Raw genomic sequence first — 56,593 nt, 5'->3', positions numbered from 1 at the left:
GTGTCCAGACAGAGGGGAAACGCATCAATTCCTGCCAGCTGCTTAAACAGCATCGCCTTGCCTTCCATCACCGGCATCGCCGCCTCCGGTCCGATATCGCCGAGGCCCAGCACCGCCGTTCCGTCGCTTACGACCGCCACCGTGTTGCGCTTCATCGTCAGCGTATACGCCTTGCCGGGGTCTTCATGAATCGCCATGCTGACGCGCGCGACGCCGGGGGTGTACACCTGCGATAAATCTTCGCGGTTTTTAATCGGCAGCTTGGGGGATACCTCGATTTTGCCGCCCAGATGGGCCAGGAAGGTGCTGTCCGATACATTGACGACTTTGACGCCAGGCATGTCCGACAGTACTCTGACCACCTCTTCGTTGCCCGCATCCTGCACATTCACTGTAATGTCGCGTGTGGTCGAACCTTTGGAGGAACGGATGACGTCAATCGCGACGATATCTCCTCCCGCTTCCGCGATGCGCGAAGCCACTTCCCCAAAAGACGTCTCTGCAATCTGAATCTCCAGCCGGATAATGATCGTTGTGGCAATAGCCATAGGGTACATCCTCCCGTTCGTTTGGATATGTACGCAGTTTCGGTTTTTCCTAAAAATTTTAACGACCATAGTATAGCACGAATCGTTTGGAAGAAAAATCTGTCCGCAATCCTCTCGGAATTATAGGTATCCGGCCGCCCCGTAGACCCAAATCAGAACGTAAAAAAGCGGCCAAACCGGCCGCTTTACACTTTTACCCTATGAAGGCGCGCACGCCTCACACCATAATTTTGCAAATATCGTTGGTGAACTCCACCGGATCGCCTACCGGCAGCCCTTCGATCAGCAGCGCCTGGTTATACAGCAGGTTGGTGTACAGGCCCAGCTTCTCCTTGTCCGACGCAAAAACGTTCTTCAGCGACTGGAACACCTCATGCGACACATTGATCTCCAGCACCTTGTCCGCCTTCACGTCCTGGCCGTTTGGCATCGCGCTCAGCACCTTCTCCATTTCGATCGACAGCTCGCCTTCGGCGGAGAGGCAGACCGGATGGGATTTCAGGCGTTTGGACGCTTTAACGTTTTTCACTTTGCCGGACAAAATCTCTTTCATAGCGTCAAACAATTCCTTGTTCTCCGTCTCTTCCGCTTCAGCCGCCTTGTCCTTCTCATCCGGCTCAATGCCGAGGTCTCCGCTGGATACCGATTTGAACTCTTTTTCCTTGTAGCTCATCAGCATCTTGATGGCGAATTCGTCGATGTCGTCGGTGAAGTACAGCAGCTCGTAGCCTTTGTCGGTCACCAGCTCCGCCTGCGGCAGCTTCTCGATACGTTCGATGGAATCGCCGGATGCGTAGTAGATATACTTCTGATCCTCCGGCATTCTGGATACGTATTCGTCCAGCGTCACCAGCTTCTTCTCTTTGGAGGAATAGAACATCAGCAGATCCTGCAGCGTGTCCTTATTCATGCCGTAATCGTTGTACACGCCGAACTTGAGCTGGCGTCCAAACGCTTGGTAAAAGGTTTCGTATTTCTCCCGCTCATCCTTGAGCATGCTCTGGAGCGCGGATTTGATTTTGTTTTTGATGTTTTTGGCGATCATGCTGAGCTGGCGGTCATGCTGCAGCATCTCGCGTGAAATGTTGAGCGACAGGTCCTCGGAATCGACCATCCCTTTGACGAAGCTGAAATAATCCGGCAGCAGATCGCCGCATTTGTTCATGATCAGCACGCCGTTGGAATACAGCTCAAGGCCCTTTTCGTATTCTTTGGTGTAATAATCAAACGGAGTGCTCTCCGGAATAAACAAAATCGCGTTGTACACCACCGCGCCGTCCGCGCTGATGTGCACATGCTTCAGCGGCTTGTCGAACCCGTAGCGCTTCTCGTTGTAGAAGTTCTCGTAGTCCTCGTCGGTCAGCTCGCTTTTGTTTTTGCGCCAGATCGGAACCATGCTGTTGATCGTTTGTTCTTCCTGCACGTCTTCGTATTCGTTGTCGCTGCCTTCTTTTAGCTGCTGCTTCTTCACGTCCATCTTGATCGGGTAGCGGATAAAGTCCGAATATTTTTTGATGATCGAACGCAGGCGGTATTCTTCAAGGAATTCGTCGTAGTTATCCTCTTCGGTATTCGGCTTGATCTTCATGATGATTTCAGTACCAACCGTTTCCTTATCGCACGGCTCGATGGTATAGCCGTCGGCTCCTTCGGATTCCCACTTGTAGGCTTCATCCGCGCCAAGCGCCTTGCTGATTACAGTGACAACATCCGCCACCATAAACGCCGAATAAAAGCCGACGCCAAATTGTCCGATAATGTTATGCCCGTCTTTGGCTTCGTTTTCATTCTTGAAGGCAAGCGATCCGCTTTTGGCGATCACGCCGAGGTTGTTCTCCAGCTCGTCCCGCGTCATGCCGATCCCCGTATCGGAGACGGTGAGGGTGCGGTTCTCTTTATCAGCCGTCACTTTGATATAATAATCTTCCTTGTTAAATACAAGGGAGTCGTCGGTCAGCGCTTTGTAGTAGATTTTGTCAATGGCATCGCTAGCGTTGGAGACCAGCTCCCGCAGAAAAATTTCCCGCTGCGTATAGATGGAGTTAATCATCATCTCCAGCAGCCGTTTGGATTCGGCCTTGAATTCTTTCTTCGCCATGCAGATGAATCTCCTTTCGATCGCTCATAATATGAACAGGGGTTTGCCCTATTCTTTAGCACTCTTATCCTTAGAGTGCTAATTCTTCTATTTATATACCATATCCGAACTTTTACTGTCAATGCGGACGAAGCGCTTTCCTTTCCATCGTCAAAAAGGCCGTATCCGCTGGCAAGCGAATACGGCCTAACTATAAGAGTACTACAGCTCCAGCGTCGCGGTAAACGGATAGTGGTCGGACGGGCAGGCTCCATCAAAGGTGTCCGTCACCGTCCGGGTCTTCACAACACGGACATCGCGGCTGACAAAAATATGGTCGATCGGCTCCAGCTGGTCCCAAGGCAGCGTGCCGTTGAAATTAGAGAACGTGCCAACCGGTCCGTAATGCCGCTCGCCCGCTTCAAGCCGGGCGTTAGCAAGCCGCTCGCCAAGCACAAGACAACACGGGTCGGTTGCCGCCGCGTTGAAATCGCCGGTCAAAATGACAGGTGCGCCTTCGCTGATTTCATCGATCCGGGACAAAATCAGTTCGGCTCCCCGCAGCCGCGCTTCCTCACTCATATGATCGAGATGAGTGTTCATGGCCACTAGCGGCTGTCCGCTCAAGCGGTCGCGCAGCTTCAGCCAGGTGCAGATCCGCAGATAATCCGCCCCCCAGCCCAGAGAAGGCCGGTCCGGCGTCTCCGACAGCCAAAAGGTGCCGCCGTCCAGCCGCTCAAAACGCTCCGTTTTGTAGAGAATCGCACTGAACTCTCCGGCTGTTCCGCCTTCGCGGCCAATTCCTTCCGAAGTATAGCCGGGTACTCCGGCAAGGGCCTCCAGCTGATGGGCAAACGGCTCCTGCAGCCCGATCAGATCCCACGAATAATAGCTCAGCATTTTCTCGGCATACTTCCGGCGGTGCGGCCAGGCATTGGGGCCGTCGGTAGGCGCGTCCAGCCGGACATTAAATGTTGCTGCTTCAATTCGGTTCATTGCTTTCACTCCGTTTCCAATTATCTAACTTGATGGGTATGCTGCGTTTTACTTGCGCTTGCGCCCCTTTTCCTTGGCTTCCGCCTCTTCAGGGGGCTGCTCCAGTGCAACGATTTTTTCGGCAAAAATCTTGCCCGCATTGGCCAGCACCGCCATCCGCAGCGACAGGTCGCTCAGCCGTTCTCCCGTCGCCACCAGCATTCCTGCGGTCGGCTCACCGCCCTGAATCTGCTCGCGGATCAGCCTGGCGGCGGATTCCTGCTCTTCACAAAAGTGGTTGTACACCTCGTCCAGCGCCCGGCTGCGCAGCTGGGCTTCAATAATGCCCTGGATCGCCGCAATCGGCAGCACCGGCTTCAAAATGCAGATGATCATAAGATAGGCAAGATGCGTGCGCGAATAACGTTTTTTGATCGTCGGAGGGACGGCGCCCATTTTCACATAATTATTAATGATCGAAGGTGAAATCAGCTTCCCCGCTTCTTCGCCGGGAAATTTGGCAAAATGCTTGTCCAGCAGCGCGACCACCTGGTCCATATAAAGCTCAATGTCAGGCAGCTCCTCCCACCGCGGCAGTGCGGCGGCCGCAAGCCGGTCTGCCCACTCGTTCAGTTCACGCCTGTTGTCCTCCTCCATAGAGGCCCTCCCTTCTCTTAGCTCGATAGGCTCATTATAACACCTTGACGTCTGTTGGGAAATTATATAATATGGTTTTAATAACTAGATGTCGTGTTATCCAAGAAAGGGAAGGGATTATCCTATGTATTCCGCGACCAAAATTCACATTTTCGGCGACTCCATCATGAAAGGCTGCATCTTCGACGAAGCAGCCCGGAAGTACCGCACACTCCCCGAAGGACCGCTGCAGCCGCTGGAGGACCGGTACGGCGTCCAGGTGAACAACCAGTCGGTGTACGGCTATACGATTGACAAAGGCTATAACCGCCTGCGCGCCGCCATTGCCAAAGGGCTGGACTGCACGATGGCTTTGCTTGAATTTGGCGGCAACGACTGCAACTACGCCTGGGACGAGGTATCCGGCACGCCGGAAGCGGAGCATAGTCCCCGTACACCAATAACACGGTTTGAATCGGTCTACCGTTCGATGATCCATGAGCTGAAGAAGCTGAAGATTACACCCATTCTGATGTCGCTGCCGCCCGTCGATGCAGATAAATATTTTGCTTTCCTCAGTTCTTTGAAGGGTGTCGATAAAGCCTGCATCCGCGCCTGGCTCGGCGATGTGCAGCGGATTGCGCGCTACCAGGAGCTGTACTCCAATACCATTGTCAAGATTGCCTATGAGACAAAAAGCCTGTTCGTCGACGTCCGCTCCCTTTTTCTGGACCATGCGAATTACAAACAGCTCATGTGCTCCGACGGCATTCATCCGAACGCAGACGGCCACCGGCTAATCAAGCAGGCGTTCGCCGATTTCGCTTCCGCCTATTTCCCTTCCTTGTCGCCCGATCCGGCATAAAGCACATGGTCCCGGCCGAATATCCGTATCTCCCGCTCCCTGACAAACCCGATTTTTTCGGCGACCCGGATGGAAGCGGTATTGCCTGGTGCGATAATGCTGCACAGCCGGGAAAGTCCAAGCGTTCGGAAGCCGTATTCCGCGCATACGGCCGCGGCCTCCGTCGCATACCCTCTGTTCCAGCAGGAACGGCCGATATGATAACCGACCTCCACTTCACTGACCCCCTCTACCATCTGCCGGATCAAACCGCAGTCCCCAATGAGCTGACCGGACGCTTTCAGACTTACTGCCCACAACCCGAAGCCGTCGGCCGCGTAGCGGCCGATATTGCGCTGGATCCACTCCTCGGTCTGGCGCAAGCTGAACGTCCCGGGATAATAAGCCATCGTCTCCGGATCGGAGAAGACGGCGAACATCCCGGCAGCGTCCTCAGGCCGGTAATGCCTGAGCGTCAAACGCTCCGTTTCCAGCACCGTCACAAATCCATCCTCCTCCTCTTATGGCTCGATTTTGCCTCCAAGGTAAGTCATGCTCCGGCTTCCCGCCATGGCTAGTCCGCACCCGCCACTTGAGCCTTTTTTCTTTCCCTTCATTATAACGGCTCGGCGCATCTTTCCATTTAACATCTTCCGCCTGAAGCATGGTTAGTCCCGTTCATAATCCTTCACAACCTTTAACATCCTTCATCTGTGGTTTTTAGGCGCTCTGCGGTATACTCGTAAAGGAGCCGCGGCAGTGACCGTATGCAGACTTACATACGACATGAAATATTTTGAATGTTTTTGGATTATTATGATTGTTTTTTTGTGAAAAATATGATACGATAAGGATGTCAGGAGGAAATCAAATGCTGACCGAAGAACGATATCGACTAATTTTACAGCGCTTACAAGAAAAAGGCGTTGTAAAGCTGCAGGAGCTTGTTGAGCTGCTGCAGGCATCCGAATCCACCGTTAGACGGGATTTGATCGATCTTGAAGGGCAACGCCAGCTGAAGCGGGTCCATGGGGGCGCCGCGCTGCCCGGCCAAAAGGGCCTAGAGCCGGGAATGGACGAAAAAACCTCCAAAAACATTCAGCAAAAGAATCGCATCGCCCGTTTAGCCGCCGCCGAAGTGCGGGAGGGCGAATGCATTTACCTGGATGCGGGAACTACTACATTGGCAATGATTCCATATCTGACTGCGGATAACATCACCGTTGTTACCAATGGACTGTCTCATGTGGAGTCGCTTGTCGGCAACCAGATTCGCAGCTATCTGCTCGGCGGCATGATGAAAAGTCATACCAAAGCCGTCATCGGCAGCATTGCGCTGCAGAATATGGACAACTTCCGGTTTGATAAATGCTTTTTGGGAACCAACGGGGTTGATCCAAAGCTGGGTTACACCACGCCTGATCCGGAAGAAGCGCTGATCAAGCGCCGGGCCCATGAGCTGTCGGCACAGACTTATGTTCTGGCCGATTCCAGCAAATTCGGCGAAGTCACCTTCGCCAAATTATTCGACCTGTCCGAAGCCGTGTTGATTACGGACGCCGTGCCGGAACGGATGCGGACGCCAATCAGCAAGAAAACCAAAATAATCGAGGGATCATCATGATTTATACCGTAACACTTAACCCTTCAATCGACTACATCGTGGAAGTCAATGAGCTGAAGCTTGGGGAACTGAACCGGATGACACGCGATCTGAAGCTCCCGGGAGGCAAAGGAATCAACGTCTCGCGTATTTTGAACGAGCTGGGAGTAAAAAACCGGGCGGTCGGCTTTCTCGGCGGATTCACCGGCCGTTACATTGAAGATATGCTGCGAGCCCATTCGGTGGACAGCGAGTTTGTTTTCATTGAAGAGGACACACGGATCAACATCAAGCTCAAGCACGGGGAAGAAACGGAAATCAACGGCCAAGGACCGGCCATCACGGCCGCCGAATCGGCCAAGCTGCTGGAGAAGCTCTCCGGCCTCAGTCAAGGCGACGTCGTTGTCCTGGCGGGAAGCGCTCCCCCATCGCTTGGACCTGACTATTACAGCCGTTTGATCCAGGCTGTGGTCCACAGCGGCGCCGAGTTCGTCATCGATACAACCGGGCAAGCGCTGCTGAACGCCCTAGATCAGCGCCCGCTGCTTGTGAAGCCAAATCATCATGAGCTGGCGGAGCTGTTTGGCGTAACCATTGGCTCCAGGGAGGAACTCATCCACTACGGCCGGAAGCTGCTGGAACGCGGCGCCAAACATGTGCTGATCTCCATGGCCGGCGAAGGCGCGCTGCTGATCACCGATACTGAGGTGTATCATGCCAACGTTCCTGCCGGCCTGGTACGCAACTCCGTTGGTGCAGGCGACTCGATGATCGCCGGCTTCGTCGGCACGCTGGCCTTAACCGGAGATGTCCAGGCCGCTTTCCGCGCCGGTGTTGCTTCAGGCAGCGCCACCGCGTTCTCCGACGACCTGGCCACCCGCGAGGATATTGAGCGCCTGCGTCCGCAGGTAACGGTTACCGCTCTGTAACAAAAAACGGCCGGTGCCGAGCTTCGCCGCTTGCACCGTGCCGCCTTTGTACCCACCCGCTTTATCCGCGGCCTCACCGCCGAAACAGCCTCCGCTCTACCTGCGGCTTTGCCGCCGAAATTAGCATCCGCTCTACCCGCGGCCTGACCGCCGAAATTTGCACCCGCTTTATCCGCGGCCTCACCAGCCGCAAAGCATCCGAGTCAACCAGGGAGTTGAGAACAATGAGAATTACTGAACTGATGATAAAAGAAACAATGATCATGGACCTGCGGGCCACAACCAAAGAAGCCGCGATCGACGAACTGATCGCCAGCCTTGCCGCCAGCGGCCGGATCAACGATCCCGTCCTCTTTAAAGAAATGATTCTGAAGCGTGAAGCCGAGTCCAGCACCGGCATCGGCGGCGGTATTGCAATGCCTCATGCCAAAACACGCGCCGTTAACGAACCGACGGTTGTCTTCGCGAAAAGCGCCGGCGGCGTCGATTTTGAATCGCTTGACGGCGAACCGGCCCGCGTCTTCTTCATGATTGCCGCGCCGGAAGGCGCCGGCAACACGCATCTGCGTACGCTGGCCGCACTGTCCCGGCTGCTGATCGACAGCGATTTCATTCAGAAGCTGATGGATACGCGCACACCGGACGAAGTTACCGCTCTATTTGATGCGAAGCAGGCCGAAGAAGAAGCGCGCAAAGCGAAGGAAGAAGCAGAGAAGCAGGCTCCTGCCGCACAAGAAGCGGTGATCGTCGGCAACCCGGCTTCAGAGGATTTTGTAGTAGCCGTTACCGCCTGCCCCACCGGCATTGCTCATACGTTTATGGCAGAGGACGCGCTGAAAAAGAAAGCAAAAGAGCTGGGCATCAACATCCGTGTCGAAACAAACGGCTCGGAAGGCGCAAAAAACGTGCTGACCCCGGATGAAATCCGCCGCGCCAAAGGTGTCATCATCGCCGCCGACAAAAACGTGGAGATGGACCGTTTTGACGGCAAACCGGTGCTCCAGCGTCCGGTCAGCGACGGCATCCGCAAATCCGAAGAACTGATCCGCAAGGCGGTCAGCGGCGATGCGCCGATCTACCGCAGCACCGGCGCGGCTTCCTCTAAGGAAAAGGCCGAAAGCGGCAACCGCAGCATCGGCAGCCAGATTTACAAAAACCTGATGAACGGCATTTCGCATATGCTGCCGTTTGTCGTCGGCGGCGGTATTTTGCTCGCGATCTCCTTCCTTTTTGAGCAGCTGGCCGGTGAAGACAATCCGGTATTCAAGCTGCTGATGTCGATTGGCGGCGGCGAAGGGGCGTTCCACTTCCTGATCCCGATCCTGGCCGGTTACATCGCGATGAGCATCGGTGACCGTCCGGCGCTTATGCCGGGTATGGTCGGCGGATTTATGGCCCTGAACTCGAACGCCGGTTTCCTCGGCGGTCTGGCAGCCGGTTTCCTGGCGGGTTATGTTATCATCGGGCTGCGCAAAGTATTTGCCGGTCTGCCCCGTACGCTGGAAGGTCTGAAGCCGATCCTGCTGTATCCTGTGTTTGGCCTGCTGATTACCGGCACGATTATGTATTACCTGTTCGACCCGTTGTTCAGCTCTATCAACACAAGCCTGACCGACGCCCTGAATGGCCTCGGCACCGGCAACGCCGTGCTGCTTGGTCTGATCCTGGGCGGTATGATGTCGATCGACATGGGCGGCCCGTTCAACAAAGCAGCCTACACCTTCGCAATCGGTGTATTCACCAGCAGCGGCAACACAAACGGCCTGATGATGGCGGCAGTTATGGCGGGCGGCATGGTGCCTCCGCTGGCTATCGCCCTGGCTACAACCTTCTTTAAAAACAAGTTCAACGAAGAGGAACGCAAATCCGGCATCACAAACTACGTGCTGGGCCTGTCCTTCATCACGGAAGGCGCCATCCCGTTCGCAGCGGCCGATCCGCTCCGCGTGCTGACCAGCTGTATCCTCGGATCAGCGATAGCCGGCGGTCTGACCCAGTTGTGGCACATCAACGTTCCGGCGCCGCACGGCGGCATCTTCGTCGCCGCCCTCTCCAGCAACGCGCTGCTGTTCCTGCTGGCCGTGCTGATCGGAGCCGTTATTTCCGGCCTGATCCTCGGACTGTGGAAAAAGCCCGTTGCCGCCGAGTAAACGGCAGTTAAAGCAAAAGGATCTGTCTGCATCATGCAGACAGGTCCTCTTTTTGCATATCTCTGTGCTTTTTTGTGCAGCTTCATGCAGGTTCCACGCAGCTGCTAATGGCACACCTTGACTACGAATCTTCTCCTGTAACAGACCCGCAGCGGATTACCGCAGTACGCGATACGGAGGTCTTTCCGGACCCAGCGGACGTTATTTCTGGAATTCTTGGGCTTTTGGGTTGCCTTGCGGACTCCAGATCCGTTATTCGTACCGAAAACCTGCAAACTATGGTTTCTCCGCGTAAATAACTGAATCTGAGTCCGAAACTTTGCCAAAACACGGAATAATCAGCAAATAAGGCATCCTGAGTCCGTACACTTGTACCCCTACTTTCTCTGGCGGCTACAAAAGGCGGGAATCTGGGATGAAATCCTGAAGCACGTTACCATTGAGCCTGACTTTGAGCAGATGATGATGGATACCATCCTAGTCCGAGTCCATCAGCATGGGGCCGGCGCAAGGGGCAAAGCAAGCAAACGATCAGACGAAGAAAAGACAGCGAGCATGTTCAAGGCTTTTTTGGCGTTGATTTCGATGAGGTTATGGCTGAAGTAAGTTTGCGTACAGACTCTAATGCAAAACCGCTGGCACCGCTGCCGCAGGTTCTTATCTGCAGCAACGCCAACGCGGCCGGGAGCAATAGCTCTGCAGCATCGCTTTCATCTACCGCTGCCACTCCTATTCTACAAAGAGCTGGAAGCCTGTCCGACCCACGCTGCCATCTGGCCGGGATCAAACGTGTCCCCTTTGCGGAGCTTCAGCGTTTTCCGTTCCGGAGGACCCTCAAACTTCCCTTCGGGAAGCTCCAGCCCGGCAGCATTGAAAATCGTGAAGCTAACTGCGTCCTTCGAGGTCGAAATAACGGCAGCGTATTTGCCGTTTTTAAGGAAATGCGGTTTTTTGTACTGAATGCGCTCGCTCGCATCAGGGATGGCTTGCCGGACAACCTCACGCAGAGACACCGCCAGCTCTTTTTGCCAAGGCTCCTGAATTGCGCCGATAAAATCGGTGACTTCCTGGTTCATTTTGCATTCGCTCCTTTAGATGCGGGATTTGGAAAATGACCGCCGTAAAATGCATGAATATATCCCTTATTTTATCGGGTAATTTTGCACCTTGAGGCCGCCGCTATGCTAAACTAGAGATATCATAGGATAAGAGAGTTGTCGAGCAGGAATATCCGTGCATGGAAGGATAGTTGCAAATACCGGCAGCGGAGAGGATTTATCATGGCGAAACCTAAAGTTGCAAAAAGACCGACGAGAGATGAATTTGTCCTTGAAGAACTCGGAAATCAGCTGACGGAGGCTTACCGGGAAGAATCGGTAATTGTGCTGACGGTATGGGGATGGGAAGAAACGGTTCGCGGGCAAATCGACACGATGGACTCCCGTACGGGGAAGGTCCATATGAAGCATAATGGCGTTATTACCAAGGTTCCTTTTATGGACATCATGGAAATCAATTATCCGCGGGACTGGGACTGATTCTGCCAAAAATTCATCCGGCGGAGTTCCCCCTTCCTCTGCGATAGCACACCAATGACAAAAAAACCGGACTGGCAAGGATGCTCTCCTTCCTGGTCCGGTTTTCACTTTAAGAAGTCCAATCAGCTTACAAGGTAAGATGCCTCAAGGATTAACGCTACCTGCCCGTTGCCCAAAATCGTTGCGCCGGAGAGATGGTTCATTTTGCCGAGATAGGACCCCAGCGATTTAATGACGACCTCCTGGTTGCCGATGATCTCGTCGACCGCAAACGCTGCGCTTTTTTCCACCGACTTGATAATCACCGTAGGCACCGATTTGCCCGTCCGGCCGCCCCGCGGGTACTGGAGCTTGTCATGCAGCCAGTACAGCGGAACAATCCGCCCGTGGTTGATAATTGCTTTTTCGCCCTGGATCGTCTGGATGTCCTCCGGCGGAATCCGGACGATTTCAGCAACGCTGTACATCGGAATGACCATGGACCGACCGGCCACCTTCACCAGCAGGCCTTTTATAATCGCCAGGGTAAGCGGCAGGCGGATCGTAAAGGACGTTCCTTTTCCCGGCTCCGTATCGATCTCGATAATCCCGTTCAGCCGGCCGATCTGGCTGCGTACGATATCCATACCGACGCCCCGGCCCGACACCTCGCTGACCTGCGCGGCTGTGGAGAAACCCGGCTCAAAAATCAGGTTTACCGCCTCAGATGGCGTAAGCCGGGCGGCTTTTTCCTCCGTAATCAGCCCTTTGCGCAGCGCCGATTCGGTGATTCGTGCGGCGTCGATGCCTTTGCCGTCGTCCTTTAGGACAATCACCACATGATTTTCTTCGTGAAAAGAAGTCAAAGAAATCAGTCCCTTGGCCGGCTTGCCCAAAGCCGCCCGCTCCGCCGGGCTTTCAACCCCGTGGTCGGCGCTGTTGCGGATCAAGTGAATCAGCGGATCGCCAAGTTCTTCAATAATGGTCCGGTCCAGCTCGGTTTCGCCGCCCTGGATCACCAGATCCAGGTCTTTGCCCAGCTTCTGCGATAAATCCCGCACCAGCCGGGGAAACCGGCTGAACAGCTGGTCGATCGGCAGCATCCGCGTCTTCATGACGCCCTCCTGGAGCTCCTTGATCACCCGTCCCATATGGTCCGATACCCCGTCGATCGCCTGCAGCGACTTGGCGGGGTCTTTCCGCATTCCGGCCGATTTCAGCGAAGCCAAAGAGGTCTGGTCAATCAGCAGCTCGCCCACCAGATTCATCAGGTGGTCCAGGCGGTCGACGCTGACCCGGACCGTCGGGGCGCTTTTGGCCCCTGCGGCCGCGGCTGCTCCTGCTCCCCCTGCCGCTGCACCGCCTGCCGCTGCACCGCCTGCCCCTGCTGTTGCGCCGCCAACTCCGCCCGCTCCGCCAGCGGCGTTTAGCGGCTCCTGCCGGCTTCCCCCTTCGGCAGCCGCCGCCCCCGCAGTCGCGGCAGACTGCCGGGCCGGTTCCGCTGACGGCTGCGCAGACACGGGCGCTTCCAGCCGATAAGGTTCCACTTCGGCGGATTCAGTGTCTGTCAGGCCAAGCAGCTTGCTCTGCAGTGCGGAGCCTTCCTCCGGCACGGCGGCGATCAGCGTAAATGCGCCGAAAAGCCCGTCCTCGTCGCCTACGGCGAGTTCGCCAAGCGGCAGGCTGGAGGCGATGATGCTGCCCCCGTCATCTTCGATCCGCCGCAGCATGATCTGGTAGCGCGCCGCTTTCATCAGGCAGTCGCCCTTCAGCGTAACGCGCACGGCCAGCAGCCGCATCCCCGCAGCCGCGCCTTCTTCCGCTCTCAGCCGTTCACCCGGGCCGAGCAGCGGCAGACTGCGGGCCGGGGAGGATGCGCCCGCCGCTGCCTGCGCGTTCTGCCCCAGCATCGCTTGAATTTCCGCTGCCAGGGCCGCGCTGTCCGAATAAGAACCGCCGGCGACATATTCGTCGCGCAGCTTTTTCATCGCATCCATCGCGCGGAACAGCAGGTCGATCAGACCTGCGGTCAGCGCGGTTTTTTTCTCACGGATCCATTCCAGCGCAAATTCCACCTGATGGGTTAAATCGCTTAGTTCCTTAAACGCCATGGTCGAAGACGATCCTTTGACCGTATGGGCAATTCGAAACAGCGTCTGCACGAGGTCCGGCGAAGGCGAACGCTCAAGCGCCAGCAGTGTCTGATCCATCCGCTCCAGCTGGTCGTTCATCTCTTCAATAAAAATATCGCGGTAGGCCGATAAGTCCATCATCTAAGTCCGTTCTCCTTCCTGGCCTAACCGCCGAGAATGCCTTCCAGCTTTAAAATGCCCACAAGTCTGTCCTCACGTTGACCGATTCCGAGAAAAACACCTTCCCGGTAACCCTCTTCCCGCCCGGCAGGCGGGTGAATTTCCGCATAGGTCGTTACCCGGTTCACCTTGTCCACAATCAGCCCGACAAATTCCTCATTGAACCGGACCACAATAATACGTGTCGCCCGGTTGTAAGGCTCGTCCTGCATGCCGAGCAAATTGCGCAGGCTCATGACCGGGACAACTTTCCCCCGCAAATTGACCACGCCCTTCACCTCATGCCGGCTGAACGGAATGTCGGTAATCGCAAGCATTTTGATAATTTCATGTACATCTTCAATCCGCATGGCGCATGTCTCCGCACCGACGGCCAGTTCGATATATTGATCCTGCTGCAGCGACGTCATCTCTTCACCTCTTTTGATCCGGGATTAGTGAGTCTTGAAGACGGAAGCCGAGCTTGCCAGTTCTTCAGCCAATTGGGCGAGGTTCTGGCAGGTAGCCGCGGTTTCTTCCGAAGCTGCAGCCGATTCCTCGCTGGAGGCGGCAATCGACTCCACAGAACGCATGACCTCGGCCGCCTGGGCTGCTTCTTCCTCGCACGCCGCCGCAATTTCGTTTACTTTAAGCGAAGAGCTGTTCACCATGCTGACGATCTGGTCAAACGCTTCGCCGGTCCGGGATGACTGCTTCACGCTGTCCGCCACAGCTTGAACGCTCTGTTTCGTGTTCTCCTGCATCGCTTTTATGATCGTTGTAATTTCTTTGGTCGCCTCGCTGCTGCGCTCGGCCAGCTTCCGCACTTCGTCGGCAACAACCGCAAATCCCCGTCCCTGTTCTCCTGCACGGGCCGCTTCAATCGCCGCATTCAGCGCAAGCAGGTTGGTCTGCTCGGCGATGTCGTCAATTACCTCGATAATGTCGCCAATTTTATGGGAGTCGCTTTCGAGCAGGGCCATTTTGTCGTTAACGGCCTGCATGCCTCTGAGCGATGCGTCCACCACATCCCCGCCTTCTCTGGCGGTCCGGACCGTGTCGTTCGACAGCTCCGCCGCTTCTTCCGCGCTTCCTGCAACCGAGTCGATCGCGATCGACAGCTCTTTAAACAACTCGGTAATGTTTGTTGCGGCCATTGACTGATTGGTGCTAGTGCCGGCGATTTCCTCCGTACTCGCGGAGATCTGCTGAGAGGAAGCGGCAACGCTCTGGGAGCTGCCGACGATGCTGTTAATCAGCACTTTCAGATTCTCCACCATAAGGGTCAGCGCAGCGGCAAGCTGCCCTACTTCATCTTTGGTTTGAACATCCGGTGTACGGGTCAAATCGCCTTCGGCTACTTTTTTCGCAACCTCCACCATGTTCAGCAGCGGCTTCGAAATCGACCGCGAAATTACATAGCCGATCAGAAGACTGAGGAGAACGGCTGCAACAATAACAGAAATCGTAACAGTTAGAGAGGCTTTATAAGTAGAGTCGGAGTTATTATTGGCTTGTTCCGCCAGTTGGGCGTTGGTGTCAATCAACACGCCCAGCGTCTCGGTTACCTTATCTCCTTGCCCTTTCAACTGGGTACCTTTGAATTCATTAAAGGCGTTGATATCATCACTTTTTGCCAGCTTGACCGCTTGGTCGAACACTTTGTCATACTCCGCCATCTCTTTATCCAAAATGGCTAGATACTCCTGCTCGCGGGGGGTTGTCGCCAGCGGACGGAAGTTATCAATTTTCTCCAACGTCTTTTGGCGGGCGGTTTGAATATCCTGCTCGTACTTCGTGATAATCGCACTATCTTCCTCCGTGCTCATGTCCCGGACCAGCACCCGAAGGTTTTGAAAATCCCCCTGCGCTCCGGACAGCTCACGGACTGACGTTAAGTTATTATCGTACATCTCGTCCATGTTATTTTTCATCTTGCCCAGCGCTGAAACCGAATACAGGCCAAACCCGCCGAGCAGCAAAGCGACAATCATGAACCCGGTGATAATTTTAGTCGCCGTCTTCAAATTTCCAAACCATTTCATCTTAATTCCTCCTAAGGCCGTATCGTGTCCGTATGGCAGCATCCTGATCTTTTCTTAGCATCCGCTTCCCCACCATTTGACATCATACGATCTATTTCGACATTATCAGCCACTTTGTGAAGGGGGCATTTCTCATTTTTTTAAACTCCCAGTCTTTTTTTGCCATCTCAGCCGAAAATAAGCTTATTTCCGCCATGAACTGGGCATAAAGAACCATTATATCAACAACAATTCAAAGGAAACGGCTATTTCTCGTATGAGTATTGGCCCAGATAATCTTCCATTTTACAGGTAACTACTCCGCTATGAGCTAAAGGAGGGACAAAAAATTTAGGTCTTCCTTTCATTCGATGTTTCACATTTCCGAATCTGACGGCGCTGGCACAGCCTGAAAACTCATTCAGGCCCTGGACAAAGGGGTAATGGTTCACTGGGAGCGCATGCCGGCTCGGCGGACAAAGACGCTTTCAGGTGACGCCATTTCATCCTGACTAACACTAAGGAGGAGAAAAGGATATGACTCATCCTATCGAACAACAGAACCGGAAGGTTGCGCTTGTTACGGGGGCGGGCCAAGGCATCGGCCGGGGAATTGCAAGCGTACTGGCGCAAAAAGGCTACATTCTCGCGTTAACCTATCATTCCGACTCCGAGCCGATTGACGAGGTCGCCGAAGAGCTGAGGCATATTTATGGAGCGGCCCCTTACACGACCGCCTGCGACTTGACGATCCTCCGGGAAGGGGAACGGATTGTCCGCGAGACGCTTGAAGCGTTCGGGCGAATCGATCTGGTCGTCAACAATGCGGGCGCTGGCATGAACGACCCGCTGCTTGATATGAAAGAAGAGGATATGGCAGCTACGGTAAACCTGGATTACCTGGCTCCAATAATGATTTCCAAGTACGCCGCCAAAGCGATGATTGAACGACACATCCCAGGCAGTATCCTGTTCATCACTTCCTCCCGCGGTGAACGCGCTTATCCAGGCGACAGTATCTACGGGGGGATGAAAGCCGCCTTGATCCGCTCCTGTGCTTCACTTGCCCTGGAATGGGCGCCGCACGGCATCCGTGTGAACTGCGTGGCTCCCGGAGCGACCGTTCACAACCTGGGGCAGGATGCCTATGAAGAACCGCTTGGGCGTAAAATCCCGCTCGGACGTATGGGCACCCCATCCGATATCGGTGAGGCAATCGCCTGGCTGGCTTCCGATCAAGCGTCGTATATTACGGGAATCAATCTTCGGGTCGACGGCGGTTTGATCCTGCCGGGCATGCCGGAGGATACCTCCCCGGAAGCGGGATACGGCTGGGGACGAGTGTACCGCGGAGAGTAGTTTCCCCTTTTTGACCCAGTTTTCATATTCCGGTGCGCCGCCGATGATAAAGCTGCGTTATAATCGGGGTATCAGTGCTATACAATCCTGCGGAGGTGGGTGCTTAGTGAAGGCGATTGCGGTATTTTGCGGCTCCAGAAACGGCGCTTCTGAGGTGTACCGGGAGGGAGCGATTGCGCTTGGCCGGGCCTTGGCGGAACGTGAGATTACACTTGTCTATGGCGGTGCAAGCGTGGGACTGATGGGAGCCGCAGCCAACGCCGTTATGGAGGCTGGCGGCAAGGTTATAGGCATTATTCCGGAGTTTCTGGAGACGCGGGAGATTTCGCACAGGTCGTTGTCGGAGCTCATTGTGGTGGAGTCGATGCATGAACGCAAGGCAAAAATGGCGGAGCTGTCGGACGCCTTCATTGCACTGCCGGGCGGTCCGGGAACCATGGAGGAGTATTTTGAAATTTTCACTTGGGCACAGCTCGGCCTGCATGCCAAACCGTGCGGACTGCTGAACATTCATCACTACTTTGATCCGCTGGTCGCGCTGCTCGATCATATGCACAGGGAGCAATTTATGGCGGAAGAACACCGGTCCATCGCGCTTACCGATACAACGCCGGAAGGTCTGCTTGACCAGTTCTCGCGCTACAAACCGCCTGCCGTCACCCCGTATATTACCCGTCAGAAACAGACCTGAGAAGGTCTGTTGTTTTTATGTGAGATCAGTTTAGCCCGCAGCTTGCGTTAGGTCTACTCTAGCGGCAGTGTAGGGTCTTGTGCGCAACCGCAATGATAATCGGCAGCTTCTGTGCTACTATAGGTGAATTCAAATTCCTTTAGCAGCGACATCAATGAAAAAAGGAGCCTTGCCGCATGACCAAATCCCGCGTTTACCTCTACCTCATTCTTGCCAATCTGTTCTGGGCCGGTAATTATGTGTTCGGCAAATATGTGGTCGCTGAGCTGTCCCCTGTACAAATGACGTTTATGCGCTGGCTAATCGCCGTCCTGGTTCTGTTCCCCATAGCGCAGATGATCGAAAAGCCCGACTGGCGGAAGATTTGGAGAGCTTGGCCTCTACTCCTGCTGCTAGCCGTACTTGGTGTGGCCGGATACAACTTCCTGCTCTATGAGGCGCTTCAATACACTACGTCGTTGAACGCCGCGCTGGTAAATGCCATGAACCCGGCGCTGATCGTACTGGTATCGGCACTTGTACTGAAAGAGCGGATTTCCACAACGCGCGGCCTTGGCCTGGTTCTCTCCCTGCTCGGCGTCCTTCTGGTGCTGACGGAAGGGCACCTTTCCCGAATTTTCCAAATCAATTATAACGCCGGCGATCTGCTGATGCTGCTCGCCATCACAGTCTGGACGGTGTACTCGATTCTTGGCCGGCGTACCCGAGACCTGCCTCCTATCGCCAGTACAGCTGTCTCAGCACTGCTGGCCGTGCTGCTGGTATTCCCGTTTGCGCTTGCTTCCGGCCTCTCTTTCCATCTCAGTCCGAGAGCGGCGGCAGGCATCTTGTACATCGGCTTGTTCCCTTCGGTCGGTTCGTTTATATGCTGGAACTCGGCAATCCGTGTTGTAGGCGCAAGCCGGGCAGGCATCTATCTGAATCTGATTACGGTCTTTACCGCCGTGTTCAGCGTCCTTTCGGGCAATCCCGTCACCTGGGCGCAAGGAGCCGGGGGACTGCTTGTCTTTGCAGGGGTATACCTGGCCAGCGTTGCAGGAAGTTGGCGCCCCCACACGGATCATTCCAAATCAGCATAGCCCCTTAGAACACAAAGAAGCCGGAGCAGGACAATGTCCCTCCGGCTTCTAATGTTTTTTTATTTTCCCGCGGCTTCCCACTGCTTCTTCAGCCACTCGTCAAAACCATCGCCTTTGATGCCTTCATAAGTGTCGTAGATGTCGATCCGCATTTTCCGCAGCTTCTCCTTAAAGTCCTCGAAGGTATGCTCACGCGGCAGACTTTTGCGAATGCGCAGCATGATCTTGGAGAGGCCTTTAAACGGCTCCGGTTTGTTCGGCGAAGGGAGCTGGACATCTTGCCCCAGCGCTCTCAGCTTCTCATAAGCGGCTTCCTGCACTTTATACACGGGATCGCTGTTCATCAGCCGGGTTAAAATATCCATCGTCTGCGGATGCTCCCATTTTCCCAGCTCCTGAACGGCCTCCAGACGGGCTCTCCAGTCCGCCGAACGGTTCGCGGCTTTTTTCAATTGGTCGTAATGCTCCGGCAGTTCTTGTTTGTTGTCCTCGTTATTCAAGGGTCCTGTTCCTTTCTTGGCTAAAACTTGGCGTATTCCTTATTTTACCCTAATGCACGGCTTGTCCACAATCCACAATCGGACGCTGTGCCGCTTGATGAGGCGGTCCTTTCACAATTTCGGTTAACCGCTCGGCCTGTACCACCGGGGAATGATCTGCGTAAATCCCTCGTAGTCGTCCAGCGCAAGCCGGCAGCGCATTTGCATCCCTTCCACGTCGGCCTCGCCGTAGGGAATAGCCCATACAATGGAATACAGGCAGGCATAAGCCGTGTAGACCGCCAGGCGCCGCCAAAACGTTTCCGGAGGTTCCCCTCCAAAATAGCCCTTCAGCCGCCCTCGGGAGAACGGCACAGACCGTTCCCGGTCAAGCACTTGAAGCTTATAGAATTCCTCCGCGGCGTCCCCGATATCCCAGCGGTTAAAATCAATGACGCCGATCCGCCCTTCCGGTGTCAGCAGCAGATTAGCCGCATGAAAATCGCCATGCTGCTGAACCAGCTGCGGATCATCAATCCAATCCATTCGCGATTTGACGAACGCCAGCGCCGTGCGGTCTCCCTCCACCCGGGCCGGACAGCGCTCATAAGCCTCAAGCCGGGTCCGCATTTTGTCCTTCATCCGCCTGCTCCAAGCAGGATCCGGGTCTACGCGCAGCGTATGCATTTCCCGCAGGATCTTTCCCGCCTGGACGCCGAGCCGATACTGCTCCGCCTCGGGCATGCCGGCCATCGCCTTCAGCAGCGGACGTCCTTCCACCCAGGTCAGCAAGGTATAGACCGCTGTTCCGGTATCCGTCATCCCCCACTCCAGCGCTTGGGACATCGGAAAGCCGAACTGGTTGAACCGCCGCAGCGCTTCAAATTCCTCCCGTTTCCGTTCATACGTCTCGGGAGCGGACAGCCGGAGCAGTCTTTTGCGGCCCTCCCGGTCTTCCAGATAAAATTTACGGTCAGAGGACCAGCCTTCCCGGATCGGCCGGACAACCGTCCAGCGCCCGGGTTCGGGAATGTCTCCGCGCTGCGCCTCAGGGATTTCCCATTGATTCATGATATCCTCCAAAAAATATATTTATCCGTTTACCTCAGTCTTCCTTTACCTGCTCAGATACCGCCCCAGTGCATCCTCCCAAATCGCCCGCTTCGTCTCCTCCGTCAACTCCTTCTGATCATACCGGAGGGCATTTGGATTAACTTGTACATCCTTGCCGTCCATCGCCAATCGCTCGGTGAGGAATCGGATGGAATCAGCAGGGTTCGACGACGAGGTTTTTACCAGCGATCTCCCCAGCTTCTCCAGCAGAACTTCCTGCTTCAAGGTAGGCAGTTCAAGACGGCCTTCCGCAAGCCGCAGCTGGACTTCATATTCGCCTTGATGGTCGTCAATCTCCCAACCGGCCCAGGCTTGCCTGAACCGGTCCAGTCCGCCAGGCAGGTCGTCCGCATGCCAGTAGTCCAGCCGGCGCTGCGGAACATCAAGATGAAACCCGGCCGTCGGGAACGTCTCCATCGCTTCGGTTGGCGCAAACCGGTCTGCTCCAATCAAAGGATCGGCTCCGCCGAGCACCGCGGGGCCTGCATCCAGCACATCTCCAATTCGCGCCTCCATCGGGAACAGCTTGATTTGCCCGTCGGCATACCGGATGCTGCCGATGAGGTCGATCCAGTTCTGCTGTTCCGGCGGCCGGAAATTGGGAATCTCCGTCCCCCGTTCCTTGGGGTTCAGGACAGCCTGCACCGGATAACCGACATAAGCGGCCATCTCCGCAATCCCCTCGTAAGCCCACCGCAGCTTCCAGCCAGGCCAGGTATAGCTCAGCAGCTCCATATACACACGCCGCAGCGGGAGATCATAGCAGAGATCCTCCCCTCCGTACAGCAGCAGCGTCCGGGTGTCCAAATCCATGACGGCGCCGCCTTCGGCCCAGACGTCATCCAGCCACCCGTCCGCCTCCCGCCGCTGCTGCATGGCAATAAATGCGGCGGCATGCTCCGGCCCCCAAAACAAATCATCCGGCAGCGTATTGGCATGCCAGTGGCTGTAATACAGCTCATACGCACCATTTTGTACGATGACCAGGTTTGCCCGTTGTCCCATTATCAGCTCTCCTCTTTTTAGCTCTCCAGCGCTCCCGCCGCCTCCAGCGCCGCGGCAGCCTCCGCATGTCCCTGTTTCCGGGCAAGGCCAAGCGCCGTTTCCCCGTTCGTATCCCGCTTGTTTACGTCGGCGCCACGCTTAATTATCAGGGAGATCAGCTCCTTGCTATCCATATGATAAGCAGCGGAGTGAAGACAGGTCTGCCCGCTGCTGTCGGGGATATCCGTACGCGCGCCGTTATCCAGCAGCAGCCGGATCACCTCCATGCTCCGCTCGCCGGCCATGGCCGCATGCAGCGCCGTGTTTGACGGAATATATGCAACGCGGGAGTGGGACACCTCATTTACATCCGCTCCGGCTGCAAGCAGCGCTTCCACCGCAGCTGCTTGCCCGTAATGCGCCGCAAAGCCGAGCGGCGTCAGTCCGTCCCTGTTTTCCGCCCCGGCCAGACCGGGGTCAGCGGCCAGCATCGCTTTCAGCCGTTCCGCGTCGCCCAGGCGGGCGGCTTCAAATAGTTCATCTATACGCGATGATTCGCTCAAGTTCATCTTCCTCCATCTATATGGCAGATTACGGCCGCTTTTTTCTCGCATCATTATGCTGCGGCGTACCGAAGTCATCCTATCGGCGATAAAACCGGTACATGGAGAGGGACGAGTCCCTGGCCGCGGCGATGCCGAGCGCTTCTTCCAGCTCCCGGCCCTGGCCGATCACCTCATACAACAGCTGGATCAAGAACAGCAAAGCGCTGCTGCCGTCCGGATAATCCGCCGGCCCGATATAAGCGCCGCATCCCGCTTCCATAAAAGCGGCCGCAAGCCGGGGATCACCGAGCGTACAGCCGTTTGCGATCACAGCGGCGCCGTCCAGCCGGGCATAACGCCTCACTTCGTCCGCTCCGAATGCGCCCTTCGGTTCGCCCGGTTCGTACACGTCCTCCGCCAGCTCAGGCAAAAGCAGCCTGCCGTCCTCCCCATGAACACACAAGATAAACAGATCCGTCTTCCCATACAACGCTTCTCCCGACAAGACAGCGGTTAAGTCGTTGGGCCTGCCGATATAATAGGTCACGGTTCTGGCGCCAAAATATTCAAGAGCGGCCCGGAGCGCTTGCGTCTCCAGTTCGCAGTCCGGTCCGCATACCAGCGCAATATTTCTGGGCGGTGACGTCATGCTTGTGTCCTCCTTTTTTCCTGCAGCGTTATCAGTCGTCTAGTATTATTCAACTGCCTCGCTAATGCACACTGCTGTCTGCTTGCCTGCTTGTCTCTTACTTGCTTACTTGCTTACCTGCTTGTCAGTTTCCCTGCTTTCTGCTTACTATTTATCTGCTTATCCGAACGTCCGATGCAGCTGCTCAAGGTCGAGTTTGCTGTAATGACCGCCAATCCGCCGCAGTTCATCCCGCACTTCCATCAGCGCCCAGCCAAGCAGGTTCTCCCCCCGCCACTTGCCGGGCTGTTCGATATCCGGATCGTCAGCCGCCATCCCTATGCCCCAGATCCGGTCCACCGGACTGGCTTCGACCAGCACCCGGTCTCCCGTCTGCAGCAGGAAGCGCATCAACTCCTCATTTTGCATGAATTTGGCCAGATTGCCCCGCCGGACAATCCCGTAGCGCTTCCTTGACCATACCTCTTCCCGAAAAGGGGCAACCTTACGCCCAAGATCCTTCACCGTCTTCGGGTGTCCTGCGCTCATAATGGCTGCCAGTGTTTCCTTGTCGCCGAACAGCCGGGCTTTTTCCGCCATCATGTACTGTTCCATGCAAAAATACCTGTCAGTCTCCACCGCAAAATCGGAACCCCACCATTGGCTCAGGCACGATTTGGTGATCTGCCCTTTGGCATCCGGCCGGTGGCCCCAGAAAAAAATGTATTTGATCCGTTTCCCGGCCTGAATCTCTTTGTTCAGGGCTTCAGCAGAGTACGCGGGAACCGCATCCCCCGTTCCGAACCAGGCTTCATCCTGCGCAAAATCGTTATCGTCCGCCTCTTCCTCCTCATACCATCCGGTCCAGCCGACCGGGGCAGGAAACCACTCGCGGTACGTTTCACGTTCTCTTTCCGACAGCGTTTCATACCATTCTGCAAACGCCATAACGTAAGACTCCCCATATCCCATTCTCCAGCCGATGCTGTAACGGTCGAGCGCCGGATACATAAACCAGGGCGGAGCCATCGGATGCTCTAACGTATATACAGTACTCATCTACCTTCTCCTCCTCACGATGCCAATCAAGTTTCTGCCAGCTGCCTGATCTAACAGGCTGCAGCTCTCCCGCAGTGCACCTAACGCAGGCTATTCGCTTTCCGGCCTTTCGCCATTAACGCAAAATAACGCCCGTCTCTGTGCAGCTGGCACTCTTCCTTATTCTACTAAAAGTAGAGACCAATACAAAGAATCAGTCTGCCGTTGTCTCTGCACACTCCTATGCATTCCTAATCCTTCCGGCTAATAGACACTCCTGCCAATACAAAAAGCGTCTGGGCTGCTCCTTCAACTGGCGACGCAGGACATCCGGTTACCTTCGCCCGGCATCTTTTTAAACAGCAAAAAAGCAGACCTGACAACAGGTCTGCTCCACGTCCCTTTTAGCCGGACGCCTGTCTTATGCCGCCGCCCCAGTTCGGTCAGGGCTGCGATTTAAAATTCTGAATTTCCGTTTTGACGCCTTGAGCGGCGTTTACCGTCTCATCCTTGATGTCTTTGGCTACGCTGACGGTCTCCTTGATTACGCCTGCGACCTCCTGGCCTTTGCCTGACAGCTCACGGCCCGTTTCATTCAGCAGCGCGCCGGTCTCCTTGACCATATCTGCCACATCAGCCAGCTTGGCGCGCACTTTCTGGCCCTGCTGCGGAGCGAGCAGAACACCCAGACCTGCACCGATCAAAGCACCTGCAACCGCGCCTATTGCCATCGTTTTTTTCGTTTCAGCGTCCATGTTCCTGACTCCTCTCTGGGATGCATGATTGATTTCCCCTATTATTACCCACATCTTTCGGGAATCAATACACCCCGGGAGATCAGTGCACCCTTCTACCGGTCAAAACGGAACCAGCTAAAATCGAAGCGGCTGCCCGGGAGGAAAATAAACGTCACCTTCTGCTCGCCCTTCACCCGGTCCAGCTTGAATACCCGTTCTTCATAGTCCTCCGAATGGGTGAATTCGACAAGCTGATTGCTTTCGCCGCCTTCGCCCGCAAACCGGACATGAATCGTATTTTTATCGATAGGGGAACGCCCAAACAGCGTCAGCTGCGCCGCCCCTTCGCCGCCAAAATCTAGATGGCTGAATTCCAGCGACACATTGTTGCCGATTTCCTCTACCCGGCTGCCGGCAACGGTAAAGGTATCACCGTAGATCCGGTCCGCGCCCGCCGCGTCGTTTTGCTCAAACGCCGGGTTTTGCCGCTCGAAAGAAAAGCCTTTGATATGCACCTTCTGCCGCAGCACGAAACAGATCGCAGTGATGCCGCGCAGCCGTCGGGACAGTCGGTACGTCTCCTCCTGATACACATTCCACTTGGATTCCTTTTGGTAGATAACGTCCGCCAGCAGCTCGCTGCCCTCTTCGCCGGGCACACCTTCCCAAATTTCCAGCGGATATTCCTCGTTCGTAAGCGCAAAAATCGGAATGGTAATCGTATCGGAACCGTAAGGGCCAAAATCGATGGCGTGAAAACCAACCTGCGTCTCCCCGTCCCGGCTTGTCGCTACCCCGCGCTCGTTGCCGCTGCCAACCTCGCCTTTGCTGAAGTCGTAGAGGCCGGCGGAAATAAACCCATACGGGTCTTTGTAAGCCGTCCCCAGTCCTTCGGCGGTAAACTCCAGCTCCGAGATCAGCTTCGTTTTGTCCGTGCCGTTGCGGCTTGTACAGCGGAGCCGGAATGCGCCGTCTCCAAGCGCCGTCACCTTTGCTTCATGCCCCATGGCTTCGACCTTGGCGATGTCGGACACGATGCCCGCATCATTCACCGCGCTCCACTCCACGTCCTGGTAAGAGGCATCCGCGGGGAACAGCTGCGCCCGCACGATCATCTCCGTATTCGATTCGTCAAAACGGCGTCCCGACTCGCTGATGATATCAATTTTGCGCAGCGGAATCTCATCCGGCGCTCCCGTGACAACAGCGAGGTCCGGCCGGTTCCCGGACACGGCTGTTCTGCCGCAAACAGCGGGGGATTCGGCCGCCACGGCTTCGAACTCCGCCGTGCGCGGCGACATCCCTTTGGAGGACACCTCCACCCGGATGCTCCCCGGCTCGGCGGCCGCCCCGATGATCGCCATCAGTTTCCCGCTGAACAATCTCCGGCTTGTGCCTTTATACGGGTCGTAATCGGTGCTGTCTCCGTTGTCGAGTCCAAGCAGCAGACCCGCACCGGTAACTTTGACCTGAACACGGTTGTTCGCGTTCTCAACAGGATGGCCGTTTTCGTCCTCCATCCCGATTTCCAGGAACAGCAGATCCGTACCGTCCGCCACAAGCTGCTCCTTGTCCGCCTGCAGACGGATGCGCTTCGCGTCGCCAAACGAGTGCTTCGTATCGGTCGCGATGACCTTCCCGTCCTCGTCATAGGCAATCGCCTTTAGCTCGCCCGGCTCGTAAGGAACTTTCCACGTGCCGACAAGCTGCTTGCCGTTGGCATGGTCGATGTCGCGGATGCCCAACGTTACGCCATTCAGCTGCAGCTCGACCCGGGGCGCATTGGAGCTTACCCGGACGTCGACGATTTGGCCCGGGCTGAAATCCCAATACGGGAACAGATGCACCATCGGCCGTGTTTTGTAATCCGTCCAGCCCGCCTGATAAATATAATAGGAGTCCTTTTCGAAGGTAGCGGTGTCGATCTGGCCGAAATAAGAATTTTTGGTGTGATAAGGCGTTGGTTCGCCGATATAATCGAATCCGGTCCAGATAAACTGCCCCAGCGAAAACGGGGTGTCCCGCTCCGCGATGATGCAGGCCTCCGCTGACTTTGCTCCCCAGCTGGTTGTGCTGTTGCCGAGCGCCGAGCACTGCTCGTCATCGTCGGCCAGGATCGCCTGTTCAAACGGGAAGTGGTAAATGCCCCGGCTCTGCACAACCGATGCCGTCTCGCTGCCGTAAATGATCCAGTCAGGATGCTCCGCGTGGTGCTTTTCGTAGTATTTTTCGGCATAGTTGTATCCCGCCAGCTTAACGATATCGGCGCATTTCTGCGCATTCTCCCAAGGCATGTAGTTCGAACCGATGGTGACCGGCGCATTCCCTTTCGGATCGTGCAGCTGCACCTGTTCCATCAGCTTCCGCGTAATTTCCTGTCCGCGTTCATCCGCGTGGGTATCATATATTTCGTTGCCGATGCTCCACATGATCAGGCTCGGATGATTGCGGTCTCTTCTCACCCAGCTGCGGACATCCGCCGCCGCCCATTCCGGAAAAAAGCGGGCATAATCAAACGGAGTTTTGGGCCGCTCCCACATATCAAACGCCTCCGAAACGACAAACAGCCCCATCTCATCCGCGAGTTCCATCAGCTGCGGGTCAGGCATGTTATGTGCGGTGCGGATCGCATTAACGCCCATATCCTTCAGAATGACGAACCGGCGTTTTAATGCGGTAAGGTTGAATACAGAGCCAAGCGCGCCAAAATCGTGATGCTCGCACACGCCGTTCAGCTTCATTTTGGCCCCATTGACCAGGAGCCCCTGCTGCGGATCCATGACAATGGTGCAGAATCCAACCGCATAAGTTACCTTCTCAAGCGTTTGCCCGGCGGAGAAGCCAGCCCCATCGGCCCCATCGGCCGCGCTCAGCTGCGTCACGAGCCGGTACAAATTCGGCTCTTCGGGACTCCACAGCCGCGGACCGGTAACGGTGAACTGCTGCCGGTTCACGACAGCCGCTGCCGGTGCGGCGTTCGCGCCGCCGTCCGCCGCCACTTTTTGCAATACGGAAGCGACCTCTTCGCCGTTATACAGCAGGGTGTGCGTCAGCTGCGCATCCTCCGTCAGATGAAGTTCGGTATTCACCTCTACTGTCCACTTGTCCGAATGCTGCGTTGTTGTAATATACACGCCGTCAGTGACAATATGGTTTAAGCCCCGAGTCTTCAGCCACACGTTGCGGTAAATGCCCGCACCCGAATACCATCTGCTGTTCGGACTCTGGTGCAGCACCTTGACGACCACTTCGTTGTCGCCGTCCGTCAGAGCATCCGTGATGTCATGCTCGAACGAAGAGTACCCGTATTTCCATTCGCCAACCTTCCGCCCGTTAACATATACCGTGGAATCCATGTAAACGCCGTCAAAATAAAGCAGCACCTGATCTCCTTCTTCCGGCCGGGGGAATACCTTGCGGTACCAGCCAATGCCTTCTTCATAGAGATCGAGCGTATTGTAGATCAGCCAATCATGCGGAAGATCCACCGGTTCAAACGTCAAACCGGCGGAATCCTTCGTATCCAGACTGCTTTTGGCGAACTGCCATCCGTCGTTAAATAAAATCTTTTTGTTCAAGAACGAGCCCACACTTTCCTGAAAGATTTTGGTCCAGGCTATCATATCACCTGGTTATCTCTTCCGAAAGTGAGCGATTCACTTCTCTTCGCTTCGCATCGCGGGCCGTATATTCTCTTTTGATTGCCGACGGTTCCCGGTACTTATTCCCTTAAGCAGCGGCTGGCAATCCGTTGTGTTTAACTGGGAATCACTGATTTTTGCCTCCACACGGCAGACATGGCCGGAACGGTCTTTTCGGCATATTCGAGGAACGGGATTAAACAACCTTTATTTGCAAGCTCCTGCAGCAGTCTCACAGGGTAAGGCTGGATAAACCGGTAAGAGTTCACATGATCGATTACCTTAAGCTGCCGCTCAGGAGTGATGTATATATGACGTAAAGCGGCATCTCTCCGGGTAAACCGGACGCGCTGCATCTCATGCAGCATCACCACAAGCTTTTCAGCCAGAAAAACAGGGAGATGATGCTGTTCGGACAGGAAGGTGTCGATGTCCTGCCCTTGAATATACTCCATAATAATGTAGTCCGAACCCACTCCGTGTACGCGCGGCGTAAAGGATGCAGAGCTGGCTTTATAAAGGGAGTGCGCCTCCTGCTGGGCATCGCTTTCGTGCGCAAAAACCTTTACACAAGTTGTGGGAGAAAGCTGGAAAACCGCCCCTTGCGCGCCTGCTCCAAGAAAGGGGTAGCCCGCCGGGTTCATCCACTGAACTTTATAAGGCTGGTTTGGCTCTGAAATACTGGGATACACTTGGATATTATGAAACGCCACAACCATTCACATCCCCTGCACTAAATTCCCAGTCCAGGCAGCAGATATTTTTCCTGGAGCGTATGGAGCCGGGGCACAAGGCTGTTTCTCCGTATTTCCAAAGCAAAAGCGAGCGTTGCCAATTCCCCGTCTGTTACTCCCCATAATACCGGCAGATCCGCGGTGATTTGGTGAAAATCCTGTGCGGTAAGGGCGTTGATTCTGGCGATTGCCTGGCCGAACGGATCGGGGTTTTGCAGATGGGGAGCAAATTTTGCATACAATGGCCCCCAAAATTCATGCTGGACCGATAAGGAATTCATCACGTTTTTTACCGTCCAGTTCGGTCCATTAAAAATATTCGCGTTGTCAATCATCCACAGCTGCGGATTAGCTCCCCGCGAAACGAGGATATTTTGTCCATCTTCACGCCATAGATGGCGGTCGTTGTTGTCCAGCCAGTGATCGAATGCGATAATATCCGCCGCCTGGGCGATATTATGACAACTGCCGAGCTCTTCGTCCGTGGGAAAATTCGTACTGTCCGGCACATATCTGCTGCCATAATGCGGACCACGGCCAAGGTCGATCCCCAAACTTAGCGACCGGCTTCTTAAAGACTCGTCAATATAGACGACTTGTCCATCAGGAACGGGAAGGTTCAGCCGCTTCGCCAACCTGAAGCAAATCATCTCGTTTACCAGAACCCGAATCCCCTGCGGGTTGCTGGTTAATTTAACAACATACAAATTACCGTCGCTGCATTCCATCAAATGAGGCGTACTCCATCCCGACAGCGGCTTGACATAGTTGACAGCCTGAAGCATGAACCCACCTCCATACTTCCGAGGAGTAGCAGATAATCAGGCGAACTATGGAAATCCCCGACTATCTGGTTAATGATTAATGGTTTCCTTAGGCACTGTTTAAGCCCACCAGCCCTTTACCGTACTTTCCAGCACATTTGCTAATCATGTACATCCTCCTTTTTATTGATATATTCTAGTGTATGTTTTGGATTTGCCTGGAACAGGGCCTCTTGGCAAATAAAATTGCCGCAACCATAGCCCTTCTTGGACTTGGTGCGGCAATTGTTTTGCTCCGCTCTAACTATTAGCTTTGGAAACATGAAGTAGATTATGCCGTGAATATATGCAGGGCATCTTCGTGTTAAGGGGGATTCGCCGGTTCGCCGCCTACCTGCTGCACTCTTTTTGCAAACCGGACCGGAGTCTTAACACTCAGCCCGCTGCCGGAATAGAGTAAAAGACGCGAGCCCCCCACGTATCGGTAAACCACACGGCTTTGCCGCCAATGACGACCGGCTGGGTTTCGGACAACCTGAAGCCCGGAAGCGACTGAATGCTGCCCGAAGGATTGCCGTCTCCGTCAATGTATTGCATTTTCACATCGCCCGGACGCCCCTCCAGATCAAATTCCTGCCATAGAACCATCATGCGGTTATCCGTGATTTTGACCAGCTTGGGGACGGAGGCGTTTTTGCTGCCGTCCGTATACTTCGCCAGTGTCACTTGCCGGGCCGCGCCGGCGCTTACATTGCTTTTTGGAAGCACGGCGAGCATGATGTCCCGTTGATCAACCTTCAGGCCCACCATTTCAAACGAGGTATACTCCTTAACCTTCGAATGATCAACCGAGTTCATCGCTACGATATAGCTGCCGGCAGACATCTCGAAGCCGCCGAGCGATACACCGGTTTCATTTGCGCCGATTCTTCCCGGAATGTTGAACAGATCCACTTCAGTGTAATCACTGCCGTTTCCCTTGTTGAGCACAATGGAACGCGGATAAGCGTCGCCATGATCAACAAGCACATGCTCGGCCCCGTCGAACAAAACATACTGGTCAAACGAATGACTGACGTGATTGGCCTGGAAACGTCCAAGATCGTTGGTCACCTTCATCGAAGCCGTATTGACGATCATCGTCAGCTGGGATTGGTGATTCAGCCCATCGTCGGTTTTGTACCGTTTGCGCGCAGTGTGGAACACCAGCGTGTCCCCCATTTCGGCCATGCGGCCGGAACCCGCGTCAAAGGGCTCGATTGTAAAGCTCTGTCCGCCGGTTACCGAAACGCTGTCGATCCGATTGAAGCTTTTATCGTAGCGGACGATCCGGATGACTTCTTTGGCATCATTCTGCTCCGCATTGCTCTGCCCAAACGCAATATAATTATAGGCCGTCCCGCTAAAAAATCCGCCGAACAGCGGAAGCTCCATCGGGATATTCGTTTTTCCGGCAGGCGCAAACGCAGCGCTGTACTTCTCTACCGTAAGCGTTTTACCCGCTTGAACGACGCTCAGCGAGCCGTCGCTGCCAGGCACGATGGTTGTGGCCGCCGGCTGCTGCCATCTGGAAAAAGAAGAAGTGAGCGCATTGTCGTCCGTCACCTGCAGCCCCGGCACCCGGGAAGCATGTTCAGGCGTTTTCGGAAAAAGCGAGATTTTATTGGACGAGGGTTCATATTCCACCTCAAACGGGACTTTGGCAGCCAGATCCCGCAGCTGGAAATAATTACTGCCGTTAATATTATAGGCCGTTATCGGCTGCGGTTTGCCGTCCACCAGCACCTTCGAGGAGGAAGGCACTGCGGCCAGTCCCGTGCCGCGCCCGGAGTATCCCCGGTACACGGAGGTTCTTGGCGTATAAGGCCGGCCGGTCAAAATCTCCACCGATCCGCCCGCCGCACTGTAGGACACATCGAATTGGCTTGGGCTGCCGGACAGCGCCTCCGCCACATCGCGCAGGCTGAAGTAATTGCTGCCGTTAACCGTAAAACCGGTGATGGCCCACTCCTGCCCCCGTACGTACGTGCTGCTCTCCGACACGCTTGCTTTAACCGGCTTCTCCGCGGAAGCCGGAGCGGCAGCACCGAAAAGCGGGATTGCCAGCATAACCGCCAGCATTGAACTTACGATTTTTTTCAAGTGATACGCCTCCATCAGCTTATGAATGTACAACCAAGATGTTAGGTATGTATTGCCATGCCTCCCTTAGTAATCATCGGATGTTACGGGGGATTTAGTTATAAAGTAGCAATAAGGCACATAGGCATCGAGTTTTCACACACCGAAAGTCCCGGTTACTCCGGGCATGGAGCGCCGTTTGCTATACAAGAGAGAGCGGGCTCAAAGGAGCAGGCGTAATGTGGTGGCATGGTGTTCCGGGAGTATGTAAAATAGTTTATGAAGCTCATCCTTCCGAAAAAGAGGTCACAATATGAACGCCAAAGAACAGAAACAAGAACAGGTATTAGCCGGATTCAGGGAACTATATAACAAGATGGTTTGGCTCAATAAAGGAAAAATGGAAGACACTCTGAAGGGGCAAACCCCATCTGAGGTGCACTGCATCGAATGTATTGAGAACAACACCGATCCCAACGTGACCCAACTCGCAGAGTGCCTTTATTTAACTACCGGCGCTATCAGTAAAATGACAAAAAAGCTTATAAAAAAGGGCCTTATAGAAAGTTACCAAAAGCCGGATAACAAGAAGGAGATCTATTTCAGGCTTACTGGTCAAGGGAAAACCATTTATAAAATCCATTCGGATCTGCACAAGGAATTTCAAGAGCGGGATAAAGCCGTATTTGAACAGATCACGGAACAGCAATTTGACAGCATGTTAACCTTTTTGGAAAGGTACAGCCATCATCTGGATAATGAAATCAAGAAACAGGGAATAGCAATGGAGCCGGATGCATCTGAATCAAAAAACAATTAGATAGAAACAGCCCCACAGCCCCACGTTACTTAAAGGGGCTGTTTTTTGTCATTGTTTTTTGTTGACAAGGAAGCAAAATCGGCATAGGATGATATTGCTTACCAGGAAACAAAATTACTTCAGACAGAGTCTATATTGGAATTATGTAGAGGAGAGAAATTATCATGAGTAATGAGATTCAAACTATGAGTACAAGGGGTCAGACTGCGCATTTTCCCCAATCCCTGCGTGAGGCCTGGCTGGCACTGTCTGGACTCTCGGCGGTGTTTCTGTTCGAGATGCTGGACAATTCGATCCTGAACGTTGCATTGCCCACGATCGGACAAGATTTACATGCATCAACTATCGCGTTGCAGTGGGTGACGAATGCGTACGCTGTTGTATTTGGCGGGCTGATGCTGCTGTTTGGCGCAATCGCCGACCGCTTTGGCCGGCGGAAGATTATGCTCATCGGACTGGTACTGCTCGGAATCGCAAGTATGGCAACCGCTTTTGTGTCTTCTACCGGGGAACTCATCGCTGTTCGGGTGGCCATGGGATGCGCGGCCGCAATGACGACCCCGGGATCGATGGCTCTGGCCTTTCGGTTGTTTGCGGAGGACAGCCTCCGCGTCCGTGCGACGACCCTCATTTCGACCGTTGGGCTGATAGGCCTAGCGATAGGTCCGACAGTAGGTGGTTTCGTGCTTGCAATCGCGCCTTGGCAGGCCCTGCTGCTGGTGAACGTACCGGTCGCCGTACTCGCAATAATTGGTGTGCGATTTGGCATTCCTAAGGATGAGGCGGACGACCTCCACCGTGATCCGGTAGATTTCCTCGGTGCGTTGCTTAGTACCGCCGCCATCGTTCTGGCGCTTGTCGCCCCGACACTATTCATGAACAACGGCGCTGGAGCATGGATTTCATGGGCAGCCATTGCCGCATCTGGCTCTGGTGCGATTCTTTTCCTCATTCGCGAGCGCTTAGTGCGTTATCCGCTCCTCAACCTCCAATATGTCGCACGTCCTCTCGTCTCCAGCGGCCTCGCGTACAAAGCCGCATCCGGGCTGGCGACTGCCGGACTTGGCTACATGGTAACGCTTCAGCTGCAGCTCGACTGGGGGTGGTCTCCGGCCCTCGCCGCCATCGGAATGCTGCCGCAAGTCATCGTTCTGCTTGCTGCGGGCCCCCTCATTAATCCTTTTGTACAAAAGGTTGGGCTTGGCCGGGCCGCATGGCTTGGCACAGGAGCCGTCGTATTCGGACTCGCCATTTATAGTATGTTAAGCCGTTTGGGTTACCTATGGGTTGCGGTCCCACTCGTTACCGTAGCTGCGGGGATGCGTGTGGTCGGCGTCGTTGCAGCAATTAACGTATTCCGTGGTCTTCCGGAGAATCGGACTTCGATCGGCGCGGCACTCATCGACACGTCCTCCCAGATTACCACCGCCTTCGGTATTGCCGTCGCCGGCACCGTTCTCGCCGTTCTATTTAGCGGCGACATCACCAAAGCGAACTGGAGCATGCAGCAGACCGCACAGTTCCGGGAAGCGGTCACGATTGCCGGCCTGACGCTCACAGCAGTGTCAGCGATGCTGGTTGTCTGGGCGATAGTCCGTTCAAGAGGTGCCGTTGACGGCCCGGAAAGCACATCCGATCCTGAAGCTGATGCCTAGCAGCTTGTGCAGCTATCCAAACCGCATTTTCACGGCAAAAAGGCCCGGACGCTGACTGGCCGCCCGGACCTCCGATAACTATAAGATTATGCCCTCTCTGCCTGGATACCGAGCCCCGCAAAAAAGGTCGGGTACTGAACAATCCGCGAATCGTTTGGAATAAGCCGCGCAGCAGCGCTCACGCCACAAATGTTACTTTAGACGTTATGCACAATCCCGTTTTTGATCGCGGCTGCAAGCCCCGCCGGGTTTTCCCAAGCCATTGAATGTCCGGCCCGCTCCACAATCCCGATATGGACACCTTGGTCCGCCAGCGCCTGCGCATCCGGGTCGGGCAGCGACCGCTCGCCAAATATAAACGTTCTGGGGCAGGTCAGCGAATACAGGATCTCTCTCCAGGCTGGGGTTTGGCCGGCAATCGCCGATTTCGATAGACGGTGCGCTGCAAGCGGCGACCACAAGGACAAGCTGGCCGCCCAGTTGGTATTGCCCTCCTGGCGTTGACGGGAAGTGTAATCGGCTAACCCATGTTCCGCAAAATCTTGTTCACTATAAGACGCTATCGCCCTGCTCGCAAATCCGCCCCCTGCATCGAGGTTTGCTTCGCTTAAGATCAGCCGGCTGATCCGGTCCCGCCGTTTCTCCGCCAAAGCAAGCGCCACCGCTCCGCCGAGACTGTGACCAAACAGGATAAACTCCTTCAGCCCTATGGCATCAACCCATTCCGCCAAATATTCGGCATGGCCGCTCACCGTGTAGCTGAAATCCTCAGGTTTGTCGCTGTAGCCAGCCCCCAGCATGTCCAGCATAATCCGCCGGTGTCCCGCCAGCTCCGGCTGGGCCGCCACCTGCGGATAATCAAGCGAACCTGCGCAGCCAAGCCCGTGAATAAAAACAATCGGCGTATCTTCGCCAGGCAGATCGTGATAGCGCAAGCTAGCCTGGATATTTTTTAATCTGTACTCCTGCATGAAATGTTCTTCCTTCCCTAAAAATCCTCTATGTAGTGTAATTCCCCCGCTACGGACTGGCATATGGGCAACAGTAACGGCAGCTTCTTTCCCGGTACATGCCAATCCGGTTCCTTCGCCCGCCGATTCTCCCGTCATCCCGTTATTGCTCCTCCGAACCCGGGATTTTCCCGACCAGCTCCTGATATTTGGCATACCAGGATTTCCAATCGTCTTCTCGGGATTCAACCGTACGGCCCTCCAACACGGCATTCATGACCTCCAGACAGACATGCCAGCCGGCAAGATCCTTTGGAGTGTGGCCAGTAATTTGGCTGATCCGTTCAATCAAAAGCAGACGGCAGCCGTCCTCCTCGGGATACAGCTCAAACCGGACCTGATCTTCGCCCCAAGCATACTCCAGCACAGAATCCGGCTTCATCTCCGTAATTTCCAGCTCTTCAAATGTGCCGTCGCCCATATCGAATTTCACGGCGCCTCCAACCCGCAAATCGTCGATCCGCAGCTCGGAAAACCACTTGGCCAGCTTGTCATTATCAGTCAGCGCTCCCCAGACGCTCTGAACGGAATGTTTCAATTGACGTTCAAACCGGGCGGTATACCCTTGTTCTGCCTGCTCAATTACCGCTAACATGGCAAGCCCCCTCCCTCCAAAAAATACCGGCAGTTACCTGCCGGGTCCCTGCAAGCAGCCGGACAGCTGTACGCATCGTTTTTACAGGTTAGCCCCAAAAAAGGCTGGGTTTCCGGCTGCTGCCACTTAATTTTGCCCGTTGACTCCGAATAACACTGTATTTGCAGATGAGGCAGTTCAGCCCGTCAGCAGTTTCCCTCAGCCTGTGCGGCTTCACCCTTCCATGTTAGCGGAACAAACACCGAGGCGCAATTGGACTGCCGAAAACAGGCGATGACTTGCAGCCCCCACTCTCTACATCCCGGCGGCCTGCTTAATCCGTGTGCGTTCGCTGACAATAACGTCCCTTAATGCTTCCGTGCCGTATGCACCTGCCGTAAAGGCATTTGCATTCTCGTAAAAGACCATCCGGAAGGAAGTTCCGTCGATTAGATGTACCCGAAGGAAGATGCCGTATTCCGGTTTGTTGTCCTTATAAATCGTATCAAAGCCAACGTTCTCAAGCCCCGGCAATTCCTCAGCAAAAACCGCTGATGCATCCGGCGTGAAGTCACCGATTGGACTGCCGTCTATACCGCTCTCCAGGCTTACTTTTGCGATTTTTCCATCGATATCCCATAGATCGCCGAGCGTCTTGGCATGCGGATTGCGTTCTGCTTCATACACTTTGTTGGCCGCAATGACGCGGTAAGACGGCTTATAGCCTTTCATGGCATATACCGGTGTACCAGCGGGAAGATAGGCGGCATCGCCATTATGGCTCACATGATCTGTACAGGCATGCCCGTCCAGCATGTATGCTACTTCACCGATCTGTTTTTCCTGCTGCCCGTCCGTAATTTCCTCGGTTCCTTCCGAATTATAGGAGTACGTAATGTCGTTCAGCTTCAGAAAATCGACCCACTCTATAGTGCTTTTGCAATCCCCAGCCGCACCTTCCGATTGTCTATCTCCCACTCCAGCACAGCCAGCCAGAACCAGCAGCACACCCAGCAAAACCACCGGTATAACGAATCGCTTGATTGTCTGCATTTCACATCACCTCATCTCCTAGACGTTCCCGAATGGTCCGAAGTTACGGCGGATGTCTTGCGTGGTTCCTTGTACACGCCGATTTTATTAAAAATTGGAGACCAGCTGGTCTTTGACTGTTAACCCCGGCGGGAATATAGTATGAGACAATCTTTACTGTTTGTGAATTGTATGAGGATATGGAGGTTGGATAAATGATCAGGCCTGCTGAAGCGGAAGATTGGCAAGATATTTCCCGGCTGTTGGAGCAGCTTGGCTACCCGGGTACGGAGTCTTTTATTAAGGACAACATCGTAAGGCTTCTGGAACACCCCAACGAGGAGCTTATGGTTTACGAGGATGAAGGGAAAATTGCTGCCTGCATTTCCCTGCATTACATCCCTCAATTGGCCCTTGAAGGAGACATTGCGGTTATTAGCTACCTTGTAGTAGACGCAACAACCCGAAGCAAGGGGATTGGCAGAGCAATTGAAGAATTTGCCGCTGCATCGGCCAAAAAAAGAAACTGTGACCGAATTCAAGTGCATTGTCATTCAAGAAGAACAGATGCTCATAGATTCTACAAGCGGCAGGGATACGACGAAGCTCCAAAATACTTCTCAAAACGGTTGACGAAGGGAAGTTAGGCGCAGCAGACCGGACTTGGCGGACAGCGCAGTATGCCCAACCACGCCGAAATCATAGTTATTCGATAACTCCCCGTCCGGTACTGACTTTCAGCCGGACCACTTTCGCATCATGCGGCTGCAGTCGAGCCTCGAAATTGCTCCGGTCGCGTTCAAACTCATTTGTCCATTGGTACATCCGCTTCAGCATCTGCCGGTCCGGACGGTAACCGCAGGATTCGAGTCCTAACTTTTGCTTTACATACCGGGTGAAAATTCGTATTCTGCGTTTCCATAAGGGAGGATCGAGAAAAATAATCGCGTCCGCCATCTCCAGCAAACAGCGGTATGACGCCCGGTCCGTCCCTTCAAAAATCCAAGCCCCGCTGCGGTCGATCTCACGGATGACCTCCAGCTGCTCCTGCGGTGTCCGTTTATGTCTCCCCGTCTCCGTCTGCGGATACACAATACTGTCCAGCTCGTACCAAGGAATTTGCAACTGCTCCGACAAACGTTTGGCTAACGTGGTTTTGCCGCTGGCTACGATTCCGGTAATAAAAATTTTTGTTCCGTTCATGTCACTTCTCTCCCGGGAACTCCTCGTCCATCTGGGTCCCTGTCTCAATTTAAAAGCGCATCCTAATCTGATTATACAAAATTAGGCCGATCATGGCAGAAGCAACCACAATCAGCCTAATTTTGTATCACTGACCTGCATCTCGCCAGGACCAGCTTTTAATTAAAAATGGAGGCGACAATCAGAACGAATCCGGCGACCAGACCGATAGGTCCCCAATAATGCATCGGGATAAAAAACAGACTGTGTCCTGTTCCCGCCCGAAAACGTTCCCCGGTCTCCTCATCTACATACACTCTGTTCGATTTGGCATTCAAAGCTTTTCCCAGGTACCAGATAATGACTCCGGAAACAATAAACACAAACGCCATAGGCAGACGGTCATCAATGGATTCCAGCCCTAATGCCGACAGCAGCGAAGTGACGGCAAACACAAGTATTGCAGGAATCACAACGTTCAAAATGCCATAACCCTTCCAGATAATCATGCATACTACATCCTCTCTCTATGTATATTTAAAGCCTCTCATATAAATGAAATACAGGCTTTATTTCCAGCATTAACCACAATATCATAATAACTTATCGTTTGACGAGAGGCTGAATGTCCTGAGAACATTGGCGGAGTTAAGGGATATATGGTGCGCAAAAAAGCAACCCGCCCTAGAAAATCTATAGGCTGCGGCTGCTTCCGCAAGGTACATATTTCCCGGCTTGCCGCAGGGGCTGCCGGAATGTTGATCCCTTGTCTGCAATTTGTTTAGGCTCCTGTTTCCGGATACATCGCCCTAGGTTGCATTCTTCAATCTATCGTCTTCCACGACCTCTACTCCTTCGGCGATCCATTCTTCTTCCCCGGAGGCCAAACCCTCCAGCAGATAACGGACTTGATCAAACGTAACGAACCATGACACTTTGCGCAGGAGGACATCCCGGTTATCGACTCCTCTATGCAGCATCACCTGCCGGGTGAACGGCTCGCCGCAATCCTCCAAAAGATACAAATAGTCATAGTCCGGATCACCGATCGCGGCATCGCCAAAATCAATGATTCCCGTTAACTGTGTCTTCAGGGGATCCATCAAAAAATGGTCGGGCGATAAATCGGCATGGATCAACGCCGGAGTATACGCAAAGTTGGACGGATCATCCAAATAGCTTTGGAAACGCTGTTCGAGGTAATCTCTGACTGAGCCTGCAACGATAGGATATACCTGCTTTTGCGCGGCTTCCCATAACTCCAGGGCATCCGCTCTGTGATTATAACCGGGGACCCCTGCCTGTAAAGCAAGTTCTACCGGAAATGCTTTCAGCGTATTCATGAAATCCGCAAGCTGGGATGCGAGCAGTTCTTGGGCCTCATTAGAGAGCGCAGCGAATCCATCTTCTCCCAGCACCTCACCCGAAACCTTCCGGTAACCGGCGAACGGCCGTCCATCCGAGAACCGGCCAATGAACTCAAATTTCGGAATGCCGGCTTTCACCTGATGGTGCAGCAGCGGCAGCAGCCGAATCTCTTTTTCCAGCTCATCCGCCCCCTGCCTGGATTTCGGAAACCGAAACACCCACTCTCCATTAACGAGTACGGCATAATTCCGAAAACCTTCGCCAAGCGGCTCCATCGTCTGAATGGCCAAATCGGGAAATTGATCGTTGATGGCCTGCCGGGCGGACTGAAGATTGGGTTCTGGCATTTGATTCAAACCTCCTCTTCCTTTTTCGCCTATATTCCGATTATCCAGGTTTCCAATTGCATCCCCGGTTTATGGATACTGTATTTGAAGCCTCAAAGCGACTTCCCGGGGCCTTACATCCAATGCTAACAGCCTTTTGATCTCCACCCACACAGGCAGGTAGCTTCCCCTGTCTCTGAGCGCGCCCGAGTATTCCTCCCCTGCTCCAGTCCCGAACTCCCCTTCCAAGATATCTGCGAAATAAAAATATTGAGTTCCCCCATACTCAACTTCCGCGATACACTCCCGGATGTTCACCGTAACACCTAACTCCTCCCACGCCTCTCTGGCAGCGGCCTGTTCCGGTGTCTCGCCTTCTTCCAGACCCCCACCGGGAAACACATAATATTCTGCACCGTCTCTAATTCTTTGAATTAGCGCGACATGCTTATCTTTAATTAAAATCACCGAACTTCGGTTTCTCATGGCTCCTCCTTGTCCACTCGCTCTAAAGCGCTGCGTGAACATATAAACATCGTTAATTTTAGAAGGCTATACTATAATTTATCTACTATAACAAATGGCGGGTGGTCCGATTGAATACACATATATACCTGGTTAGGCATGCCCATTCCAATTACTCTTCCGACGAATTAAACCGTCCTTTATCGGAACGGGGAAAAAGAGACGCAGATAAAGTTACGGAGATTCTAAAAAAAGAAGGGATCCAGGTTCTCATCTCAAGTCCGTACAAACGAGCAGTCCAAACCATTGAAGGTCTAGCCGATACACTTGGCGCTAGTATAGTCATAGAGAACAGCTTTCGGGAAAGGACCCTAGCGGGACAACCTGTCGATGACTTTGAGTCTGCCCTATCAAAAGTATGGGAAGACGATTGCTTTGCCTGGGAAGGCGGAGAATCCAACCTCGATGCCCGGCAGAGGGGAGTCGAAGCACTCACAACGATACTTAAACAATATCCAGGCAAAAATATAGCCGTCGGGACACACGGAAACCTTATGGTGCTAATTATGAATCACTTTGATAAAAGGTATGATTTTGCATTTTGGAAGCAGTTAAAGATGCCCGATATTTACAAGTTAACTTTCAACGGGTTTCGGCTCGTGGAGGTGGAGCAGTTAGCAGTTACGTAGTTCTCCCTAGTAAAAAAGCCCTCAATTCACAAGACGAATTGAGAGCTTCCATTAAAATATTAACGGGTGAGGAGGATTGGGACCTCCATCTCCCTCTTAGCGGGAGGGCGTTCTAATTGAACTATCACCCTGCACAGGAAGGCTCAAGTCCTTCATCCCCTGCTTGAGAGGCAGGTATTTTGATTAAACTACTGTGTGTGAAAATTTTATCATATGTTATGATGGATGTAAATATTTCCTTTAAGGTGGTAAGATGAACAATCCGGACAACACAGCTGAGAACGGCAGAAAACGCAGATGTTACGTCTGCAAAGAACTGAACCCTATCGCGCACGAGCACTATACGAAGCTGTGTAGGGCTTGCGGCGATTATAATGAATTAAAACGGACAGCCAAACATGACATGGACACGTACATCGCTTTGGTTACCGGCGGACGCACCAAAATAGGTTATTATACGGCGCTGCGGTTGCTGCGGGACGGGGCGCGTGTGATTTTGACCACCCGGTTCCCCTATAATGCCCTGCAGCGTTATATCACAGAGCCGGATTGGGAGCAGTGGCGGGACCGGATTCATATTTACCGGCTGGATTTTCGCCAAATCGATCAGGTCGAACGTTTCGCCAGTTATATCAAACAGGAGTTTCCTTATCTCGATGTCATTATAAACAATGCTGCACAGACGGTTAGAATGTCACCGGAGGAATACGATCAGCTGATTCTGCAGGAGGGCGAACTGGAACAACAGCTTTTAGACCACCATCAGCAGCTGCTTGCAGGTCAACATGCCTTGGCTCCTTTTCCGCAGCCTGCGGATGAGGCGGCTGTCTCTCCTTATCTTCCGCTGCTTTATCCGGAGATGAATGTCACCTCCGCACAATCGCAGCTCCAGAATTCGTGGACAGCACAGTCCCATCAGATTTCTGTAATGGAGATGCTGGAGGTCCAGCTGATTAACGTTACCGCCCCGTTTTTATTGAACACACAGCTAAAAGACGCCTTAGCGCGAAGCCCCCATCCAAACCGGTTTATCGTCAACGTATCGGCGGCGGAAGGCAGATTCCAGGCGAAACGAAAAGGCGGTTACCATGTCCACACCAACATGGCCAAAGCCTCATTAAATATGATGACCTTGACCTTGTCCAAGGAATACAAAAGAGACCGGATTTTTGTGACCAGCGTCGACCCCGGCTGGGTGTCGAACCAGTTCCCGGAGCAGACCAAAGCCCGGCGGGCGATTGAACTGCCCCTGGACTTCGAGGATGCCGCAGCCCGGATCTGCGATCCGGTTTATGAAGGAATCGACGCGGAGAAGCCGTGGACAGGGGTGTTTTTGAAGGATTATAAAGAAATTGAATGGTGAAGGGATACACCAACGGAAAGCCCGCTGAATCTGCTGTTGAAGGCGGGCTTATCCCTATCGGGGAGTTGCAGCCGGCCGTCTCAAACCTCACCGCCTCCTTCACTGCAAAGGGTTACCCTCGGCATCCCCCAAATCGATTTGTAGGATAGCACCCTTCCTGATTTCGTCTACCCCCACTTTTTCTTGAATGTTGATTCCTATAAGCGGGATGCCGGCAATTGAAAAAGAGACGCTCACATCTTTTACAACCAACTCATAATCCGTTTCCTCGCCGCTGCTCACTGTGATCGTTGAACCTATTACTCTCTTTAATTTTGTAACGTTGTAGGAGTCTAGTTCAACAAAGCTGACCAGCAGCACGATTCCCCGCTCCGGAAAATCAACCACATCTTCTATCCTCATTATCATGGTCTCCATAAGACTTTAGCTCCTTTTTTTCCCACCCTAATCTGTTCATAATTCATGCAGCCGCATACGCTCCAGCTAAAAGAGCAGAGAAGTTCCCGACAGCTGGCAGCCGCGCCTGATTTACTATTTTCCCCAGTATCGCTATTTTTTATAGTTGACGATTCTTATCGGAATTCTCTATAATCAAAAACAACTTCAAATTTGCGACAATAATCGGGAGATCAGATGATGAAAAAAATGACAACATGGTATACGAACCAGCTTGTTCCGTGGCTTTTCCCTATTATAGCGATTGTATTGTGGCAAGTCCTGGGGCAATCGGGAATTATCAGCTCTTCCATTTTGCCAACACCCCTCGACGTGATAGACGCTGCAATTCAATTAACAAGCTCAGGTAAATTACAAGAACATGTTTATATCAGTACCCAGCGTGCTTTAATCGGCTTCTTCATAGGCGGGATTATCGGTTTTATCCTTGGCCTGTTAAATGGAACCGTTAAGTTTTTTGAGAAAACGACGGATACAACGATGCAAATGATCCGTACGATTCCTCACTTGGCTCTTATCCCGCTAGTCATTTTATGGTTTGGGATCGGTGAATCCGCCAAAATATTTCTTGTTGCGCTTGGTGTCATGTTCCCGGTATACATCAACACGTTCAGCGGGATTCAAAATGTGGACCGCAAACTGATTGAGATGGGAACCGTATACGGGTTATCCAAATGGAAGCTTTTCACCAACATTATTTTGCCCGGCGCGCTGTCTTCCATTTTGGTAGGGATTCGTTATGCGCTTGGTGTGATGTGGATGTCGTTAATTGTGGCGGAAACGATTGGCGCCGATTCAGGTATTGGCTTTATGGCAACCAGTGCACGTGAATTCATGCAGATGGACATTGTCGTGTTAACCATCGTTCTGTACGCAATCCTGGGGAAGCTGTCCGATGTCATTGCCAAACTGTTTGAACGCCGCTTCTTAAAATGGAATCCGGTTTACCGGAAGAAATAATCCTGCCGAACCATTGAATTACACGAACAACGCGGAGGCTACCATGATCAACATTGAACTAAAAAATGTCAGCAAAAGCTACGGCAACAACGAAGTTTTACATAATATCGATTTATCCATCGATCAGGGCAGCTTTACAGCTATCGTTGGAAAAAGCGGCTGTGGAAAAAGCACGTTACTGCGGATCATCGCCAGACTCGAGCAGACTACAAGCGGAGAACTGCATTTCACCGGTAAGCAAACCCATGATCCGAAGATTCGAATCATGTTTCAGGACGACAGACTGCTCCCTTGGAAAAATATTTTGAAAAACATTGAGCTTGGGGCCGTCCATCCGAAAGTCGCAAAAGAGTCTCTGGAGAGAGTAGGGTTAATCGATAAACAACAGGATTGGCCTGATCAGCTGTCTGGCGGACAAAAACAACGGATTGCCCTGGCACGGGCATTAGCAAGCAATCCGGATGTTTTGCTGTTTGACGAACCGCTTGGCGCATTGGACGCGTTAACCCGGATTGAAATGCAAAACCTGATTGAAGAGCTGTGGCAGCAGCAGAAGTTCACCTCGCTTCTGGTTACCCATGATGTAACCGAGGCTGTACGGTTAGCGGACCGCGTCATCGTAATCGACCGTGGGGCCATCCAATTGGATGAACGCATTGACCTGCCAAGACCCCGGGAACGAAATGATACGTTTACTTTCCATGAGCAGAAAATACTAAATCAAATTTTAGGAGTGTAGAACATGAAAAAAGCATTTTTGTTTACATTAGCTGCCCTTTTCACTTTGGTATTAGCTGCTTGCGGTAACAATTCGGCTGGCAATTCCGCCGATGGAGCTGCCCAAGGGGCTGCCAATACCCCTGCAAAGGATTCAAAAGGGGTCATCACGATAGGTTATCAAAAAGGCAATACCCTGAACATTCTTAAAGAACACGGAAATTTGGATAAGGCATTAAACGAACAAGGCTATACCGTTGAATGGAAAGTGTTTCCTACTGGTACGGTTTTATTGGAGGCGCTGAATACAAATAACATTGATTTCGGCCACGCCTCTGACGGTAATGCTGTGTTTATGCAAGCCGGCGGGCATCCGCTGAACTATGTGGCCTCCGAAGCTCCCTATCCGGAAGGCGTCGCGTTAGTAGTTAAAGAAGAATCCGAGATTAAAAGCGTAAACGACCTGAAAGGGAAAACGATTGGGGTAACCAAAGGCGGTAATCAGCATTACCTGCTCCTGGTGGCCTTGGAGAAAGCCGGTATTGCTCTGGACGAAGTCACCATCAAGTTCTATAAAGATGCGGCGGAAGGCCTGGCTGCCTTTACTAAAGGCGAATTCGACGTATACGGCACGTGGGACCCATACCTGGCTATTGTAGAAAACACGGTCAAAACCCGCACCGTGGTGAGCGGCACCGACAATTCGGAAAACCGGACGTTCTATTTTGCCACCAAAGATCTTTTGGATAAAAAGCCGGAGGTTGTGACAACCATTCTTCAAGAACTGCAAAATGCCGACACTTGGGCCAACGAAAATAAAGAGGAAATTTCGAAGATCTTAGCCGGTGAACTGGGACTGGACGTTGGACCTATTCAAAAAGCCAATGACCGCCGTACCTTCGGTGTTCAGAAAATCGGTGACGCGATCATTGCAAGCCAACAAAAGCTGGCCGACAAATTCGTTGAAGCCGGGCTGCTTGAAACGAAAATCAACATTAAAGATGCCGTTAACATTGATGATTCACTCATTCCGGGCAACATTCAATAGGAGGACTGAACATGACACAAGTGATCGAAAATGCATTTTTAAGCTACGGTAAAAAAGAAGCTCCGGTAAAAGTTGAAGTGTTTTTGAACTTGGCCTGCCCGTATTGCGCCACTTTCTTTCAAGCAGCGGATGAAACGTTAACCCCTTATATCGAAAACGGGCAAGTTCAATATGTAGTGAAGCATTATGACAAACCGCGTGAAATGCTGTTATATGGCACGTTGGCGAACGCTTTTCTAGATTATAAGGACCCTCAAAAAGTGTACGAGCTGATGAAGGATTTATTTGCAAAACAAAGCGAGTGGAGCGAATCGGACAGCGATTCGATCAAACAGCGGTTAACCGGGGAATACGGGCTGCAGGAGCAGCCGGAGAACATCGACTTGAGTCTGCAGATTATTGCAGAAGCCATTGAACGGAAGGTGAAGATGGTACCTACGGTCTTCATTAACGGCAAAGAGTTCCAATACCCTGTTGAACTTGATGCAGACGGCTTGAAAGCGGAGGTCGACCAGGCATTGGCCTAATCATTTGTATCTAAATTTAGTTAGCTAAAAAGCAGAGCGAGAGCCCCCGACCCTTCCGGTTTCGGGGGTTTTCTAGTCAGGCGCCTTGTCCTGGCTTTGTCCTGGCTTTGTCCTGGCTTTGTCCCTGTCTTGTCCCTGCCTTGTCCCTGTCTTGTCCCTGCCTTGTCCCTGCCTTGTCCCAGCCAAGTCGCCTAACACGCACTCCCTCAACTCTCCGCTTCCCATACCAAATCAAGCAGCTCGTCCACTTCCTGAATTCGGGTCACTGACGGGGTGTGTATCAGATTGCCTTTGACCATAACCATAGCCGCAGCTGACAGAGCTTTGATATTGTCCAGCGGGTTTTGCTCCAGCACAATGAGATCCGCCTGTTTGCCGGCCTCCAGGCTTCCGGTCAAATGATCGATGCCCAAAATTTCCGCATTAGTTCGGGTAACCCGCTCAATAACCTGGCCCGCGTTCAGCTTCGTTTGTCTTATAAAATGGTCCAGTTCCCGCCACATATCATAGTGGGTGACATAGGACATGGCAGCATCCGTGCCAATGCCAATAGCGATGTCATGTTCGACTGCCTGCCGCAGCCCCTTCAGCATAGAGTGATATACACGTCTGGAGTTTTCCCGGACCGTTTCGCTGGCCTTCGTCAGATTCGGATCCAATTTTATAGTAGGGTACGCTGCCTGCAGTGTAGGAATTAATGCGGTATATCCCTTTAGCGCTCTAGGATTGTGTTTGTATAAGCGAATGATCTCTTCATCCATCTCCGCGCCATGTTCAATGGTATCCACCCCGCCCTTCAGCGCAACTCTTACCCCTTCCGTACTCTCCACATGAGCTGCCACACGTATGCCGATCTTGTGGGCTTCCTCGCAGATAGCGGCAACCTCCGCTTCCGTCATTTGCAAGCGGCCCGCTTCGCCGATCCGCTTGGCATCGGTGACCCCGCCGGTCACGCAGATTTTAATCCAGTCTACGCCGTTTTTTATATTAATTCTTACGTTTTTTCTTGCCTCCCATGGTGAATCGCCAACCAATGCGAGATAGGGGGCGCCATGACCGCCGGTTACACTGAGGAAAAAACCGGATACCAGAAGATTCGGGCCGACGAACCGGTTCGCGTTAATCTCATCCCGCAGCTGCACATCGGTATAAAAAAACTCCCCCACGCTGCGCATGGTGGTCACTCCGGAGTGCAGTGCCGTCAGGGCATTTTTTTTCATCCGCTTTTTCAATATACTTCTGCCCAGCTTCGTATCGAGCACATGATGGTACGCAAAATTCAGCAGCCCTTCGCTTGCAGACAGCGTAAACGGCTTCCCGTCCGCAAATAAATGCACATGTGCGTTAATGAGACCCGGCATTACATATTTCCCCGTCAAATCGATGGTTTGATAATGGCTTGGGACTGTGACATCGCCTGACTTCCCAATCTCCCCAATTCGCCCGTCTTCACTGATCAGAATGGTCATCCCCTGATCTATTCCCTTTTGTGTATCTCCATAAATCACATTGCAGTTTTTGAATGCATAACCCGTCTTCATCTTGTTTCCCCTCCTGATTTACTGCTGAGCTGCTAGCTGCTGAGTCACCTCAATATTGAATTATTAATTCACTTTTGGTGAAAAAAAATTAGGGCATTTCATCCCCAAAATGTGCTTATCCGCATCATTAAGCTTGTTCCCTGGCCCGGCGCCAGCCATACCCGCATCCTTCAGTGCCGGTGTTATTCATTAAGGCCTTTTACCCCGTGCAGCCAATACAATCGAAGTGCCTCCAAAATCCGCTTCCGGCTATCCGGGCTCATCTCTCTTTTCAGTAAATCCAAAATCATGTTGATCACATTGCTGGCAATGATGTTCAGCAGAATCATATTTTCGCCGGTGCTGATTTCATAGCGTTTGTAGCTTTTTTTCAAGAAGGGCTTTTTGGTTTCAATCATCAGCTCGATCAGATCATTTTTAGCGTTGCTGTATACCGTCCCTTTATTTTTCTCGAAAATAATGACGATCTGCTTGCTGTATTGGGTCAGCAAAAGCAGCTGCTCTTGAACAAGAGCCGATTTCTTTTCGTTGTTGGCCCCGTCAAAAAAAGTCTGGTTATCAATCTGAATGGTTTCCACTAACACATTTTTTAAATAATCCACTAATGACGGCGGAACAACCGCATAAAACAGTTCCTTTTTATTTTTAAAATACGTGTAAATATTACCGACGGAAATCTGAATTTCCTCCGCAATATCACTCATTTTCGCATCCGCATACCCTTTTCGGAAAAACACCCGCAAAGCGGCGGATTCAATATCCTTTTTTACTTCCTCTTTTTTTGCCTGCATGCTGCAGCTCCTTCAATACAACCCTTAATAGTGAACAACCAATTCATTATTAGTGTAGTACCACGTTGAGCAGCTGTCAAATAGCCGTTGCATTTGCACGAGTTTATCCTGTCTGACCTGTCTGACCTGGGGGGATTTTTATAGCCAATTGGGATTGGAATAAAGGGACTCCAGCCAGTCCTCTAATGTTTCTTTGATCTCATACCTGTTTCTTGAGCATTTTTCTTTTAAAATGTCCCAATCTCCATTAGCGATAACCAGCCTGTATTCTCCGCTGGCGCTTGAATCAGGGTACCAGCCCAAGTCAATTACAATTCTTCCTTCCTCTCTATCAGGGATGAACCACTCTCCTTGTTTGTTCAGCTGCATTTTAAAGATCTGTAGGAGATCCTCCGTAAAGTAATGCCAATTCTCTAAAAAGTCATCCCCCTCCTCTCCCCTCTCAGGCTCAACATCATAAAACTTGTTATATCCAATGGCATAACTCTGGGGAATTCTGAGTTCCATTCGTTTCATTAACGATCATCCTTTCGATCTATCTGCTTACGGGAGGCGGGATTTAGTCCGCTGTGTCACTGCCGCTTTATCCATCGATTAGTCCGTTCTGTCACTGCCGCTATGGTCCAGCTTTCGGCTGAGAACATACAACCGCCTGTTGATGTGCTGTTATTTACTAACTATTTTATGTGAATCTGCTGCAACTTCCCAGCCCGGACGTGGAGAACCATTGTGATATTTTGACAGCTGCATATAGTTACAGTATACTGTAAACGATACACTTGACTGTAACATGTACCGTCGATTGTCTTGGAGGGATATTATGAATTACTATACCGCTAAACAAATAGCTGAATTTCTGCAACAAGATGATCCGCGCATGAATCTGCGCACGGTAAGGTATTACACACAAATTGGCATGATACCGCCTCTGGAATTAGTGGGCAACAAGAGGGTTTACACCGACCACCACCTCGAATACTTTCGTGCCATACTAACCTTATCCAGAACCGGGGAAACCTTGGCTTCTATTCAAGAAACGCTAAAAAAGCTCTCCCTGGAGGACATCAAAAAAATAAGCCAGCAATTAACATGGGTTGAACCGAGCCGGATTCTCGAAAACGAAACACTAAAAATAACGGATGATGTGTTTATAACGTTAAGCCCCCGTATTTCCGGCGAGTTGAAACAAAAAGTAATTGATTCCGTATCTCAAGCGCTGAGAGGGGAACATCGATGAGGCTTGATATCAGGTTAGCGAAGGCGAAGATGGAAAACGAAGAAGGAATGAATCATTTGTGGATTCATGTGCTGCGGGATGAGGGGATGAAGTCCCAACAATGTGAAATTGAAATACGGCTGCCCCAAGGCCTCTACCGCTCGTATAACCTCAATGAACTTGCTGAAAATGAACGGGGACATATCCTAACAGATGGATCGGATCAAGAGGTAATGATAGAGATATTTACTGAGAATCCCATTTCATGTGGGGAAAGGCTTATCGCCGTAACCTTATTTTACTCATCTGGAATCACGGTAAGCAAAGAAGTGACAGTTGAAGTTGTTGAAGAAGCTGGTATGGATGGGGTTGAACTTGACGAGAGAGTTGTCGAACGAGTTAAAGCGATAAGGGGTAGCCTCCCTCCAACCGAAGAAAGGACAGGAACCGTAACTATTTTGCCGCAGATTCTAGAGCGCAGGGATAACAAATATTCGTATTTAGAAAAGGAATACCGTATTGACTATGAAGTGAGAACATAACGTAAGGTTCTAAACACTAAGCAACAGAACTGGAGGTGGTGTACATGGAGAATGAACAAATCGAATACACTGTTGAGTACCAAGATAGCTATGGCGTAGTTTATTTTGAAAATGTCAAAGCATTGAGCTTGTCCGATGCAAAAATACAGGTTCACCAAAGAATCCCCGAGGCTAATATTAGAGCAGTCACAGCAGTCTCACATGCTAATGAAGATGAGTCTCGTTAACTATTACATGACACAAACGCCGGGTTTTATCTACAAACGACTGCATGGATAAGGTGAATTTATAACTATATCAGCACAAAAAAGAGGGGCATTGAGCCCCTCTTTCCGCTAACACATCACTTTTTTCATCGCTAGTTAGTGAACAGTACCCGTCGTGAGATGAGTACACCGGAGTCTGGAATCCGGCCACAATTCTTCGGCTACAGGTTCACGAGTCTCCCAGTAAGCATACAGAGAAAGCTCCCTATTATAACGTCTCCGTACTGAGCGTAAACCCTTCAATCACAGCATCTTCGTCTACCTCAATCATGATGCAGCGTTTCCCTTTATAATTTACCTGCCGCACGTATCTTAAATCTTGGGGACTGACCGAAATCGTCGCGATCTTTGTTTGAATCTTAATGGATTTCGAAGTGAACTTCGGCATGACGCTGCTTGCTTTGATTTCATAGTTTCTGTCATCGACGATGGTTTCAAACGCCCGTTCTACCTTTTCCGCCGTTACATCCTCCACGCCGCTCGCTGTCAGCAGCCGCTCCACATCTTTAAAATCCAGCTTCGGCGGTTCTTCCTCTTCATGGGTCTCAATGACCTGATGAATTTCTTCGTATACACTGGCAATCGTGGAGGCGTCGAGCAGTTCTCCCGCCACTTCCTTTACAATATCCTCAAAAACAGCCCGCTCTTCTAGCGCAGTCACGGATCTCTCGGCATTCAGCACTTCTTCGATGAAATGCGTATTCGGCTCGTGAGCTCTCCCCGAACAATACAAAACACGATTTACATCGGAATAGCCGTCTGTAATGCTAGGGAAGAAAAACCCTTGCTCCGGTGAACTCAGCTTAATGATCGGGTCTACAATAATGTTGTATTTAAACTCTCTCTCAACATAATCGAACAAAAGCGTTTTTCGCTGCTTCTCCGTGGAATTTACGCTGCACAAAATAAACGGATTTGCGAACATTTCGTCATTTTCGCTTTCTTCGGCTTCTTCGTTTCTGGCCTTCGTCGGCCGGTAATACTGCCCTCGAACGAAAGTAATCACCGTATCCTGTTCATAGTGGGCATCCGCCAACATTTTATCCACCAGCAGGATCATCAGATCATGCCATTCTTCGGGATCACCGGTCACCAGACCTTGATGAAGGAGTACCCTGGTTGGGTTCTCCGCTTCCTCATGAAGCTTCAACTCAAATAGCTTTTGGTCCATTTCTCCGGTCAGCAGCTTTTTGAAATTGCCCATATATAACTCTTGCTTTTCCCTGTCCAACATGGCGAAAGGCTGACGTTCGTAATGATAAATCTCGTTGGTTTCTTTCATGATATACACATTAAGAATATCGTAAATCTGAAGTTTTTCGTGGTCCAGCTTAAACTGCTTGCGAATATACGCAACTTCTTTTTTCAGCATGATCTATCCATATCTCCTATGAAGTGAAATGGTCTTACCAAAATAAACGATACGACTAATCAATTATAACGCCTTTCTGAACGCTCACAAAACAAAAAGATGCCCTTTTTGAGAAGGACATCTTTCTGGTCACCCTTTAGAGGAACCTAAGCTCCCGTTTATTAGTTTCAATGAATCTCCTTATACCGAAAAATATCCCGGCACAAAAATGCACCAAGCGGATATCCACCACCTGCACGCCCCATTTCCTATAACTTGATAAAGATTAGACTGTCGCTTCTTGGCTCCACCCTTCAGTATGACGCGCGAAGATTAGCCTAATCTTTCTCTTCTGCCCCTCATTAAAGAGGGTGTCTCGTCTATTGTGTCTTAGTCAATATTCACACCTTCTTCGGACAGAATTTGAAGTATTCGGCGTCGGGCTCTTGCCACATATTGCCGGATGTTTGATGCCCGAATATTCAAAAGCTGTCCAATTTGTTGATCGCCCATTTCCATCTTGTATTTAAAATATAAGAGATTCCGGTCACGTTCGGTTAACTGAAACATGGCTTTTTTCAAAGTGTCATATTTTTCTCCTTTTATGTAGTCTTCTTCTGTTGCGGCAAGCCTATCAGGAATATGGTCCGCCAAATCATCATTCGCACCAATGTACATATTTTTTGAATGTCGTGAGCTCTTTCGGATATAGTCAAAACAAACATGTTTAATAGTATTGACAATATACGAAGTGGTTCTGTAGCAGTCTAGGGATTTCAAAAGAGACGCTCTAGGAATTAGTTTCATAAACGCATCCTGTATTAAATCATCAACCACTTCATTATCTTGAATGATGCTAAATGCTTTCTTTTTCATTAAAGGGTAGTAACCTTCGTACAATTTCGCAATCATTTCCTTATCATCAGTTTCATATGCAGACAGGATAAGAAGAATGATGTGCAGCCCCTCCCTATAATGCTCGGCCTTGTTACTGGGTATAGGGAAACGATCCGTTAGGCCGAGACTGCTTTTTTTAAATAAAATTCAACGGATAAATCAACCTTTCTTTACCTATTATACCTTTTTTCTGTTACAAAATGTAAACAAATTGGGAAATTTAATAGAAATTAGAATTGTAAATCGTCTATGTCAAACTCTATATTCCACATTTCATTAGCTCGGGAAGCCAATTCATGTACTTGTGTTTTATTCTCCTCCATCACTTTCAGGGCAACTTCATCCTCCTTGTTGATGGGATTTAAACTCTTATCAATTAGAATTTCATGTATTTCTCCGTTCCCTTTTTGCAATCTAATTCCGTATTCATATCCGCCGTCCAAGAGTGGCCAGATAATTAAGCCATCCAAACTATCTTTTTTTGATATCCCCAGGTTTCCCGTTAATCTTAAATACTCCGGTTTTTTAACAAGATAAACATATCCATCTTCTTCTTTGATATTGACGCCATGTAATTTAGGGACAGGTTCCGTATACTTCTGATAAGAGGCATTTATAACAAAAAACCAAGCTATGTTCCATAGTATAAAAACGGAACCTGCAACCAAAACGATTTTTGTTATCCATTTCATAAGTCCACCACCAGACTCCCTTGTTTTTTTATTTCTTCATCATGCGTTACAAGGACAATCGTTTTTCCCTGCTTATTCAAATCTCTTAAAATGTTCATAACAATAGCTGCATTTGTTGCGTCCAGAGAACCAGTAGGTTCATCGGCCAGAATGATATCGCACTTTTTCAGCATCAGTCTTGCTAAAGCGACCCTTTGTTGTTCTCCGCCTGATAACGTATACACTTTCTTATTCAATTTGTCTTCCAAACCTACAATCTTCAATGCTTCCGTCATTGAAAGATTCGTCTTACAATCCTTACGAATCAAATTGAGATTCTCTTTCACTGTTTTATTATCAATCAATGCAAAGTTTTGAAATAAAAAACCCACCTTAGATCTGAAGTAATTTAAGTGATTTTTTCTATTGGTGATATCCAGGTCATCCACCCTAATTTCTCCTTCGTCTATTTCCTCTATGGCCCCAATCATGTTAAGCAGTGTCGTTTTTCCACAGCCGCTAGGTCCGGAAAACACAACAAATGCCTTATCCTCTATAACCAAATTGAAATTGGAGAATAACCGCTTATCTTCAAATGTTTTAGTTAAACCTTTTATGTGAATCATAAGCTCCCCCCCTTTAAAATTTTCGGAAGTTTGGCTTTTTCAACACGATGAATAAAAAACAGCATTACGGCTATTTCCAGTACCATAATGGTTATTCCACCGATTAATAAATAGTAAAATTCTATAAGATTGAGCATAAGCGAAATGGCCACAGATAATCCGATGCTTAACACAGTCACAGACACAGTTAAAACGGCAAGTCTTTTATGTTTTTCTAATGGGCTGTACCCAATCACTTTTTTTACCGCAAGTTCAACTGCATTAATCTCATATTCCAACTTAATGATCGAACTTATAATAAGGATTTCCATGATGACCACCAACACACTAAATACCACATTCATGTATAATACACGTTTGGCGGTTGTCCATTTATTTTCAAAGTTTTCAAGAACGTTTGTTCTGCTGATAATTTGATGTTCCAGTTTATGTTCTTCTATGAATCTTGTAAAGGCTTTATTTTCAACGTTATACATAACATCATGCAAAACATTCATTTTCTGCATGGGATTCGAATCCGAAGCAGTACCTTCCAGGTGCATATTGTTGAAAATGATTACGGGATTTTTAAATCGTTTACTTCCATACGTATAATTTTCATCAATGCTTACTACTGTAGCAGGTTCATCATAATAAACGGCTTCATGCTGATACCTGTAATCGGCACCTTCATAAAATCGAACGGCATCCGCCATTTTTTTTACAATTCCTTTGTCCTTAGACAATCCTTTCGGAATAACGAAATAAACCTTATTGGATAATGATATCTCTTTCAACTCTTTAATCTGGCGGGAGAGATAATGATATGAGTTCTGGTTAGCCATGATTCCTTCAACCTTGGTCAGGTTTGAGATGTTTACAAAAGAAGTGGGTTTAAATTCATGAAAAAACTGTTCATAAAAGTTTGTCTGCACCTTCGCACTGTCTGTAAGTGCATTCGATACCGAGCCGTCCTGAGCAGGAACAGGCTTATATTGAAGACTAATATACTCATAATCGGCAAACTCCTGAAAAAAGGGCTTCTGTTTATATAAATTTAAAGATTCTATAATAAAAACCAAATTGCTCGATATCACCAAAATTGTAATGATCGCCGTCAATGATTTTAAGCCATAGTTCAAGGTCAACAGCTTCTTAGAACCTACGCTATTTGAAAAGGCTTCTTTTATTGGATGTCTGTACAGACTTGTATAACATAGAGCATTAAGCAACAGCATTAGCAAGAAAAAGCTTAGCGAAAACTCAAATCTAAACCAAACATACGTAAACCTGGATAAGAGTGCTGTCACCAGGTAAAATTGAACGCTCAAAATGATCGCATCTATTATTGCAAGCCTCCAAACAATACTGTGAGCCGATTCTCCCATTGATATTTGGATAAGACTTTCTTTTCTTATTAATAAGGCATTGTAAAAGGTCATGAATATAATAATACTTGCAATAAGTATCCATATACCTATGATCGTATTGCGTATCCCCGTATCCCCATACCCCTCCTGCGGATGGTTACCCGCATACTTGTCAATCAAACTCATTTTGAAAGCATGCACCTGTTCGCCTCTGCCAATCACATAAAATTCATGAATTGCATCCATTTTTCCGATATCTTTTAAACTTGAGAATGAAAACCGGAGGTTTCCCATAAAAAGGCTGCTGTATTCGCCCTTTTGAATATTCATTTCCTGATTAATATAATTTTCGACTTCAGAAGAACCGTATATATCGAACTCCGTCAAAAAGATGCTTTTAGGGGATCTTATGTAAGTGAACACTTCAACCTTATTTTGTTTAGCAGAAGCAAGAATATCATTGATCATTTCCTCATCAGTTGTGTGTGGTTGTTTATACATGGTTGTATAAGCAAATTTAGTATAGAAGTTATCCAAGTAAAATACGTGGCTTTCTCCAATAATTAAAACACCGATAAAAAGAATACAGAAGCTAACAATAAACCTAATTTTCTTCATGAGGACACTCCCTTCCCCCAGGAGGATAAAACCTGACTGGCTGGTTATACACCTTGAACCTACCGATTGGTGACTGCTTCATTTAAGTTCAGCTTACAACCACCAAAGTCCTTAACCCTGGAAGCTAAGGACTTTGGCAAGTAGATTCCCGATTCAGGAACTAGGACGCATACTCAAGCTAATGCCTAAGGGTATTGGGCGATTGTTTACCAAGTGATGCTGTATTCAATGTAGGAACCGCGGTGAGTCACTTCAATACCTGCCCATGCTCCCCCGCTATCTTCATCTGAAAATGCTCCATTATTATTGCTCACCGTTGCAGTGTGGTGATATGTGGTGTGATAGGTATGTGTATAATCCTCGTTAATCCAAGCCGTATTAAATCCATATTTCATAAGCCATCCGGATCCGCTTGCAGGCAATTCCCAAGACTTGCTGAATGTTTGTCCATTGCTATTGTAGGTAGTCGTTTCAGCAAACGCGGAAGCAGACACTGATAGGAGCAAACCGATGGCCAACATACTGGATAATAGAGTTTTTTTCATTTTTTCATCTCCTCAACACTATAGATTTGATTGCAATTTTTCTTAATTACAAGTATCTTTCTCAAGCAAAAAATGGGTCACCCTCAGCCCTTTTCTCCATCATTACACTATAATTAACTGCTATCGCCTCAACTCCTTTTTAACTTGTCGAGAAGCCCATCTCAAAAGTGACTATACGACTTGTTTTTCTTCTCGCATCTATATAGACGTTAAATGACCATAATATGTAACAATTCTAATAATATACATTATTAAATAATATATGAAAATTGTCGAGGTAACTTCAAAGTAATATCAGCCGGATAACTTCTGGTTGGTCCATGAAACGCACCCCTTACAATAGACATTGCTCTCAATAGTAATTCTGATAAGTATTTTTACTCTTGATAGACGAACTCTCTTCAAACTATAATTGAACAATCTTTCAAATGAGGTGAAATGGATGTCTTTCCGTATTGTTCGAAGTAATTAGTTTTCGGGC

At 51.2% G+C, this 56,593-nt stretch carries 57 protein-coding genes (1 of these 57 running past the window's edge); 20 read left to right on the top strand and 37 right to left on the bottom strand.

The genetic code is table 11. The features are described 5' to 3' along the window. The 4 genes from ACE6ED_RS19335 to ACE6ED_RS19320 form a co-directional block, all read right to left on the bottom strand. Positions 1–557 carry the start of an NAD-dependent malic enzyme gene (locus tag ACE6ED_RS19335; protein WP_410828865.1) on the bottom strand. 862 nt of this gene lie to the left of the window's left edge, so the window shows 557 of its 1,419 coding nt (coding positions 1–557); the start codon lies at positions 555–557; the stop codon falls past the left edge of the window. Between the two features lie 208 nt (positions 558–765). Beyond that, positions 766–2,646, bottom strand: coding sequence for a molecular chaperone HtpG (gene htpG / locus ACE6ED_RS19330; RefSeq protein ID WP_410828864.1), 1,881 nt, complete (start codon positions 2,644–2,646; stop codon positions 766–768). A gap of 201 nt (positions 2,647–2,847) precedes the next feature. Continuing rightward, a complete protein-coding gene (locus ACE6ED_RS19325) occupies positions 2,848–3,621 on the bottom strand; it encodes an endonuclease/exonuclease/phosphatase family protein (RefSeq protein ID WP_410828863.1) in 774 nt (257 codons plus the stop codon). A gap of 48 nt (positions 3,622–3,669) precedes the next feature. After that, positions 3,670–4,257 (bottom strand): DUF1836 domain-containing protein, encoded by a 588-nt coding sequence (locus ACE6ED_RS19320; RefSeq protein WP_410828862.1) that lies wholly within the window; start codon positions 4,255–4,257, stop codon positions 3,670–3,672. Between the two features lie 124 nt (positions 4,258–4,381). Here ACE6ED_RS19320 and ACE6ED_RS19315 point away from each other — a divergent pair, with 124 nt between their 5' ends. Further along, complete coding sequence (locus tag ACE6ED_RS19315) at positions 4,382–5,101, top strand: SGNH/GDSL hydrolase family protein (protein WP_410828861.1); 720 nt, start codon at positions 4,382–4,384, stop codon at positions 5,099–5,101. On the opposite strand, the gene ACE6ED_RS19310 is transcribed toward ACE6ED_RS19315, so the two are convergent. Then, positions 5,068–5,583, bottom strand: a complete 516-nt coding sequence (locus ACE6ED_RS19310; RefSeq protein WP_410828860.1) for a GNAT family N-acetyltransferase — start codon at positions 5,581–5,583, stop codon at positions 5,068–5,070. The two genes, ACE6ED_RS19315 and ACE6ED_RS19310, sit on opposite strands and share 34 nt — an antisense overlap. A gap of 368 nt (positions 5,584–5,951) precedes the next feature. Between ACE6ED_RS19310 and ACE6ED_RS19305 the strand changes: the two genes are divergently transcribed. The 3 genes from ACE6ED_RS19305 (at position 5,952) to ACE6ED_RS19295 (ending at position 9,762) form a co-directional block, all read left to right on the top strand. Then, the gene (locus tag ACE6ED_RS19305; RefSeq protein ID WP_410828859.1) at positions 5,952–6,704 is read left to right on the top strand and encodes a DeoR/GlpR family DNA-binding transcription regulator; all 753 of its coding nucleotides are present in this window, start codon (positions 5,952–5,954) and stop codon (positions 6,702–6,704) included. Then, positions 6,701–7,612, top strand: a complete 912-nt coding sequence (gene pfkB / locus ACE6ED_RS19300; RefSeq protein ID WP_410828858.1) for a 1-phosphofructokinase — start codon at positions 6,701–6,703, stop codon at positions 7,610–7,612. The genes ACE6ED_RS19305 and pfkB overlap by 4 nt, the downstream gene beginning before the upstream one ends. Before the next feature lie 224 nt (positions 7,613–7,836). Next, on the top strand, positions 7,837–9,762 hold the full coding sequence (locus ACE6ED_RS19295) for a PTS fructose transporter subunit IIABC (protein ID WP_410828857.1): 1,926 nt from the start codon (positions 7,837–7,839) through the stop codon (positions 9,760–9,762). A 734-nt stretch (positions 9,763–10,496) separates the two neighbouring features. On the opposite strand, the gene ACE6ED_RS19290 is transcribed toward ACE6ED_RS19295, so the two are convergent. Continuing rightward, entirely contained in the window at positions 10,497–10,838 is a 342-nt protein-coding gene (locus tag ACE6ED_RS19290; protein ID WP_410828856.1) for a DUF1801 domain-containing protein, read from the bottom strand. 204 nt (positions 10,839–11,042) lie between these two features. Between ACE6ED_RS19290 and ACE6ED_RS19285 the strand changes: the two genes are divergently transcribed. After that, positions 11,043–11,300 carry a YolD-like family protein gene (locus ACE6ED_RS19285; protein WP_410828855.1) on the top strand — a complete coding sequence of 86 codons (258 nt, stop codon included), beginning with the start codon at positions 11,043–11,045 and terminating at the stop codon, positions 11,298–11,300. Between the two features lie 122 nt (positions 11,301–11,422). On the opposite strand, the gene ACE6ED_RS19280 is transcribed toward ACE6ED_RS19285, so the two are convergent. Genes ACE6ED_RS19280 through ACE6ED_RS19270 form a run of 3 tightly spaced genes read right to left on the bottom strand, consistent with a single transcriptional unit; the run spans position 11,423 to position 15,615 of the window. Continuing rightward, positions 11,423–13,552 (bottom strand): chemotaxis protein CheA, encoded by a 2,130-nt coding sequence (locus ACE6ED_RS19280; protein ID WP_410828854.1) that lies wholly within the window; start codon positions 13,550–13,552, stop codon positions 11,423–11,425. Between the two features lie 23 nt (positions 13,553–13,575). Next, positions 13,576–14,001 carry a chemotaxis protein CheW gene (locus ACE6ED_RS19275; protein ID WP_410828853.1) on the bottom strand — a complete coding sequence of 142 codons (426 nt, stop codon included), beginning with the start codon at positions 13,999–14,001 and terminating at the stop codon, positions 13,576–13,578. A gap of 24 nt (positions 14,002–14,025) precedes the next feature. Beyond that, the gene (locus tag ACE6ED_RS19270) at positions 14,026–15,615 is read right to left on the bottom strand and encodes a methyl-accepting chemotaxis protein (RefSeq protein WP_410828852.1); all 1,590 of its coding nucleotides are present in this window, start codon (positions 15,613–15,615) and stop codon (positions 14,026–14,028) included. Positions 15,616–16,131: 516 nt separating this feature from the next. On the opposite strand from ACE6ED_RS19270, the gene ACE6ED_RS19265 reads away from it, so the two are divergent. The 3 genes from ACE6ED_RS19265 (at position 16,132) to ACE6ED_RS19255 (ending at position 18,723) form a co-directional block, all read left to right on the top strand. After that, positions 16,132–16,953: an SDR family NAD(P)-dependent oxidoreductase gene (locus tag ACE6ED_RS19265; protein ID WP_410828851.1), complete on the top strand. Its 822-nt coding sequence runs from the start codon at positions 16,132–16,134 to the stop codon at positions 16,951–16,953. A 106-nt stretch (positions 16,954–17,059) separates the two neighbouring features. Next, on the top strand, positions 17,060–17,644 hold the full coding sequence (locus ACE6ED_RS19260; RefSeq protein ID WP_410828850.1) for an LOG family protein: 585 nt from the start codon (positions 17,060–17,062) through the stop codon (positions 17,642–17,644). Positions 17,645–17,820: 176 nt separating this feature from the next. Next, positions 17,821–18,723, top strand: coding sequence for a DMT family transporter (locus ACE6ED_RS19255; RefSeq protein WP_410828849.1), 903 nt, complete (start codon positions 17,821–17,823; stop codon positions 18,721–18,723). A 59-nt stretch (positions 18,724–18,782) separates the two neighbouring features. On the opposite strand, the gene ACE6ED_RS19250 is transcribed toward ACE6ED_RS19255, so the two are convergent. From ACE6ED_RS19250 to ACE6ED_RS19200, 11 genes are all read right to left on the bottom strand, one after another. Beyond that, positions 18,783–19,223: a HEAT repeat domain-containing protein gene (locus ACE6ED_RS19250; protein ID WP_410828848.1), complete on the bottom strand. Its 441-nt coding sequence runs from the start codon at positions 19,221–19,223 to the stop codon at positions 18,783–18,785. Between the two features lie 123 nt (positions 19,224–19,346). Continuing rightward, positions 19,347–20,273, bottom strand: a complete 927-nt coding sequence (locus ACE6ED_RS19245) for an aminoglycoside phosphotransferase family protein (protein ID WP_410828847.1) — start codon at positions 20,271–20,273, stop codon at positions 19,347–19,349. A gap of 45 nt (positions 20,274–20,318) precedes the next feature. Then, a complete protein-coding gene (locus tag ACE6ED_RS19240) occupies positions 20,319–21,320 on the bottom strand; it encodes a hypothetical protein (RefSeq protein ID WP_410828846.1) in 1,002 nt (333 codons plus the stop codon). Positions 21,321–21,337: 17 nt separating this feature from the next. Next, complete coding sequence (locus tag ACE6ED_RS19235) at positions 21,338–21,862, bottom strand: ankyrin repeat domain-containing protein (protein ID WP_410828845.1); 525 nt, start codon at positions 21,860–21,862, stop codon at positions 21,338–21,340. Positions 21,863–21,941: 79 nt separating this feature from the next. After that, positions 21,942–22,493 carry a delta-aminolevulinic acid dehydratase gene (locus tag ACE6ED_RS19230; RefSeq protein WP_410828844.1) on the bottom strand — a complete coding sequence of 184 codons (552 nt, stop codon included), beginning with the start codon at positions 22,491–22,493 and terminating at the stop codon, positions 21,942–21,944. 159 nt (positions 22,494–22,652) lie between these two features. Continuing rightward, positions 22,653–23,531: an NADAR family protein gene (locus ACE6ED_RS19225; protein ID WP_410828843.1), complete on the bottom strand. Its 879-nt coding sequence runs from the start codon at positions 23,529–23,531 to the stop codon at positions 22,653–22,655. Between the two features lie 422 nt (positions 23,532–23,953). Further along, a complete protein-coding gene (locus ACE6ED_RS19220) occupies positions 23,954–24,265 on the bottom strand; it encodes a YtxH domain-containing protein (protein WP_410828842.1) in 312 nt (103 codons plus the stop codon). Positions 24,266–24,360: 95 nt separating this feature from the next. Next, positions 24,361–27,825: a glycoside hydrolase family 2 TIM barrel-domain containing protein gene (locus ACE6ED_RS19215; RefSeq protein ID WP_410828841.1), complete on the bottom strand. Its 3,465-nt coding sequence runs from the start codon at positions 27,823–27,825 to the stop codon at positions 24,361–24,363. Between the two features lie 179 nt (positions 27,826–28,004). Next, the gene (locus ACE6ED_RS19210) at positions 28,005–28,601 is read right to left on the bottom strand and encodes a serine/threonine-protein kinase (protein WP_410828840.1); all 597 of its coding nucleotides are present in this window, start codon (positions 28,599–28,601) and stop codon (positions 28,005–28,007) included. 20 nt (positions 28,602–28,621) lie between these two features. Further along, the gene (locus ACE6ED_RS19205) at positions 28,622–29,407 is read right to left on the bottom strand and encodes a HipA family kinase (RefSeq protein ID WP_410828839.1); all 786 of its coding nucleotides are present in this window, start codon (positions 29,405–29,407) and stop codon (positions 28,622–28,624) included. A gap of 414 nt (positions 29,408–29,821) precedes the next feature. Next, positions 29,822–31,528: a hypothetical protein gene (locus tag ACE6ED_RS19200; protein ID WP_410828838.1), complete on the bottom strand. Its 1,707-nt coding sequence runs from the start codon at positions 31,526–31,528 to the stop codon at positions 29,822–29,824. Positions 31,529–31,820: 292 nt separating this feature from the next. Between ACE6ED_RS19200 and ACE6ED_RS19195 the strand changes: the two genes are divergently transcribed. Beyond that, the gene (locus tag ACE6ED_RS19195) at positions 31,821–32,327 is read left to right on the top strand and encodes a MarR family transcriptional regulator (RefSeq protein ID WP_410828837.1); all 507 of its coding nucleotides are present in this window, start codon (positions 31,821–31,823) and stop codon (positions 32,325–32,327) included. A 164-nt stretch (positions 32,328–32,491) separates the two neighbouring features. After that, positions 32,492–33,982 (top strand): MFS transporter, encoded by a 1,491-nt coding sequence (locus ACE6ED_RS19190; protein WP_458782635.1) that lies wholly within the window; start codon positions 32,492–32,494, stop codon positions 33,980–33,982. Between the two features lie 197 nt (positions 33,983–34,179). Here the strand turns inward: ACE6ED_RS19190 and ACE6ED_RS19185 are convergent, their stop codons facing one another. From ACE6ED_RS19185 to ACE6ED_RS19175, 3 genes are all read right to left on the bottom strand, one after another. Then, positions 34,180–35,091 carry an alpha/beta fold hydrolase gene (locus ACE6ED_RS19185; RefSeq protein ID WP_410828836.1) on the bottom strand — a complete coding sequence of 304 codons (912 nt, stop codon included), beginning with the start codon at positions 35,089–35,091 and terminating at the stop codon, positions 34,180–34,182. A 4-nt stretch (positions 35,092–35,095) separates the two neighbouring features. Next, entirely contained in the window at positions 35,096–35,587 is a 492-nt protein-coding gene (locus ACE6ED_RS19180) for an SRPBCC family protein (protein ID WP_410828835.1), read from the bottom strand. Positions 35,588–35,881: 294 nt separating this feature from the next. Beyond that, positions 35,882–36,619: a hypothetical protein gene (locus ACE6ED_RS19175; RefSeq protein ID WP_410828834.1), complete on the bottom strand. Its 738-nt coding sequence runs from the start codon at positions 36,617–36,619 to the stop codon at positions 35,882–35,884. Positions 36,620–36,813: 194 nt separating this feature from the next. On the opposite strand from ACE6ED_RS19175, the gene ACE6ED_RS19170 reads away from it, so the two are divergent. Further along, positions 36,814–37,245 carry a GNAT family N-acetyltransferase gene (locus ACE6ED_RS19170; RefSeq protein ID WP_410828833.1) on the top strand — a complete coding sequence of 144 codons (432 nt, stop codon included), beginning with the start codon at positions 36,814–36,816 and terminating at the stop codon, positions 37,243–37,245. 58 nt (positions 37,246–37,303) lie between these two features. Here ACE6ED_RS19170 and ACE6ED_RS19165 read toward each other — a convergent pair whose 3' ends face one another. From ACE6ED_RS19165 to ACE6ED_RS19150, 4 genes are all read right to left on the bottom strand, one after another. Then, the gene (locus ACE6ED_RS19165) at positions 37,304–37,801 is read right to left on the bottom strand and encodes a P-loop NTPase family protein (RefSeq protein WP_410828832.1); all 498 of its coding nucleotides are present in this window, start codon (positions 37,799–37,801) and stop codon (positions 37,304–37,306) included. 158 nt (positions 37,802–37,959) lie between these two features. Next, on the bottom strand, positions 37,960–38,289 hold the full coding sequence (locus tag ACE6ED_RS19160; RefSeq protein ID WP_410828831.1) for a hypothetical protein: 330 nt from the start codon (positions 38,287–38,289) through the stop codon (positions 37,960–37,962). 300 nt (positions 38,290–38,589) lie between these two features. After that, positions 38,590–39,495: a phosphotransferase family protein gene (locus tag ACE6ED_RS19155; protein ID WP_410828830.1), complete on the bottom strand. Its 906-nt coding sequence runs from the start codon at positions 39,493–39,495 to the stop codon at positions 38,590–38,592. 69 nt (positions 39,496–39,564) lie between these two features. Next, positions 39,565–39,960, bottom strand: coding sequence for an NUDIX hydrolase (locus ACE6ED_RS19150; RefSeq protein WP_410828829.1), 396 nt, complete (start codon positions 39,958–39,960; stop codon positions 39,565–39,567). Positions 39,961–40,070: 110 nt separating this feature from the next. Between ACE6ED_RS19150 and ACE6ED_RS19145 the strand changes: the two genes are divergently transcribed. Continuing rightward, entirely contained in the window at positions 40,071–40,628 is a 558-nt protein-coding gene (locus ACE6ED_RS19145; protein WP_410828828.1) for a histidine phosphatase family protein, read from the top strand. A 253-nt stretch (positions 40,629–40,881) separates the two neighbouring features. After that, positions 40,882–41,991, top strand: coding sequence for an SDR family NAD(P)-dependent oxidoreductase (locus ACE6ED_RS19140; protein ID WP_410828827.1), 1,110 nt, complete (start codon positions 40,882–40,884; stop codon positions 41,989–41,991). Positions 41,992–42,090: 99 nt separating this feature from the next. Here ACE6ED_RS19140 and ACE6ED_RS19135 read toward each other — a convergent pair whose 3' ends face one another. Then, complete coding sequence (locus ACE6ED_RS19135; protein ID WP_410828826.1) at positions 42,091–42,408, bottom strand: hypothetical protein; 318 nt, start codon at positions 42,406–42,408, stop codon at positions 42,091–42,093. Positions 42,409–42,627: 219 nt separating this feature from the next. Between ACE6ED_RS19135 and ACE6ED_RS19130 the strand changes: the two genes are divergently transcribed. The 4 genes from ACE6ED_RS19130 to ACE6ED_RS19115 are packed head-to-tail and all read left to right on the top strand — an operon-like array spanning position 42,628 to position 45,699. Next, a complete protein-coding gene (locus ACE6ED_RS19130; RefSeq protein ID WP_410828880.1) occupies positions 42,628–43,407 on the top strand; it encodes an ABC transporter permease subunit in 780 nt (259 codons plus the stop codon). Positions 43,408–43,450: 43 nt separating this feature from the next. After that, on the top strand, positions 43,451–44,146 hold the full coding sequence (locus ACE6ED_RS19125) for an ABC transporter ATP-binding protein (protein WP_410828825.1): 696 nt from the start codon (positions 43,451–43,453) through the stop codon (positions 44,144–44,146). Positions 44,147–44,149: 3 nt separating this feature from the next. Then, entirely contained in the window at positions 44,150–45,172 is a 1,023-nt protein-coding gene (locus ACE6ED_RS19120) for an aliphatic sulfonate ABC transporter substrate-binding protein (RefSeq protein WP_410828824.1), read from the top strand. 11 nt (positions 45,173–45,183) lie between these two features. Next, a complete protein-coding gene (locus ACE6ED_RS19115) occupies positions 45,184–45,699 on the top strand; it encodes a thioredoxin domain-containing protein (protein ID WP_410828823.1) in 516 nt (171 codons plus the stop codon). Positions 45,700–45,905: 206 nt separating this feature from the next. Here the strand turns inward: ACE6ED_RS19115 and ACE6ED_RS19110 are convergent, their stop codons facing one another. From ACE6ED_RS19110 to ACE6ED_RS19100, 3 genes are all read right to left on the bottom strand, one after another. Further along, positions 45,906–47,240 carry a metal-dependent hydrolase family protein gene (locus ACE6ED_RS19110; protein ID WP_410828822.1) on the bottom strand — a complete coding sequence of 445 codons (1,335 nt, stop codon included), beginning with the start codon at positions 47,238–47,240 and terminating at the stop codon, positions 45,906–45,908. A gap of 182 nt (positions 47,241–47,422) precedes the next feature. Next, positions 47,423–48,031 carry a TetR/AcrR family transcriptional regulator gene (locus tag ACE6ED_RS19105; RefSeq protein ID WP_410828821.1) on the bottom strand — a complete coding sequence of 203 codons (609 nt, stop codon included), beginning with the start codon at positions 48,029–48,031 and terminating at the stop codon, positions 47,423–47,425. Positions 48,032–48,169: 138 nt separating this feature from the next. Next, entirely contained in the window at positions 48,170–48,547 is a 378-nt protein-coding gene (locus ACE6ED_RS19100) for a hypothetical protein (RefSeq protein WP_410828820.1), read from the bottom strand. A gap of 304 nt (positions 48,548–48,851) precedes the next feature. On the opposite strand from ACE6ED_RS19100, the gene ACE6ED_RS19095 reads away from it, so the two are divergent. The 3 genes from ACE6ED_RS19095 to ACE6ED_RS19085 are packed head-to-tail and all read left to right on the top strand — an operon-like array spanning position 48,852 to position 50,016. Continuing rightward, complete coding sequence (locus ACE6ED_RS19095; protein ID WP_410828819.1) at positions 48,852–49,268, top strand: MerR family transcriptional regulator; 417 nt, start codon at positions 48,852–48,854, stop codon at positions 49,266–49,268. A gap of 29 nt (positions 49,269–49,297) precedes the next feature. Continuing rightward, positions 49,298–49,789: a hypothetical protein gene (locus ACE6ED_RS19090; RefSeq protein WP_410828818.1), complete on the top strand. Its 492-nt coding sequence runs from the start codon at positions 49,298–49,300 to the stop codon at positions 49,787–49,789. A 44-nt stretch (positions 49,790–49,833) separates the two neighbouring features. Continuing rightward, on the top strand, positions 49,834–50,016 hold the full coding sequence (locus tag ACE6ED_RS19085; protein ID WP_410828817.1) for a hypothetical protein: 183 nt from the start codon (positions 49,834–49,836) through the stop codon (positions 50,014–50,016). A gap of 247 nt (positions 50,017–50,263) precedes the next feature. Here ACE6ED_RS19085 and ACE6ED_RS19080 read toward each other — a convergent pair whose 3' ends face one another. The 6 genes from ACE6ED_RS19080 to ACE6ED_RS19055 form a co-directional block, all read right to left on the bottom strand. Then, positions 50,264–51,427: a DUF4317 domain-containing protein gene (locus ACE6ED_RS19080; RefSeq protein WP_410828816.1), complete on the bottom strand. Its 1,164-nt coding sequence runs from the start codon at positions 51,425–51,427 to the stop codon at positions 50,264–50,266. Positions 51,428–51,796: 369 nt separating this feature from the next. Next, positions 51,797–52,318, bottom strand: a complete 522-nt coding sequence (locus ACE6ED_RS19075; protein ID WP_410828815.1) for an RNA polymerase sigma factor — start codon at positions 52,316–52,318, stop codon at positions 51,797–51,799. Positions 52,319–52,533: 215 nt separating this feature from the next. Beyond that, positions 52,534–52,995: a hypothetical protein gene (locus ACE6ED_RS19070; protein ID WP_410828814.1), complete on the bottom strand. Its 462-nt coding sequence runs from the start codon at positions 52,993–52,995 to the stop codon at positions 52,534–52,536. Further along, positions 52,992–53,600 carry an ATP-binding cassette domain-containing protein gene (locus tag ACE6ED_RS19065; RefSeq protein WP_410828813.1) on the bottom strand — a complete coding sequence of 203 codons (609 nt, stop codon included), beginning with the start codon at positions 53,598–53,600 and terminating at the stop codon, positions 52,992–52,994. The genes ACE6ED_RS19070 and ACE6ED_RS19065 overlap by 4 nt, the downstream gene beginning before the upstream one ends. Then, the gene (locus tag ACE6ED_RS19060; RefSeq protein ID WP_410828812.1) at positions 53,597–55,567 is read right to left on the bottom strand and encodes a hypothetical protein; all 1,971 of its coding nucleotides are present in this window, start codon (positions 55,565–55,567) and stop codon (positions 53,597–53,599) included. The genes ACE6ED_RS19065 and ACE6ED_RS19060 overlap by 4 nt, the downstream gene beginning before the upstream one ends. Positions 55,568–55,773: 206 nt before the next feature. Next, entirely contained in the window at positions 55,774–56,112 is a 339-nt protein-coding gene (locus ACE6ED_RS19055) for a mediterrocin family bacteriocin (protein ID WP_410828811.1), read from the bottom strand. Between the last annotated feature and the right edge of the window lie 481 nt (positions 56,113–56,593).

Source organism: Paenibacillus nanchangensis (assembly GCF_046543445.1).
Classification (GTDB): domain Bacteria; phylum Bacillota; class Bacilli; order Paenibacillales; family Paenibacillaceae; genus Paenibacillus_AQ; species Paenibacillus_AQ nanchangensis.
Note: the sequence above shows the minus strand (reverse complement) of the source record. Positions and strands in the feature narration are given on the sequence as shown.

What these genes read in the sequence shown, in the direction of transcription:
- htpG (WP_410828864.1), bottom strand. Translation starts at nt 2,646, where the DNA reads ATGGCGAAGAAAGAATTCAAGGCCGAATCCAAACGGCTGCTGGAGATG.
- ACE6ED_RS19325 (WP_410828863.1), bottom strand. Translation starts at nt 3,621, where the DNA reads ATGAACCGAATTGAAGCAGCAACATTTAATGTCCGGCTGGACGCGCCT.
- ACE6ED_RS19320 (WP_410828862.1), bottom strand. Translation starts at nt 4,257, where the DNA reads ATGGAGGAGGACAACAGGCGTGAACTGAACGAGTGGGCAGACCGGCTT.
- ACE6ED_RS19315 (WP_410828861.1), top strand. Translation starts at nt 4,382, where the DNA reads ATGTATTCCGCGACCAAAATTCACATTTTCGGCGACTCCATCATGAAA.
- ACE6ED_RS19305 (WP_410828859.1), top strand. Translation starts at nt 5,952, where the DNA reads ATGCTGACCGAAGAACGATATCGACTAATTTTACAGCGCTTACAAGAA.
- pfkB (WP_410828858.1), top strand. Translation starts at nt 6,701, where the DNA reads ATGATTTATACCGTAACACTTAACCCTTCAATCGACTACATCGTGGAA.
- ACE6ED_RS19295 (WP_410828857.1), top strand. Translation starts at nt 7,837, where the DNA reads ATGAGAATTACTGAACTGATGATAAAAGAAACAATGATCATGGACCTG.
- ACE6ED_RS19290 (WP_410828856.1), bottom strand. Translation starts at nt 10,838, where the DNA reads ATGAACCAGGAAGTCACCGATTTTATCGGCGCAATTCAGGAGCCTTGG.
- ACE6ED_RS19285 (WP_410828855.1), top strand. Translation starts at nt 11,043, where the DNA reads ATGGCGAAACCTAAAGTTGCAAAAAGACCGACGAGAGATGAATTTGTC.
- ACE6ED_RS19280 (WP_410828854.1), bottom strand. Translation starts at nt 13,552, where the DNA reads ATGATGGACTTATCGGCCTACCGCGATATTTTTATTGAAGAGATGAAC.
- ACE6ED_RS19275 (WP_410828853.1), bottom strand. Translation starts at nt 14,001, where the DNA reads ATGACGTCGCTGCAGCAGGATCAATATATCGAACTGGCCGTCGGTGCG.
- ACE6ED_RS19270 (WP_410828852.1), bottom strand. Translation starts at nt 15,615, where the DNA reads ATGAAATGGTTTGGAAATTTGAAGACGGCGACTAAAATTATCACCGGG.
- ACE6ED_RS19265 (WP_410828851.1), top strand. Translation starts at nt 16,132, where the DNA reads ATGACTCATCCTATCGAACAACAGAACCGGAAGGTTGCGCTTGTTACG.
- ACE6ED_RS19255 (WP_410828849.1), top strand. Translation starts at nt 17,821, where the DNA reads ATGACCAAATCCCGCGTTTACCTCTACCTCATTCTTGCCAATCTGTTC.
- ACE6ED_RS19245 (WP_410828847.1), bottom strand. Translation starts at nt 20,273, where the DNA reads ATGAATCAATGGGAAATCCCTGAGGCGCAGCGCGGAGACATTCCCGAA.
- ACE6ED_RS19240 (WP_410828846.1), bottom strand. Translation starts at nt 21,320, where the DNA reads ATGGGACAACGGGCAAACCTGGTCATCGTACAAAATGGTGCGTATGAG.
- ACE6ED_RS19230 (WP_410828844.1), bottom strand. Translation starts at nt 22,493, where the DNA reads ATGACGTCACCGCCCAGAAATATTGCGCTGGTATGCGGACCGGACTGC.
- ACE6ED_RS19225 (WP_410828843.1), bottom strand. Translation starts at nt 23,531, where the DNA reads ATGAGTACTGTATATACGTTAGAGCATCCGATGGCTCCGCCCTGGTTT.
- ACE6ED_RS19220 (WP_410828842.1), bottom strand. Translation starts at nt 24,265, where the DNA reads ATGGACGCTGAAACGAAAAAAACGATGGCAATAGGCGCGGTTGCAGGT.
- ACE6ED_RS19205 (WP_410828839.1), bottom strand. Translation starts at nt 29,407, where the DNA reads ATGCTTCAGGCTGTCAACTATGTCAAGCCGCTGTCGGGATGGAGTACG.
- ACE6ED_RS19195 (WP_410828837.1), top strand. Translation starts at nt 31,821, where the DNA reads ATGAACGCCAAAGAACAGAAACAAGAACAGGTATTAGCCGGATTCAGG.
- ACE6ED_RS19190 (WP_458782635.1), top strand. Translation starts at nt 32,492, where the DNA reads ATGAGTAATGAGATTCAAACTATGAGTACAAGGGGTCAGACTGCGCAT.
- ACE6ED_RS19185 (WP_410828836.1), bottom strand. Translation starts at nt 35,091, where the DNA reads ATGACGGGAGAATCGGCGGGCGAAGGAACCGGATTGGCATGTACCGGG.
- ACE6ED_RS19180 (WP_410828835.1), bottom strand. Translation starts at nt 35,587, where the DNA reads ATGTTAGCGGTAATTGAGCAGGCAGAACAAGGGTATACCGCCCGGTTT.
- ACE6ED_RS19175 (WP_410828834.1), bottom strand. Translation starts at nt 36,619, where the DNA reads ATGCAGACAATCAAGCGATTCGTTATACCGGTGGTTTTGCTGGGTGTG.
- ACE6ED_RS19170 (WP_410828833.1), top strand. Translation starts at nt 36,814, where the DNA reads ATGATCAGGCCTGCTGAAGCGGAAGATTGGCAAGATATTTCCCGGCTG.
- ACE6ED_RS19165 (WP_410828832.1), bottom strand. Translation starts at nt 37,801, where the DNA reads ATGAACGGAACAAAAATTTTTATTACCGGAATCGTAGCCAGCGGCAAA.
- ACE6ED_RS19160 (WP_410828831.1), bottom strand. Translation starts at nt 38,289, where the DNA reads ATGATTATCTGGAAGGGTTATGGCATTTTGAACGTTGTGATTCCTGCA.
- ACE6ED_RS19155 (WP_410828830.1), bottom strand. Translation starts at nt 39,495, where the DNA reads ATGCCAGAACCCAATCTTCAGTCCGCCCGGCAGGCCATCAACGATCAA.
- ACE6ED_RS19150 (WP_410828829.1), bottom strand. Translation starts at nt 39,960, where the DNA reads ATGAGAAACCGAAGTTCGGTGATTTTAATTAAAGATAAGCATGTCGCG.
- ACE6ED_RS19140 (WP_410828827.1), top strand. Translation starts at nt 40,882, where the DNA reads ATGAACAATCCGGACAACACAGCTGAGAACGGCAGAAAACGCAGATGT.
- ACE6ED_RS19135 (WP_410828826.1), bottom strand. Translation starts at nt 42,408, where the DNA reads ATGGAGACCATGATAATGAGGATAGAAGATGTGGTTGATTTTCCGGAG.
- ACE6ED_RS19130 (WP_410828880.1), top strand. Translation starts at nt 42,628, where the DNA reads ATGAAAAAAATGACAACATGGTATACGAACCAGCTTGTTCCGTGGCTT.
- ACE6ED_RS19125 (WP_410828825.1), top strand. Translation starts at nt 43,451, where the DNA reads ATGATCAACATTGAACTAAAAAATGTCAGCAAAAGCTACGGCAACAAC.
- ACE6ED_RS19120 (WP_410828824.1), top strand. Translation starts at nt 44,150, where the DNA reads ATGAAAAAAGCATTTTTGTTTACATTAGCTGCCCTTTTCACTTTGGTA.
- ACE6ED_RS19115 (WP_410828823.1), top strand. Translation starts at nt 45,184, where the DNA reads ATGACACAAGTGATCGAAAATGCATTTTTAAGCTACGGTAAAAAAGAA.
- ACE6ED_RS19110 (WP_410828822.1), bottom strand. Translation starts at nt 47,240, where the DNA reads ATGAAGACGGGTTATGCATTCAAAAACTGCAATGTGATTTATGGAGAT.
- ACE6ED_RS19105 (WP_410828821.1), bottom strand. Translation starts at nt 48,031, where the DNA reads ATGCAGGCAAAAAAAGAGGAAGTAAAAAAGGATATTGAATCCGCCGCT.
- ACE6ED_RS19100 (WP_410828820.1), bottom strand. Translation starts at nt 48,547, where the DNA reads ATGAAACGAATGGAACTCAGAATTCCCCAGAGTTATGCCATTGGATAT.
- ACE6ED_RS19095 (WP_410828819.1), top strand. Translation starts at nt 48,852, where the DNA reads ATGAATTACTATACCGCTAAACAAATAGCTGAATTTCTGCAACAAGAT.
- ACE6ED_RS19090 (WP_410828818.1), top strand. Translation starts at nt 49,298, where the DNA reads ATGGAAAACGAAGAAGGAATGAATCATTTGTGGATTCATGTGCTGCGG.
- ACE6ED_RS19085 (WP_410828817.1), top strand. Translation starts at nt 49,834, where the DNA reads ATGGAGAATGAACAAATCGAATACACTGTTGAGTACCAAGATAGCTAT.
- ACE6ED_RS19080 (WP_410828816.1), bottom strand. Translation starts at nt 51,427, where the DNA reads ATGCTGAAAAAAGAAGTTGCGTATATTCGCAAGCAGTTTAAGCTGGAC.
- ACE6ED_RS19075 (WP_410828815.1), bottom strand. Translation starts at nt 52,318, where the DNA reads ATGATTGCGAAATTGTACGAAGGTTACTACCCTTTAATGAAAAAGAAA.
- ACE6ED_RS19070 (WP_410828814.1), bottom strand. Translation starts at nt 52,995, where the DNA reads ATGAAATGGATAACAAAAATCGTTTTGGTTGCAGGTTCCGTTTTTATA.
- ACE6ED_RS19065 (WP_410828813.1), bottom strand. Translation starts at nt 53,600, where the DNA reads ATGATTCACATAAAAGGTTTAACTAAAACATTTGAAGATAAGCGGTTA.
- ACE6ED_RS19060 (WP_410828812.1), bottom strand. Translation starts at nt 55,567, where the DNA reads ATGAAGAAAATTAGGTTTATTGTTAGCTTCTGTATTCTTTTTATCGGT.
- ACE6ED_RS19055 (WP_410828811.1), bottom strand. Translation starts at nt 56,112, where the DNA reads ATGAAAAAAACTCTATTATCCAGTATGTTGGCCATCGGTTTGCTCCTA.